Below are 57,671 nucleotides of genomic sequence, written 5' to 3'. Positions count from 1 at the left end.
AATTTATTATACTGTATAATCATACAGTATCAAGTTAATTATTAATAATTTCTTTAATTATTGATTTTAAAGAAAAAATAACAGAATCAGCTCTTACTTGCTCTCGTGAACCACTGAATATACAGTGTTTTGCCGTAGCTTGAATACCTTTTGGTGTTTTCATTGCAAAGCCGAACCAAACTAAACCAACAGGTTTTTCTTCACTCCCGCCACCAGGGCCTGCAATACCACTAACTGATACTGCAAAATCTGCATTAGCTGTTATCAGAGCCCCTTTAGCCATTTGAAGAACTACTTCTTCACTCACCGCGCCGTATTTAAGCAAAGTTTGCTCATCAACGCCTATCATTTCATGCTTTGCTTCATTGCTATATGTTACAAAGCCACGATGATAATATTCAGAACTTCCTGCAATATCCGTGATAACTTTCGCAATCCATCCGCCAGTGCAAGATTCAGCAGTTGTTATCGTACTCTTCTTTTCAATTAACACTTTACCCACCTCAATACTTAAGCGGGTCATTTCATCGTAATTTATCATTAAGGTTCATCTAACCTCTATTCTAAATCTCATTATTTAAGATTTCTTTCTGGTGCAATCCCATAACCATAAACCACCAATTGCTAAGGCAAAAATAGCACCAAAGCCAATCCCAATAGCAACGACGGATACGCCAATGCTCGTAACCAGTGAGAATAATCCAAGCATTAATAGCATTGCTGTATTTTCACCAAGATTCTGTACAGCGATGGCATTACCAGCACCCACACTGTGCTTTCCTTTGTCTTGTAATAGCGCATTCAGAGGAACGACAAAGAAACCACCAAAAATACCGATGATGATAAGGATTAGATAGGATGGAATAATTGAAGTTTGCAATGAGAAGTAAACAACACCAAGACCAATTAAAATACCAGCAGGCATGCAACGACGCACTGTTTTCAGTGTCACAAATTTAGCAGCTAATCCAGCACCGACCACAATCCCGATAGCAACCATCGCATTTAATACAGTAGGGGTCGTATTGTCAGTCATACCTAAAGCAATAGGTACCCATTGAACAAGTAAAAAGCGCAATGTAACTCCTGCGCCCCAAAACATACTAGTTCCCACTAAAGAAAAACGACTTTCTTTGTCAGCCCATAAAGTACGTGTAGCCTCAAGAAACTGAATGAACATTTTTTTAATGTTCCAACCACGGCCAATTTGAGCTGCTGATAATTTAGGTATACCAAAGTTAACAAATACAGCTAAGCCATACATTGCTGCACAAACACCTAATGCAAAAACAATACTCCAGTCTGAGAGTAAACCACCAATAACTGATCCCAGTAAAATAGCGGCAATGGTAGATGCTTCCATTAAGCCATTTGCTTTAACTAAACGCTCGCCATCTGTTAATTCACCCAAAATGCCATATTTAGCAGGAGAATAAACAGCGGCACCAATTCCAACTAAGGCATAACCAAGGAAAGGATCTGAGCCTACACAGATAAGAAATGCGCCTACGAATTTTAGAAGGTTGCCACTGAGCATAACCCTACCTTTAGGATTACGATCAGCAAACTGTCCTACAAAAGGTGCTAAGAGAATAAAAGCCAGCACAAAGACCATTTGTAAAACAGGCTGGCTCCAGTCTGGGTAAAGTGCCGATTTAAACTGAGCGAGGATCGCAAACAATAATGCATTGTCAGCAAAAGCAGAAAGAAATTGCGATACCAATACCGCTTTCATTCCCCTACTCATTAAAGGAGGCTGGCTAATATTCTCTGACATTAGTTATTTTCCTGTTCAGCAAGTTTTTTCAATGAGACAAAATCCGTTTTCCCACTTCCTAAAACAGGAATTTCTTTGATAAAACGAATATCCTTTGGTACAGCAATTTCAGCAACACCTTCCGATTTTGCCAATGTTGACAGCGTACTACGATCTAATTGCTTATCAGTTGTGAACAGTACTAATGATTCACCTCTGCGTTTATCACTTATTGTCACAACGGCGTGCTCACCTTTAGATGCTTTACGAGCAAGCTGCTCAACACCCTCAAGAGAAACCATTTCACCCGCAATTTTTGCAAAGCGTTTTACACGCCCTTTAATAGTACAAAAACCTTCACTATCAATAGAAACGATATCACCGGTGTCGTACCAACCTTCTTCGTCAATACCTTCAGCATTGGTTGCTACAGGGACTTCCAATTTTTCAGGTGATTCTACACGTAAGTATCCCATCATTACGTTAGGGCCACGTAGTTGTAGCCTACCGCCTTCAGTAATACCATTCATAGGAATTAAGCGCCCTTCCATACCGGGTAATAAACGCCCCACTGTATGAGCTTTGGCACTCATAGGTACGTTGATTGAAACAACAGGTGCGCATTCTGTTACGCCATAACCTTCTAAAATACGAATACCGAATTTCTCTTGCCATAAAACACGGGTTGATTCAGAGAGCTTTTCAGCCCCAGCAACCACATATCTGACTCTGGCAAAATCATAAGGATGAGCAAATTTTCCGTAGTTTCCTAAAAAGGTTGATGTGCCGAATAATACCGTACAGTTTTGGTCATAGACCAATTCAGGCACGACTCGATAGTGTAGCGGACTTGGATAAAGAAAAACGCGTGCACCCAAGCAAATTGGAGTCAGCAAGCAAGCAGTTAAACCAAATGCATGGAATAACGGCAATGCTGACATAAATTTGTCTTTCGGTGAAAAGTCAGCAATTGCACGAATTTGATCAACGTTAGCCAATAAACTTGAATGACTGTGAACAACACCTTTAGGTGTTCCCTCTGAGCCTGATGTAAATAAAATAACGGCAGCATCATTTGCGTCTTGCGGTAACATCGCTTTTTTAGGCGTAATGAGATGTTTAAAGATCCAGCGTTTATCTTCACTGGTAACCGTGTCTTTTAGATCCTCAAGATAAATCCAATTTGCTTCAGGGGTTTGCTCAGGAATATGTAACAAATTCCCTTTTTCTAAAAATTGGCGTGATGTAAAGATAGTTTTGATTGATGCGGCTTTCATCGCATTTTGTACACCTAAACTACCCGCCGTGTAGTTAAGCATTGCAACAACACGTTGACGCATTGTTGCACCTAATAGTGCAGCCGCTGTGACGGTTGTATTTGGAAGCAGTAAACCGATACGCTCTTTGGGCTCTGTGTAGCGCTCAATCAATCGGCTGATCCCTAGCGTTTTTTTCAATAACCCTTGATAAGAATCTTCTTTTAGGCTGATATCAGAAATTAGTGGACTAAATCGACCATATTGAGACATTGCCTGTAAAAACGCTTCATACAGCGTGATATTAGGTCGCGTTTGCATGATGGCTTCCATCATGATGTCACGCATGGCTTCACCTGCTAATCGGCGACGTTCAGAAGATTTTTCAGCTTTTGGCATCGGTAAATCAACAGCAGGGAGTACCTTGATGGTAATTCTAGGAAAGAATTGAGACTTTACTCGTAAGCTTTTACGTACTCGTGAAAAATAGCTGAATTCAGCACCTTCAATTCTGACAGGAACAACTTTAGCGCCTGATTTTGCGGCAATAAAAGCAGCACCCTCATAAATTTTCATCAAACCATTTGTTACAGTGATCCTTCCTTCAGGGAAAATCACAACAGGACGACCTTTATCCACTTCTTTAACTAACTGACGAACAGCCATTGGGTTGGCGGGATCTAAAGGTACGATATCAGCATAACGACCTAACCATCTTGTCGTTTTTGCAGAAGCAACAGAGGTATAAACAGCAAACACAGGATTAATAGGCAGGAATAAACGTAATAATATACCGTCAATAAAAGAAGTATGATTGGGTGTAATTATACATTTTTCATATTGTGAAAACTGATTAACAAGTCCTTCAATTCTTACTCTAAATAAGAATTTAAATAGTGTTTTAAAAAACGCTATCAACATCATATCCATATCTCATTTTGCTATAATTAGCCTTACTATAAATAGGATGTGATGAAAATAAAATAGATGTTCCCTGTTTTACCCTTTATATCAGACGACTTCTTAATTATTTCGTGAGTTTTGCGAGAATTACCTCAATAATCTCATTAATAGGTAATCCAGCATCGACAATAATATCAGCACATTGCAAATATAAAGGTTCACGTTTAGCCAAAACGTCATTCATTTCTGAAACTAACGTTTTACCCGTTAAACTTGGTCTTTGTGCTTCATTCGGATCTTGAGATAAACGCTCAACTAAAGTTTCAAGAGATGCCTGTAAATAAATAATAACACCTAAAGATTTCATATAAGCACGATTTTGATCTGCCAAAATCATACCGCCACCTGTTGAGATAACTTGATTAGGTTGGCTAACTTGGATGAGCGCTTCTGATTCAGTTTGTCGAAAAAACTCCCAACCTTTATCTTGAACCATAGAAGATATAGTTTGTTGATATTTTTGAGTTATCCAATCATCCGTATCAATGAATCTATAATTTAACGAGAGGGAAAGTGCTTTACCTACTGTTGTTTTTCCTGCACCTCTAGGTCCGATAAGGTAAATTGTACTATCCATAAAATGCACTATCTCCATAGTGTGTTCCCTTTTAAGGGTGTAATTAAAAATTTACATACTGTAAAGTATAAAATATCATACCTGATGTAACAAAAAAATAAAGCCACACTTTAGAAAAAGTATGGCTTATTTATTCATATTAACAATTAGCTACGAATTGTATTATCGCCGTAACCAATCCATTTGTAGGTTGTTAGGGCATCTAATCCCATCGGGCCTCTAGCATGTAATTTCTGTGTACTAACAGCAACTTCGGCACCTAAACCGAATTGCCCGCCATCAGTAAAACGCGTACTTGCATTAACATACACAGCGGCCGAATCAACTTGACGAACAAAGCGATCAGCATTAGCGATAGATTGCGTTAAAATAGCATCAGAGTGTGCAGTTCCATAACGGCGAATATGGCTAATTGCCTCAGTTAAACTACTCACCACTTCCACGTTTAAATCAAGTGATAACCATTCATCGCAATAATCCGCATCTTTCACATCAACAACAGTAGCTCCGCCTTTTTTCAGCCCTGCCAATGCTTTTTCACTTGAATGCAAAGTCACTTTTTGAGCTGCCATAGCATCACTTAACTGCGGTAAAAATAACGCTGCGATATTCTCATGTACTAAAAGCGTTTCTAAAGAGTTACACGCACTTGGACGTTGTACTTTTGCATTTACGATAACCGTTAATGCTTTTTCTAAATCTGCGCTTTCATCCACAAAAGTATGGCAAACACCGATGCCACCAGTAATAACTGGAATGGTTGATTGCTCACGGCAAAGTTTATGCAATCCTGCCCCACCTCGTGGAATAAGCATATCAATATACTCATCCATTTTTAGCATTTTAGCGACTAACTCACGATCAGGCTTATCAATTGCCTGAATAGCGCCAGCTGGAATACCACATTTTTCTAATGCTTGTTGAATTACCCCAACAACCGCTTGGTTAGTATGATGGGTTTCTTTTCCACCACGAAGAATAGCCGCGTTACCTGTTTTCAAACATAAAGAAGCGACATCAATGGTGACATTAGGGCGGGCTTCATAAATAACACCCACAACACCCAACGGTACACGGCGACGCTCTAAACGTAAACCGCTATCTAGCATACGACCATCGATAACTTGACCCACTGGATCTTCTAAGCGACACACTTGTCGTACATCATCGGCAATTGCTTTTAAACGTGCAGAATTAAGTAATAAACGATCAAGCATAGCGGTATTGATATTGGCTTCTCGAGCCGCTTGCATATCTTTTTCATTTGCTGCGAGAATTGAAGCTTCTTGTTGTTCTAATAAATCAGCCATAACTAATAATGCCTGATTTTTTTGCTCCGTTGATAGTTGAGCTAAATGCCAAGATGCCTCTCTTGCAGATTTACCCATTTGTTCTAACATCAGAAGGCTCCTTAGCTAACAATCATATCATCACGATGCACAGCAACACTGCCATACTCGTAGCCTAAAATTTGACTAATTTCTTGTGAATGGTGTCCTGCTATTAAACGCAATGCATCACTATTATAGTGTGCAACACCATGAGCGAGATCTTTACCTTGTAAACTTTGAATGCGGATAACACATCCACGAGAGAAATCGCCTTTAATTTCTTTGATACCTTTTGGTAAAAGGGAACTACCTTTTTCTTTAATTGCGTTTTCAGCCCCTTCATCAACCACTATCACACCAGCAATTGGCGCACCAAAGATCCACCGCTTACGCGCTTCTAATGGGCTTTGTAAGCCATGAAATAATGTTCCAACAGGCTCATCATTAATGACTTTGGCAATAACTTCCGGTTGTACGCCTGCGGCGATAACAACATCAATACCTGCTCGCCCTGCAACAGTTGCGGCTTGCAATTTTGTTGCCATGCCGCCCGTACCTAACCCTGATACGCTATCACCCGCCATTTGACGTAACTCATCATTGATATCAAAAACTTCAGGGATCAGTTTAGCATCTGGATTACTACGGGGATCAGCCGTGTAAAGCCCTTCAATATCCGTTAGTAATAACAGTTTATCAGCACCACCTAAAATAGCGGCTAATGCTGACAAATTATCGTTATCGCCCACTTTAATTTCCGCGGTGGCAACAGCATCATTTTCATTGATAACGGGAATAATATGGTTATCTAACAGCGCATGTAATGTATCACGCGCATTCAGGAAACGTTCTCTATCTTCAATATCGGCACGCGTTAATAGCATTTGACCAATATGAATACCATAGATAGCAAATAACTGTTTCCATACTTGAATTAAGGCACTTTGCCCCACAGCGGCAAGCAACTGTTTTGACGCAATAGTTGCGGGCAAATCAGGATAATTTAAATACTCGCGTCCTGCTGCAATTGCACCAGAAGTGACAATAATAATCCGGTGCCCTTTTTCGTGTTGTTTAGCACATTGGCGAACCAGCTCAACAATATGAGACTGATCCAGACGTCGTGAACCACCAGTAAGTACACTTGTCCCTAATTTAACAACCAGCGTTTGGCTGCTACTCATAACATTTACCATTCTTGTTGATTATTTAAAAAGATAATACACAGTTTTATCAGGAGAGAAGCGTTATGCCAACTGACATAACGCAAAATCTATGAAAAGTTGCCCTAACACAAAATTAGGGCTGAATGGGAAGAGGAAATTTGTTCATTTTTTCATCTGGGATGAGTGTCATTTCTAATTCACTCACCGCGAGTTGAAGAAATTCATGAAAACGAATAAGTGTTTCATTGATTGACTCAACAACATCATTCTTACTTATGTTCTGATGGAGCCAATCACCATTTTTATCGAATAGCCCAATTTGATAATGATAAATAAGCTGTTCATTATTACGTTCTAATTCCATCCACCAGCCCCAAAACTCTCGTTTTTCCGGCGCGACTTTTTTATTTACACACACAGCTAAACAGTCAAAAAAGAACTGGCTCTCTTGGCATTGTTGCTCTCGGATATATGGGCCGATTTGAGCAAAACGCTTTAATAACTTACCTCGGGTAGGGTTCAAAGATGAAGTCATAAATTCAGTCTCCTTAGAAACTCTACTGTTATATAATCTAATATAATTAGCAAGTTATTGTTCAAAATTAATTATATTAATTTATCATAGATCCAATCTGCGCTTTTTTGTAACGCGAGCTCTAAACCTTCATAAAGCGGTTTATCGTTAATAGCAAGAATGTCACCATCCATCGAGGAGCGTGCAATTAATTGCGAATCCTCTTTAGGGCTCATTTCATCACCTTTCCAATAAACCCCCATCATAGGAACAGGCATGCGTCGTCCAATCAAACCTTGGTTTTTCAGGGAATAACTGCTCAACGATAATCGAAGATTATTCTCGTCAATATTCCATAACCCTAAGCGGCTTGCTAATACATCAAGATACATCACAGGAATTTTTTTCTGTAATTCAGCTTGGGTAAAGAAAGTGTGGATCAACGGACCTAAAGCAACAACACCTTTAATTAATTTGGGGTAGATATAAGCTAAACGCACAGCAATATTACCGCCAAAGCGAAAGCCCATCACACCAATACGAGTATGATCAATCCAAGGTACTTCAGAAAGTTGCTTTAGAACTTCACCTTGTAAATGGCATGTATCTTCCGTTAGTTTTTGCTTTACTGAATAACCAATTGCGGGCATATCCAGTGTTAACATTGCAATACCTTTAGGGGAAAGATAATCACGGAAGAATCTAACATAATCGCTCTGTAAGCCGTCTAATCCACCGCAAAATAACACAGTAGGATAAGGGCCTCTGCAATCTTTTGGTAAATGCAGAAAACCTGTTGTCGTCCCTTTTCCTTCTAATTTAAATGTCAATTTTTTGACTTCAAAAGAAGAAAATTTCGTCGCATTCTCAAAGGCTTTCATCGACAAAATAACGGCTTGCTCCGCTAAAAAATCACCATTAATAAAGGGATATGCGGCAATACTATAAAGATGTGCGGCTTGTAACCAACAATCTGCAGCTGCATCACCGGACTCTTCACGTAATGCTTTTTGTTGCCAGATCATCGCTTGGTGCGACCACTCAAATGACCAACCACCTTTACGATACCCGACAACGGTATCAATAAATTTATCATCACTACGAGGGGCATCCTGTACCGCAATTCGGCTTAACACCTCTTCTATCTCAATAGGAGAAATTCCACGCCAGATCCAAAGTAAACGTTGAATAGTTCGATACCAATTTTGCTGGCTCGTACCATTAAGCACGGTATAAGTATTAATATTCGATTTTGGATGGGTGTACTGAATTAGCGTTGAGGTTTCAGCGTGTTTTGCTCTTGGCTTAAATAAAGTTTCAGAAAGATTCGTATTGTTTGCCATATCACTCTTCAAATCAGTGGATATCGTATAAAAGGGGCTAAAAAGTCTGGCTTTATCATAGCATGAAATCGACTGGAACAATGTGTATCACAACAAGCAACCGCACGAAGACACCATTAAGAGGAAGAGAAAAAGCTTAAAAACAAAAATCCCCGCCTAAGCGAGGATCTCAATCAAAACAGCAAAACGAATGCTATCAACTTATTTTTGATCGCAAACTGGTGGAATAAAGGCAACACCCATATCCCAAGGCTGTTCAATCCATGTATTTTGCGGAATATCAACCACAAAATCATCCACTAAAGGACGCCCTTCTGGTTTTGCAAAGATAGTGACGAAATGGGCTTTTGGATACATTTCACGAATAACTTTAGCAGTACCACCAGTATCAACTAAATCGTCAACAACGATAAAGCCTTCACCATCACCTTCTGCTTTTTTTAAGATTTTGAGGTCACGCTGATGGTCGTGGTCATAGCTAGAAATGCAGACTGTATCCACATGACGGATACCTAATTCACGAGCAAGTAATGCAGCAGGGACTAATCCCCCACGGCTGACAGCAATAATGCCTGTCCACTGTTCGACTGGTAATAAACGTTGCGCCAATTGACGGGCATGTATTTGCAACATATCCCACGTTACAACATATTTTTCGCTCATAATATTGTGATCCTAGCTACTTGAATTTCGAGAGAAGCTTTTTTGCGGAAAAAAAGGTTGCGCGAGATTATAGTGATTTGAGCGCCTAAAAACCAGAGAAAACGTGAAAACAGGTGAGATTAACCTCATTTTTTTCTGTAATGTCTTTTTGTGATTAAAAAACGAACTATATAAAAAATGAATACAAAATAGAGATCTAATTTCTTAGATAGAGATGTGAATACAATGACGCATTCATCAGAAGAAAGTGATATTCTCAACTATATTGGCGTATAACGCTCAGAATAATAAAGCTAGCCCTTAAAAGCGGTAGGCTATCAATAACACAGATGCTGTTAGAGGAGATCCATCGTGTCTGAACTATCTACTCTATCCCCACAACCACTATGGGATATTTTTGCAAAAATTTGTTCGATTCCACATCCATCACATCATGAAGAAGCCTTAGCTTCCCATATTCTTTCTTGGGCAAGTGAAAAAGGTCTTTTTGCACAGCGCGATGCAGTTGGCAATATTTTAATTCGTAAACCAGCAACTAAAGGCATGGAAGATCGTAAAGCCGTTGTTTTACAAGCACACTTAGATATGGTGCCACAAAAAAACAACGACACCGTTCACGACTTCACTAAAGATCCGATTCAACCTTATATTGACGGTGAGTGGATCAAAGCTAAAGGCACTACATTAGGTGCTGATAATGGTGTAGGCATGGCATCTGCATTAGCTGTTTTAGCTGACGATACTGTTAAACACGGCCCATTAGAAGTTCTGTTAACCATGACTGAAGAAACAGGCATGGACGGAGCATTTGGTTTACAACCAGGTTGGTTACAAGCTGATATTCTTATCAACACAGACTCTGAAGAAGAAGGTGAAATCTACATGGGTTGTGCGGGTGGTATTGATGTTAAAACCACAGTAAGCCTTTCTTACGACGCAATTCCAGCAGGCCACGTTGTTAAACAACTGGTTCTGAAAGGATTAAATGGTGGTCACTCAGGTGGTGATATCCATTTAGGTTTAGGTAACGCAAATAAATTATTAGCGCGTTTCTTAGCAGGTCATGCAGAAGAATTATCACTGAAATTAATTGATTTTCATGGTGGTACACTGCGTAATGCTATTCCTCGTGAAGCAAACATTGTTTTTGCAATTCCAGCGGATAAAGCAAGCCAACTAGACGCAGTAAAAGCGAAATTTGAAGCTCTGTTAAAAACAGAATTAGCTATTGCTGAAAAAAATCTAAAAGTTGAATTAATTGATACAACAACAGATAAAAAAGTTTTCACAGCAGATTGCCAAGAACGCTTAATTAACCTACTTAATGCTATGCCAAATGGCGTTATTCGTATGAGTGACGACGTTGAAGGTGTTGTTGAAACTTCATTAAACGTAGGTGTTGTTAGCATTGTTGACGATAAAGTAGAAATCCTATGCTTAATTCGTTCTCTGATTGATAGCGGTAAAACCTATGTTGTTAGTATGCTGACAGCATTAGCAAAACTGGCTAAAGCGGATATCGAAACCAAAGGCGGTTACCCAGGTTGGAAACCAGATGCAGACTCTCCTGTTATGCATTTAGTTCGTGACACTTACCAACAACTGTTTGATAAAGTGCCAAACATCATGGTTATCCACGCAGGTCTTGAGTGTGGTCTGTTCAAAAAACCTTACCCAGATATGGATATGGTTTCTATTGGGCCAACAATCCGTGGTGCTCACTCACCAGACGAACGTGTTCACGTTAAAAGCGTCGGTCAATACTGGCAATTATTAACTGCGATTTTAAAAGCGATCCCTGCTAAATAATTTCGCTTTAATATTAATAATGGAACCCGCTTAATTGGCGGGTTTTTTGTGCCTAAAACTATCACCAAGAAATAAATTATCCCCTCAAATTACACGCTATTTCCCTTAAAGATCATAATTTATTCCTTATATAGCCAATTACACAATCACTTATTCCATTATCGAATAAAAAATAAATCTTAATGAATTAAATATATAGAATGCTAATCATTATCATTAGTATTAATGTTTTCGGAGTGATATTTTCATGGCTTCCATATTTAAAGTTAAAAAATAAAAAACTAAAGGGTTCTATTGTGTCTAATAAAAATTACGTTGCTAGCGTCTTTCTCGCCTTACCTCTAAGTTTATTTTCTGTTCAAATTCATGCAGCCGTCAATCAAAACATACCTGAAAAGATAATTGTTACGGCATCTCCATCGCAAGATCCTCAAGCGCCTGTTTCCGGTTTTGTGGCAACAAAAACGTTATCAACAAATAAAACACCGAGTGAAATTGAAAAAACACCACAATCCATTAGTGTGATCACGCGTGATCAAATGGATGCTCAAGATGTCAGTTCAGTTTCTCAAGCATTACGTTATACGCCTGGAGTTTTCACAGAATATCGTGGAAGTTCTAATCGTAATGATGAGGTTTTTATTCGTGGATACAGTTATGCCCCCCGTTTTCTTGACGGCCTAAGTTATGGAATGGGCGCTTCATCATCAACGGGTGCAATTGATCCCTGGTTATTAGAGCGCGTTGAAGTGGTCAGAGGGCCTGCATCCGTTCTTTATGGCCAAGTCAATCCGGGTGGCCTTGTGGCAATGACAAGCAAAAGACCAACTGCATCCCCTATTCGCCATATTCAAGTACGAGCAGGCAATGATAAATTAGCAGAAACCGCTTTTGATTTTTCAGGTGCATTAAGTGATGACAATCGAGTGCTTTATCGCCTAAACGGTGTTGCAAAAACACAACACACTCAAATAAAAAACTATAAAGAAGAACGTTTTGCACTTGCTCCAGCTATTACTTTCTTACCTAATGAACAAACTCGCTTAACGCTACTAAGCTTTATTCAGCAAGAGCCTGAAGCTGGATATCGTAATTTTTTACCTGCTTATGGTACGGTTAAAAGCACTCCGGCAGGTACTATTCCCTTTGATTTTGATGTTAACAATCCCGATTACCATAAATCATGGCGTCAACAATATGGTATAGGCTATGAATTTGAACACGAATTTAGTGATTCACTAAAAATTGTACAAAATGCTCGATATAGCCATATTAATCAGAAATATAAATATCTTGTATTTGGCTCTTTAAGAAAAGATAACCCTTATGTTCTTGAACGCCGAGCACAACAAGAGCAACGTGAAACAGATACTTTAGGAATAGATACTCGTTTACAAGCCGACTTTACCACTGCAAAACTTAATCATACTGTGATTGCTGGTATTGATTATCAATGGAGCAAAGATCAAGATAATTTGCTTCGAGCAATAGGGCCAGAGTACGATCTTGACTGGCGTAATCCTAACTATCATTATCCTATCGATATGAGTTTACAAAAACCTGCGACCGATCAGCTACAAAAACGTGATCAAATTGGGTTATATCTACAAGATCAGATCCAATGGAAAAATTGGATCTTACTTGCAGGATTACGCCAAGATTGGGCTCAAGTTCGTACTCATGATTTCTTAGCGAAAAGCTATGATCAGCAAGATGATCATAAACTAACGGGTCGTGCTGGGCTTTTATATGCTTTTGATAATGGTATTTCACCATATATAAGCTATAGCACTTCGTTCGAACCTAATTTACAAACTCGCCGAGCACCAGGAAGTGCCCCTTTTGAGCCTAGCGAAGGTCGTCAATTAGAGGCCGGAATAAAATACCTCACACCAAATGAGCAAACATTGGCAACACTCTCTGTTTATCAATTACAACAACGTAATGTTACCAACTACAATGCTGAAAAAGCGTATTTTGAACCAGTGGGTGAAATTAGAAGCCGTGGTGTTGAAGCACAAATTAATAGCCAATTAACTGAAAACATTTCATTTATCAGCAGTTATTCTTATACCGATACTGAAGTAAGAAAAACCATTATTGCGGGAACACAAGGAAAAGAACTCCCTAGAGTTCCTAAACATATAGCATCACTCTGGGGTCAATATGATGAAACCTCTGGGCTATTTAATGGCGCTAAAGCGGGTGTTGGTGTCAGATATGTGGGTGTATCTCAAGGCGATACCAAAAATACAGTTAGTGTACCTGCAGTGACTCTTTACGATGCGATGATTGGTTATTCATTAGGTGAATTATCACCTTCTTTAAAAGGTGCTGAAATTCAGCTTAATATGAATAATATTGCGAATAAACATTATGTTGCATCTTGTGCTGGTGATACGGCTTGTTTTTATGGCATTGGAAGAACGATGACAGCAACAATGAATTATCGTTGGTAATGCTACATAGATTAACTACATAGATTAACTACATAGATTAACTACATAAATTAACTGTGTTAACCATAGTCTATCTATTGATTGACTATGGTTTTTTTAATTTTTATAACGCTAAAAGAAGTTGTCGCTCTATTTGTGGATCTTGCAAGGTGACATGAAATCCGATTAACCGGACGCCTCTACCATTTCGACGCTCATGCCATGCTTGATAGGCAATATTGATTAAATCGGCTTTTTCTAAAATAGGATGAGCATGCTCTTGTGTTGTTAATTGAAAATCATCAAATTTTAATTTAACGCCTTGCCTTGCTATTCTTAGATCCGGTTTAACTTTTGTTAATCGCCTTTCTAATTCGCTATACAATCCATCAAGTAATGCCAAGCAATCATCCCAAGAATTAATATCTGAGGCAAAAGTACGTTCAACTCCGACTGATTTCCTGAGTCTATCTGGATTAATTTCACGTTCATCAATACCATGACTGCGTTCCCATAAATTTTGACCAAATTTTCCAAACGCTTTTACTAAAGAAATGACATCGGTGCGACGAATATCAGCACAAGTTTCTAACCCCATTTCTTGCAAACGAGCAAATGTCACCTTCCCTACACCCGGTATTTTATTAAGTGGTAATTTTAAAATAAAATCATCGACTTGTTCTGGGGTAATAACAAATTGCCCATTTGGTTTATTCATATCAGAGGCAATTTTTGCAAGAAATTTAATCGGTGCAATACCTGCGGATGCCGTGAGATTTAACTCATCAAAAATTTGCTGGCGAATTTCTTGAGCCATCAGCGTTGCTGAGCCATGACAATGCTTACTGTCAGAAACATCAAGGTAAGCTTCATCGAGTGAAAGAGGTTCAATAAGATGAGTATAACGAGAAAAGATTTGGCGTATTTTTGCTGATGTTTCTTTATAGAGAGCCATCCTACCGGATAGCACTTTTAAGTGAGGACATAACTTCAACGCTGTTGCCGTTGACATAGCACTACGGACACCAAAACGACGGGCGGGATAATTCGCCGTGCAGATCACACCTCGACTAGAAGCATTGCCTCCAACCGCAATAGGGATCTCTTTTAGTGCTGGATTATCTCGCATTTCAATCGCAGCATAAAAACAATCCATATCAACATGAATAATTTTACGCATACAATCACCTCACTTTATATACTGTTTAAATATACAGTAAATAAATATTAACTACAATTTTTATTCGCTATCATCTCACCCTATTGAGGTGTATTTCTCATAAAAATCTGAATTAGTCTGTTTATTTATAGAATTGTCACAAAGTGATGATAGATTGTTTTTGCTCTTTGATTAATTACATTAATTTTAAATATTGTTTTGTAACCATATATAAAACAAGGAAATAATTTTTTCATGATCAAATTATTCATCGCTATTTCTCTCTTTTTTTATTCTGTAATCCTTATGGCATCTCCTAAAATTATCGCACATCGTGGTGGCACAGCTGATGCCCCTGAAAATACTGAAATTGCTATAAAAACAGCGCTTTCGAATCAAGCTGATGCAATTTGGATCACTATTCAATTATCAAAAGATAATATTCCAGTCCTTTATCGCCCTAGCGATTTAAAAAGCTTAACGAATGGACAAGGTAGTATTTCTGAATTTACTGCACAGCAGCTGAAGCAATGGGATGCTGGCTATAAATTTGGTGAAGCCCAGCAATTTCCTTATCGAAATAAAGGTGTCACTATTCCGACATTGGATGAGATCTTAACTCAATTCCCCACAACACAGTTTTATCTTGATTTAAAATCACCAGATGCTGATCCTGCAATCCAAAGTGAAGCGTTAACCACCGTACTTCGTAATCATAACGCACTGGATAGAACTCGCGTTTATTCTACAAATTCTGCATTTCTTGATGCTTTACCGACTAATGTACAACGTTTTGAAAGCCGTGATATCACTCGTGATATTCTAGCCAATATCACTATGAGCCATGTTTGCCTGTTACCTGAAAATTTAGATATTACTCGTTGGTATGGACTTGAACTGCACCGCAAAGTCGAAGTTGTTGAGAAGTACACATTAGGTGAAGCGCGTTCCGCTTCCGTTCTGAGTTGGGATAAAGACGCGATGTCTTGTTTTCGTGCTGGTGGCAATGCTCATATTGTTCTTTTTGGGGTCAACACAGAGAAAGACTATATTCAAGCCACTGAATTAGGTGCAGACGCAGTTATGGTTGACTCTCCAACTAAAATGAAAACATTCAAGAAAGAGTAAATAAATCTATTTCAGCTTTCATTTTTATATTCATTTTATTCTCTTCTACACTTAATAATGCATCTGATAGAAATAAGTAAGGAGGAATAAAGTGTTAAACAATAAAATTTCTGGTGATTGGAATTTATTCAAAGGAAAAGTAAAAGAAAAATGGGGAAAGATCACCCATGATGAACTAGATATTATCGAAGGTACGCGAGAGCAACTAATTGGTAAGCTTCAAGAACATTATGACTATTCCTACGAAGAAGCCAAAAAAGAAGTTTTAGAGTGGGAGGGACAAAACCCTTATCCATGGAAGTGAATCTTTAACACAAAGGTTCACTTTTTATTATCCTACTTTTATTCTATTAAAAAACTTTTTTAGAATATGTATATTTTAGAGTGAAATAAAAAAGAGTGATGGTCATTAAAATCCATCACTCTTTTTTTATCTAAATATATTTTTATTATTTAAAGAATTCGATTCTTTTTCAGTAACTCTTCTCGTGCAGACTCTTTTGCCATACGTTTTTTACGTGCATCACAAGGTTCGGGGCAATCACATTCCTTCTCTATCCCCATAGCACCTAAACCGCCACAGCTACCTTGAAGGCTTTTACGTTTTACTATATATCCTAACGCCATTCCAAAGAAGGCAATCAAGAATAAGATGAAGGCAAAAAGAAATATTTTTAACATAACCTTCTCTCCTTAAATTCTACTTTTTCAAGAATGGGGCGAACGCTTTACTATAACGCTCTTCAAACCCATTTTCAGTTTTCACTATCATAAAGACAGGAATATTTAGCTCATTTGCTACTGCTAACCCTTTTTCAGGCCCTAAAACATTCAATCCTGTCGAAAGACCATCAGCACTCATGCAAGTTGGCACAATCACAGTGATAGAAACGAGGTTATGTTTAATAGGATGGCCTGTGGTTGGGTCAATAGTATGAGAAAAACGGACACCATTTTCTTCAAAATAGTTACGATAATCACCAGAAGTGGCTATTGAATTATCACCGGGTTCAATAATCAACTGTACACTCTGTTTTGTGCCGTCATTTGCCGGTTTTTCAATCGCTATACGCCAAAGCTTGTCATTACCATTCACACCTTGGGTTCTTACTTCACCGCCAATATCAACCATATAGTTAGTGATATTCTGTGAAATTAAATATTCAGCCACAGCATCAACACCATAGCCTTTAGCAATTGAAGATAAATCAACATAAAGTTCAGGGATCTTCTTAATTAACGTATTACCTTCAACAGCAAGGTAATCAATACCAATCCACTGTTTGCGTTTTGCTAATTCATCTTCAGAAGGTTGATGCGTAAATCGGCCTTCTGGGCCAAATCCCCATAAATTAACTAACGGTCCCACAGTCACATCCAAAGCACCATCAGTTATTTTATTAATGCGAATAGCCTCGCTGACGACTTTAGCTGTCGCAGGTGAAACAAGAAATGGGGTATTAATTTCACGGCTTTGATTGAAACGACTGAGTTCAGAATGAGGACGATATGTTGACATTTGATCGTTAACTTCTTCAAGAATACGATCAATCTCTGTTTGTAAGACGTTTTGTGGAGGTGAATTACTATCAGGAACATATTTAATTGAGTAATAAGTTCCCATGGTTTCGCCTTCTAACACCTGCTGCTTTTCACCACATGCAGATAATAGAACTAATGCAGACAGCATCACTATCCAATTTATCATCTTTCTTTTTAACATAACTCTCTCTTCTGATCATGAGCGCCCACATAAGTGGGCGCTTGTCATTTCATTCATTTATGCTTTATCGGAAGTTAGGATCAACCTCCAAAGTCATCCAGCATAATGTTTTCATCTTCAACGCCTAAATCTTTGAGCATTTTAATAACTGCTGCATTCATCACTGGTGGTCCACACATATAGAATTCACAATCTTCTGGTGCAGGATGATTTTTGAGGTAATTCTCAAACAACACGTTGTGAATAAATCCAGTATAGCCAGTCCAATTATCTTCAGGCAATGCATCTGAAAGTGCGACATTCCATGTGAAGTTTTCGTTTTCTTTTGCAAGCATATCGAAATCTTCAGTGTAGAACATTTCTCGAACAGAACGTGCACCATACCAGAAGCTGATTTTACGTTTAGAATGTAAGCGTTTTAATTGGTCAAAGATATGTGAACGCATTGGCGCCATACCTGCACCACCACCAATAAAGATCATTTCAGCATCGGTTTCCTTAGCAAAGAATTCACCAAATGGTCCTGAAATTGTCACTTTATCGCCCGGTTTTAATGACCAAATATACGATGACATAATTCCTGGTGGCACATCAGGATTACGTGGCGGAGGTGTTGCAATACGCACGTTTAACATGATGATGCCATGCTCTTCAGGATAGTTCGCCATTGAATAAGCACGTACAGTGGTTTCTTTAACCTCAGAAACATAACGGAACAAATTAAATTTATCCCAATCTTCACGATACTCCTCAGGTACATCAAAATCTTCATAGCGTACCGTATGAGGAGGACATTCAATTTGAATAAATCCACCAGCACGGAAAGGCACAACTTCACCTTCAGGAATTTTTAACACTAATTCTTTAATGAAAGTTGCTTTGTTATCGTTTGAGATAACTTCACATTCCCACTTTTTAACACCGAAAATTTCTTCAGGTAATTCTAATTTCAGGTTATTTTTTACGTTTACCTGACAGGCTAAACGACAACCTTCTTTAGCTTCACGCTTGTTAATATGTGAAAGTTCGGTTGGTAAAATATCACCACCACCTTCAAGCACTTTAACGCGACACTGGCCACAAGAGCCACCGCCACCGCAAGCTGATGAAATAAAAATACCTTCATTTGATAATACGTTAAGTAATTTATCACCTGCTGGTGCATCAAAACTTTTTTCTGGGTCTCCATTGACCTCAACTGAAATATCCCCTGTATTGACCAGTTTTGATTTTGCGAACAAAATCAATGCTGTTAACACCAATACAATCAGGGTAAACATCACGACACCTAGAATAATTATATCCATGAGTTCTTCTCACCCTTTATAGCTGAACACCAGAGAAGGACATGAAACCTAATGCCATCAACCCTGTGGTGACAAAAGTAACGCCTAATCCTTTCATACCTGCCGGTACATCCGCGTACTTCATTTTCTCACGGATAGAAGCCAGTAACACGATGGCTAACATCCAACCAATCCCAGAGCCGAAACCATAAACAATAGATTCACTAAAGTTATAGTCACGTTGTGCCATAAATGACACACCACCGAAAATGGCGCAGTTAACGGTAATAAGTGGCAAGAAGATCCCTAGTGCGTTATACAGCGCAGGGAAATAACGGTCTAAAATCATCTCTAGGATTTGTACCAGTGCCGCGATCACACCAATGAAAGTGATAAAGTTTAAGAAACTTAAATCAACCCCTTCTATCAATGCATTATCACGCAACACATAGTTGTAAACCAAGTTATTCAAAGGTACAGAAAGACCCAGAACAACGGTAACAGCGATACCTAATCCAAAAGCTGTTTTTACATTTTTAGAAACGGCGAGGAATGTACACATCCCTAAGAAGAATGCGAGCGCCATATTCTCAATAAAAACAGCACGAACAAACAGGCTTATATAATGTTCCATGGCGATTAGTCCTCTTCAACCTGAGCAGGTTTTAATGTACGTAATCCCCAAATTAGCAAGCCAATAATAAAGAATGCGCTTGGTGCTAACAGGAATAAACCATTTGGCTGATACCAGCCACCATTTTGGATAGATTCCATGACGGTAATACCAAATAATTTACCAGATCCGAAAAGCTCACGTAAAAATCCGACAAGGATCAAGATAACGCCATACCCTAAACCATTACCAATACCATCCATAAAGCTTTCAATAGGCGGTGATTTCATCGCATACGCTTCAGCACGTCCCATTACAATACAGTTAGTAATGATAAGACCGACGAAAACAGAAAGTTGTTTAGAGATTTCATATGCATAAGCTTGCAGTATTTGGTCAACAACGATAACTAATGAAGCAATAATCGCCATTTGAACAATAATACGAACACTACTTGGTATGTAATTGCGAATGAGTGAAATAAAAAAGTTTGAGAACGCAGTAACCAGCGTTACAGCAATTGTCATCACTAATGCAGTTTCAAGTTTTGTTGTCACCGCCAATGCAGAACACACACCTAATACCTGTAAGGCAATTGGGTTGTTATCTAACAATGGTCCAAGTAAAACTCGTTTAATTTCTTTTGTATCAGCCATTGATTTCTCCTTCACGAACTTTTTTCAGGAATGGGCCGAAACCTTTTTCACCTAACCAGAAATCGAACATATGCTGGATACCATTCGAAGTCAGTGTCGCACCTGAAAGTCCATCAATACCATAAGGGCTGCCAGATGCACCACCACGTACTATTTTTATGGCTGGCACACCTTGTTCATTGATTAAGTGCTTACCTTTCCATTGTGCTTTCCATTGTGGATTATCGACTTCACCACCAAGTCCCGGCGTTTCACCATGAGAATAATAGGTAATGCCTTTTGAAGTGACTCCATCAATATCTACGGCGACAAAAGCATACATTACAGACCATAAACCAGAGCCATAAACAGGTAATACAACTTCCGTCGTTTTACCTTGTTCATCGAGTACAAAATAAACCTCTGCTGTGTTAGCACGACGGCGAATTTTAGCAATATCTTCCTCTGGGGATAAAGCGATTGACGTCTCATCACTGCGTAGCTCTGTGTTTAAATCAAAATTGCCTTTACTATCAGTCAGTTCACCTGTCTGAAAATTAACAATTTTTGCTTTAATACGCGTGTCATACACTTTCAGTACATCTGTCGCACTCATTTTAGGTACGAGTAGCCCCGCAACATCAAGAATATTACGTTGTTTATCAAGAAGTTTTTGTTCTTCTTGTTTAGACTTCAGTCCAACAGCTGCTCCTGCTACTACCACAGAACACACAAGACATAGAATAAATACAACAAGGAACGTTCTTGCGACGCTATCTTTGTTTTTCTCTTTAGCCACGAGCTTTTCTCCGCTTAATATTCGCCTGAACAACCACGTAATCGAACAGTGGTGCAAATAGGTTTGCGAATAAGATTGCCAGCATCATACCTTCTGGGTAAGCCGGATTGACGACACGAATAAGCACAGCCATTACGCCAATCAAAATACCGTAAGCCCATTTACCTTTATCAGTAAACGATGCGGATACTGGATCTGTTGCCATAAACATCATACCGAAAGCAAAACCACCTAATACTAAGTGCCAGTGCCAAGGCATTGAGAAGAGAGGATTGGTATCTGAGCCGATGAAATTAAACAGGTATGACATTGCAATCATGCCTACCATTACCCCAGCAACAATACGCCATGAAGCAATACGAGCAAAAAGAATGACTGCACCACCGATTAAAATCATCAGTGTTGATACTTCACCGATCGACCCTGGAATATATCCAAGGAAAGCATCCATCCAAGAGATAGGCTGTTGAGTAACTGTATTTACTAATGCACTTTCACCCGATACAGACCATTGTGATAATGGTGTCGCACCAGAGAAGCCGTCAGCTGCAGTCCAAACCAAATCACCTGAAATTTGAGCAGGATAAGCAAAGAACAGAAATGCACGACCAGCTAATGCTGGGTTTAAGAAGTTACGCCCTGTCCCACCAAAGATTTCTTTCGCGATAACAACACCAAACGTAATACCTAATGCAGCCTGCCAAAGTGGTAATGTAGGCGGTACTATTAAGGCAAATAAGATTGATGTAACAAAGAAGCCTTCGTTAATTTCATGGCCACGAATAAAGGCAAAAAGAACTTCCCAAAATCCGCCAACCGCAAAAACAACTAGATAAATAGGTAGGAAGTAAGTTGCACCAAGTAGCATCTTACTTGCCCAACCCGCATCTGTTGTTAATGATGCGCCGAGGTATTCAGCAAGGCGATAGTGCCAATCTGAAGCAATGATTTGCTGTAATTCAGCACCACTATATAACTGATTAAGTGCAGGGATCGCTTGATGACCAACGTTATACATTCCCCAAAACATTGCTGGGAAAACGGATAACCAAACTAAAATCATCATGCGTTTTAGGTCAATGGTGTCACGAACATGACCACCATTACGTGTAACAGTACCTGGCGTATAAAATACCGTGGTCACTGCCTCATAAAGTACGTACCATTTTGCTAATTTGCCACCGGGCTCAAAATGGTGCTCTACTTTTTCAAATAAATTTTTCAAACCCATGAGTTACCCTTCCTGCTCAATTTTGGTCAATACTTGGCGCAGTGCTGGGCCATACTCATATTTGCTTGGGCAAACATAAGTACATAATCCCAAATCTTCTTCATCCAATTCCAAACAACCTAACGCTTGAGAACTGTCAGTATCACCTACAACTAAATCACGTAATAAATGCGTTGCCATAATGTCTAAAGGCATCACACGCTCATAGTTACCAATTGGTACCATTGAACGTTCGCCACCATTCATTGTGGTTGTAAATGCAAAGCGTTTATTTTTTAAGAAGTGACCGATGGTTGTACGAGTGATAGAAAATTTATCGCTACCCGGCATACCCCAACCAAATAACTCTTTATCACGGCCTTCGCGTAATACAGAAACTTGGTTATGGAAACGACCTAAATAGTGATGAGCCTCATCAGATTTCCATCCCCATAATACAGAGCCAGAAATAATGCGGTTTTCACCATCAACTAATTGATCTTTAGTCAACTCATAGAGATCAGCCCCTAAACGAGTACGCACTAAACGAGGTGCTTTTACTTGGGGGCCTGCTAATGCAACAACACGCTCTGTATATAAAGAACCTGTTGTAAACAAATAACCAATAGCAATGACATCTTGATAATTTAAATGCCAAACCATTTTCTTAGCACTAACAGGTTCTAAGAAATGGATATGCGTACCCACTAATCCTGCTGGATGTGGACCTGCAAATTGGTTATAGCTAATCTGTCCGTCATTTAATTTTGTCGGTGATTTTTCACCATGACAAACATAGACTTTGCCTTCGGTTAAACGAGTTAAAATAACAAGACCATCATTAAATGCCTTCTCATTTTGCTCAATAATAACCATAGGATCTGCTGCAAGTGGATTTGTATCCATTGCAGAGACAAAAATGGCAACAGGTGTTGTGCCTAAATGTGGAGTACGGCTATAAGGACGAGTCCTTAGCGCAGTCCACATTCCCGAATTAACAAGGTTAGTTTCAACTTGTTCGCGGGTCAGGTCTGAGAGCGTTGAGCTATCATAACGGTTAAAGGTAATTTCTTCGTCACCATCAATTTCGATAACGATAGATTGGAACACACGACGTTCGCCGCGGTTAATTGCAACGACTTTACCACAAGCTGGGCTGGTGAAAACAACACCGGCATTCTTTTTATCTTCAAAAAGAATTTGCCCTTTCTTTACATGCTCACCTTCCGAAACCATCATAGAAGGACGCATACCGACATATTCTTCACCTAGCAAAGCTATGCGTCGAATAGCGGGTCCGTCTTCTATCACTTGGGCAGGCGCTCCTGCAATTGGGAGGTCGAGTCCTTTTTTAATTTTAATCATAAGATTTGCACAAGTTTATCAGTTAAACCCTAAGCTACAAATTCACCCCGAAAATGTAGCGACTCTGTAATAAAAACATCTTAAGGTGTTTTTGAACCCTAAGTTATTTATCTCCGATAATTGTTACTATTTTCTCTTATTCTGCCGAACTGAATTTTATCATCTCAGCCTAAACCTGTCTGACTATTCGAGTGATTTAGCTCAAGCAAATGGGAATATTATTTTGACTGAAACGTTAACAACTCGTATAAACCGAATTAAAATATCATTTTTTTCGACGGGCGATTAAATTTCATACAGAATATTTTGTAAAAGAAAAGAAACTATATCAGATTTTAATTTACAAATTTATTGCTTCATAGCAATCTACGATCTACTTTATCAACAAATTTTAAGCTAATTTCCTGATAAAACCATGACCAGTCACGCAAAACAACTAATCAGTTTTTTAACATTAATGTTAATTTCTTTATTAGTTAACTCCGAGAATAGTTCAAATTTTCTAATGAAACCTGTTAAAAAAAGTACAGGGCAACCTATCTATATTCAAATTTTCAAAGAAGAAAGCTTACTTGAACTTTATACGGAAAAATTAGATGGGCAATTAGAAAAAGTACGTACTTACCCTATTTGTAGCTATTCTGGAGGTCTTGGACCTAAAAAATTTCAAGGTGATTTAAAAAGCCCTGAAGGTTTTTATCAGGTCAATTTCTCGCAATTAAATCCGAACAGTCGATTTTACCGAGCTATTAACCTAGGATTTCCTAATCAATATGATAAATCAAAAGGATACACAGGTGACTTTTTAATGATCCACGGGGCATGTAAATCAGTTGGTTGTTATGCAATGACAGATTCCGTCATGGATGAAATTTATCAGTATGCTGAATTAGCACTAAAAGGAGGTCAATCTACGATTAATATTCATATTTTTCCATTTAAGATGACCGCTGAAAATATGAAAAAACACCAGTATTCAAAAGATATAGATTTCTGGCAACAGCTTATGCCTGCCTACCAATATGTTGAAGAACGCAAAAAAATCCCATCTGTTACTGTTCAGGATGGACGTTATTACGTTAATAGCACTTTAACTTCATCTAATAGTGTAAATTCTGTCCTTAACTTATCGCAAAATAGTGAAAGCAAATGGTTACAGAATACGCACACCACGATCAAATAAGACAAACTCGCCAGCAGGAATACGCTGCCAAGATTCATTTCCTGTCAATGGTAATGTTGAAATAACAGAAACCACATCATCTGATTGGGTATGTTGCTGAAAATCAATTTCTACATCTTGATCAAGCAATTTTGCTTTGCCGAAAGGCGCCTTACGCGTGATCCAGTGTAAGTTAGTTGAACAATATGCCATGACAAATCGACCATCTGACAACAGCATATTAAAGACCCCTTTTTGCTTTAATTGAGAGGCTAAAATAGCGATAAAACGAAATACAGCAGGCCAATTCACTGGGGTTCGTTTATAACGGTTTTCAAGTTGATTTAAGATCCAGCAAAACGCTTTCTCACTATCCGTCTGCCCTATCGCCCGAAAACGTCCTGTTTCAAGAGATTGATAGCCTTTTAGTTGACCATTATGCGCATAAGTCCAGTTTTTTCCCCATAACTCACGGGTAAAAGGATGGGTGTTTTCTAAAGAGACATTACCTCGATTCGCTTGACGAATATGAGCAATTACAGCCTCTGATTTAATTGGGTACTCTTGAACAAAGCGAGCGACTGGCGATATTGCGCTGGCTTGAGGATCTTTAAATGTACGACATCCCAATCCTTCGTAGAAAGTAATTCCCCAACCATCTTTATGAGGCCCTGTCTTACCACCTCTTGGAATTAGTCCACTTAGACTGAAATTAATATCTGTCGGTACATTTGCACTCATGCCTAACAACTCACACATCGCTCACTCCTTCTTGCCGATGTTTATTGCTAACTTATAGCAATATCAACAAATTATTTTTCCATTTCTTTTTCAATTAATTGGATCAGAATATGGATAACTTTGATATGAATTTCTTGAATACGATCAGCGTAACCGAAATGAGGTACACGAATTTCAATATCTGCTGTACCATCCATTTTTCCGCCATCTTTGCCCGTTAATGTAATGACTTTCATGCCTTTCTCACGCGCAGCACTAATTGCTTTGATGATATTGCCTGAATTGCCTGAGGTTGAAATACCCAGCAGAACGTCACCTTCTTTACCCACAGCTTCTACATAACGAGAGAAGATATATTCATAGCCAAAATCATTACTCACACATGAGATATGGCTTACATCTGAAATAGCAATGGCAGGATAACCAGGGCGATTCTCACGATAGCGCCCAGTGAGTTCTTCTGCAAAATGCATTGCATCACAATGAGAGCCACCATTACCGCAAGATAATACTTTACCGCCTGCTTTAAAAGAATCTGCTAATAACACAGCAGCTTTTTGGATAGCTTCAATATTTACATCATCTTGAAGAAAGCGAGAGAGTGTATCTGCCGCTTCTGTTAATTCACCACGGATAAGATCTTGGTACATAGGATTTTTACTCCAGAAAGGGTAATCGAAATTTTCTGTTTCTCAGTGTAACGGATTAAATGTCATGAAAGAAGATACCTATTATCGACAAATGCTAACTTCTCTCATTTACGAATAATTTGTGAGCTATATTGTAATTAGAATGTAAATATATTGATAAAAGTTAGTGACTGGATTAGATCTAAATAACAAACAACAGGTCTGACCTCTGATCTCTTGCTAAATACAGGAGTTTATTATGACACTACTCAGTATCGTGCTTTTTATTATTCTTATTGGCGTGCTTAGCTATCGCAAATTCGGTATTGCGGTAAGTAGCCTCGCACTTATTGCTTATACATTAGTAATGGGTATCGCCAATATTTGGAGTTACTGGTTACTTCTCCCCGTTGCGTTGGTTTTATTACCCGTTACTATTCCTTCTATTCGTAGAGCCTATATCTCAGTACCTGCACTTAAAGCATTTCAAAAAGTCATGCCCTCTATGTCTAAAACAGAACAAGAAGCCATTGATGCAGGTACAACATGGTGGGAAGGCGAGCTTTTCCGTGGTGCTCCTGATTGGAAACAACTTCATAATTACCCTAAACCACAGTTAACAGCTGAGGAGCAAGCTTTCCTTGATGGGCCTGTCGAAGAAGTTTGCCGTATGACAAATGACTTTGAGGTCACTCATGAATTAGCTGATCTACCTCCTGAAATCTGGCAATACCTTAAAGATAATCGCTTCTTTGCGATGATCATTAAAAAAGAGTACGGCGGGTTAGAGTTTTCAGCCTACGCTCAATCACGCGTATTGCAAAAACTGTCGGGAGTGTCTGGTATTTTAGCCATCACCGTGGGTGTACCTAACTCTTTAGGCCCCGGCGAACTACTGCAACACTATGGTACTGATGAACAGAAAAAGCGCTATTTACCCGGTTTAGCCAAAGGAGATGAAATTCCTTGTTTCGCATTAACAAGCCCAGAAGCGGGCTCCGATGCAGGTGCTATTCCTGACAGTGGCGTAGTCTGTATGGGTGAATGGCAAGGCGAGCAAGTACTTGGTCTTCGTTTAACATGGAATAAACGCTATATCACTCTTGCCCCTATCGCAACCGTATTAGGATTAGCATTTAAATTACGCGATCCTGACCATCTATTAAGTGATGACGAAAATCCGGGTATTACCTGTGCGTTAATTCCAACTGATGTCAAAGGTGTTGAAATCGGTCATCGTCATTTCCCACTGAACGTGCCATTTATGAATGGACCGACTCGTGGTAAAGATGTTTTTGTTCCTATCGATTACATCATTGGCGGACCAAAAATGGCAGGTCAGGGTTGGAGAATGCTGGTGGAATGTCTCTCAGTTGGTCGAGGGATCACTCTACCTTCAAACTCTACCGGCGGTTTAAAAAGTGTGGCTATGGCAACAGGCGCTTATTCTCGTGTCCGTCGTCAGTTCAAAATTCCAATTGGTAAAATGGAAGGTATTGAAGAGCCATTAGCTCGTCTGGCTGGTAACGCCTATCTTTTAGATTCTGCGGCAACCTTAATTACTACGGGTATTATGCTAGGTGAAAAACCTGCCGTATTATCCGCTATCGTAAAATACCATTGTACTCACCGAGCACAGCGTGGCGTTATTGATGCAATGGATATCGTTGGTGGTAAAGGGATCAGCCTTGGGCCATCGAACTTTGTCGCACGTTCTTATCAAGGCTCTCCAATTGCCATCACGGTTGAAGGTGCCAATATTTTAACTCGTAGCATGATCATTTATGGTCAGGGTGCTATCCGCTGCCATCCTTATGTATTAGATGAAATTGCAGCCGCTCGAGATAACAACCTACATGATTTTGACCGTGCTTTATTTGGTCATATTGGTCACGTAGCGAGTAATACCTTACGCAGTCTGTGGTTAGGTATCACAAATGGCCGATTAAGTAATTCGCCAACTAATGATGAAACACGTCGTTATTATCAACAAATTAACCGTTTGAGTGCCAATATGGCGCTGTTGTCTGATGTTTCAATGGGAGTTTTAGGCGGAAGCTTAAAACGTCGTGAGCGTATTTCAGCACGTTTAGGTGATATATTAAGTCATATCTTCCTAGCTTCTGCTGCACTTAAGCGTTATGAAGATGAAGGTCGTCATACTGCAGATTTACCTCTCGTACATTGGAGCGTAAAAGAGTGTTTATACCAAGCAGAAAATGCAATTGATGAACTGCTACGCAATTTCCCAAGCCGTGTTGTTGCAGGCACTATGCGAGCAATTATTTTCCCACTGGGTAAAGCTCAAAAATTACCATCAGATAAATTAGATAGCAAAGTGGCGCAACTTATCCAACAACCTTCTGAAACCCGTGATCGCATTGGTAGAGGTCAATACTTAACACCGAGCGAGCATAATCCACATGGTTTAATGGAAGAAGCGTTGCTTGATATTTTGGCTGCAGAACCTATTTTCGACCGTATTTGTCGCCTCTATGAGAAGAAATTTAACTTTACACAATTAGATAAATTAGCGGACAAAGCACTGGCTGATAAACGAGTAACTCAAGAAGAAGCCGATATCTTACGTAAAGCAGAACAGAGTCGCTTACGGAGTATCAATGTTGATGAGTTTGACTTTGATGCATTGGCGGTGCCTGCAAAAAAGCCGAAAGCTGACAAAGTCAAAACAGACAAAGCAGCCTAACAATCGAGATAAAGGGAAATATTTCCCTTGATAAAACACAAACACCTCATCACTTTTAGTGATGAGGTGTTTTTTTATTAAGAGCCAATTATTAGGCTCCCAAAAATTAATTAGAGAGCTAACTCCAATGCCAATAACTCTTCTATTGTTTGGCGACGACGAATTAATTGAGGAACACCCTCTGTTATCAACACTTCAGGAATAAGTGGTCGGCTATTATAATTTGATGACATTGACGCACCATATGCCCCTGTATCATGGATCACTAAATAATCGCCTACCTGTGCTTGAGGCAATAAACGAGGAACAACTGTGCCTCCCTCTTGCTGAGTAAAAACATCACCCGATTCACACAGCGGGCCTGCCACGATCGTCTCTTGTAATTCTGTCATTGGTTTTATTTGACCATCACTATCTAAAACTGAAATATGATGATAACTGCCATACATTGCAGGACGCATTAAATCACTAAATCCAGCATCCACCAGCACATAGTGACGACTTCCCATTGATTTAACGGCTCTCACTTGTGAAATCAATACACCGGATTCAGCCACTAAAAAGCGTCCCGGTTCAATCTCTAACTCAACAGAATGCCCTAAGTGTTGTGCAATACGCTGACGTGCTTTATCCCATAAAGAAAAATAGTGATCCAAATCGACGGTTGCATCCCCTTCTTGATAAGGCGTTGATAATCCGCCTCCTGCCGAAATAGCTTGAATATCAACTTGAGAGGTAAGCACTTGCTCTACCATTGCATCGCAGACACAAGCAAGATGTTGATAGTCAACACCTGAGCCAATATGCATATGAAAACCAACTAGAGTTAGATTGTATTGCTGGATCACGGCTAACGCTTCTGGCACATCTTCGTACCAAATACCATGCTTACTGTTTTCACCACCTGTATTGGTTTTTTGGCTATGTCCATGACCAAATCCGGGGTTAACTCTTATCCAAACAGCATGACCTTGATTGCGCTCACCCAATTGACGAAGCATATCAATAGAGCCTGCATTAACAGGTATATCTAATTCAACAACACGTTCAATAGTTCTTTCATCAAGTAAATCAGCCGTAAAGACAATCTCACTTTTTTCTCTACCACCTTGATAACCAGCAACTAAAGCGCGCTCAATTTCCCCCAACGAAACAGAGTCAACTTTAACACCCTGTGCTTTCATTAAACGTAAAATATGAATATTGGAGCACGCTTTTTGAGCAAATCGAACGACATCAAAAGATTTAAGCTGGGCAATACGCTGAGAAATAGTATCGCCTTGATAAATCCATAATGGCGTTCCATAGGTTTGTGCTAATTGGTATTGAGCCATAGTTATTGATGTTGTCATGTTATCTACTCATAAAAATCACAGGTGAATAGAATCATTATTTATGAACTTAAAAGGGAATAAAAATATCAAATAAGCTACACTCTATTCATCTGTGATATAGGAATATAAGATGAAAGCTCCTTTTAATTGGCGACATATTGAAATTTTTCATGCGGTGATGACGACACAAAATCTTACTGAAGCCGCAGAGCTACTGAAAACGTCACAACCCACAGTCAGTAGAGAATTATCTCGTCTTGAGCATCTATTAGCATTTAAATTATTTGATAGAATAAAAGGCCGTTTACAGCCCACAACCGAAGGGTTGCGCTTTTTTGAGGAAGTACAACGTTCTTATTATGGTTTAGATAGAATAATTAACGCTGCTGAAAATATTCGCCATTTTAACCAAGCAGAATTGAATATCACCTGCTTGCCCGCATTTGCTCAGTCATTATTACCTTCAATTTGCCGACAATTTCTAGATAAATATCCTGATGTCAATTTAACCATTGTTCCTCAAGAATCCCCTTTATTAGAAGAGTGGTTATCCGCGCAACATTACGATTTAGGATTGGTAGAACACACACAAACACCAGCAGGAACTCAACAAGAAACCGTGCTTACACTCAATGAAGTCGCAGTTTTACCCAAGTCACATCCATTGTGTAAAAAAACATTATTACATCCTATGGATTTTCAAAATGAACGTTTTATTAGCCTGTCAGCCAATGATAGCTACCGGCAATTAATTGATACTGTATTTATTAAAAATGGAACTGCACGACAATTAGTGATGGAAACGCAAAGTGCCGCCTCTATTTGTGCAATGGTGAGTGAGAATATCGGCATTTCAATTGTTAACCCGATTACCGCACTTGATTACTTAGATAAGTCTATTTGCCTTCGTCCTTTAAGCTTTACTATCCCTTTTACTATCAGCTTAATTACTCCATCACATCGCCCTTCATCACAACTTGTTGCCTATTTTATTGGTGTGATGAAAGAGACATTATCAGATTACCCTAAACGGCTAACCCAAGCTTTTACCCGATAAAGCAAGCCAATAAGGTGATGATGAAAACCACTCCACTAAGAAATCCAGCAATACTCTAACGGCAGCAGGCATATTTTGTCGGCTCGCTAGAACCGCATAAATTCCCATCGGCTGAGCTTGATAGTCAGACAAAATTTGTTCTAACTCACCACTTTCGATATAAGGTTTGGCTGAATAATAAGGTTGTAGCGATATACCAGCTCCTTTTAACGTAGCTTGTAATAAAACAACCGATTCATTTGCGCTTAAATTCCCCCCAACAGGTACTGAATAACGTTCATCACCTAAATTAAACTCCCACAAACTACGACCAAAAAACCGGTAAGTTAAACATTGATGCTGAGTAAGTTCATCTGGGTTTTGAGGTATACCTTTTTTTGCTAAGTAATCTTTATGGGCACACACCACAGAAAGACATGTCGCAAGCGAGCGTGCGATTAAGTTAGGCTCGAGGTGATTCGTAATACGCAATGCAATATCAATACGTTCTTCCACCAAATTCACGGTTTGATTAGTGATTTGTAAATCAACCGCAATTAAAGGATAACGCAGCATAAACTCACATATTGCCACTGACAAAATACTATTTGCTAATGATTGTGAACTGGTAATACGAACAAGCCCACTGATTTGATGACGTTCTTTCGGAACATTAGCTGGTATACGTTCAGCCATTTCTAATAACTGTAAACTCTGTTCGTATACCATTTCACCTACTGATGTTAGGCTTTGTTTGCGTGTCGTTCTATGCAATAAACGCACTCCTGCCCACTCTTCCATCTCATTTAAATAGCGCGTCACCATGGCTCTAGACATACCTAGATAATCAGCAGCTTTTATCATACTTCCCTGCTTCACAATGGTTATAAACACTTCTGATGCTTTTATTTTATCCATTTTATTTACTCGATTTACGCAACAATTAATTGCCTAAAATAGGGTTTTTCTCTTGTTTTATGCAACATATTATAGTCAGCAACAACATTATGGAGAAAACAAAAGATGAAAAAATTACTTCCTTTAACACTTGCAACTACCGCATTCTTTGCAACATCAGCGTTAGCAACTGATTTAACATTAGATATTTATAACCCAGGAGAGGCGAGTGTTTTCCCTGTTTCTTCCGAAATTATTTATGGCGATAAAGATGCCGTTTTAATTGATGCACAATTTCAAAAAAATGATGCACAAGCGCTAGTTGATAAAATAAAAGCCTCTGGAAAAAACCTGACTTATATCTATATCAGCCATTCTGATCCTGACTTTTATTTTGGGTTAGATGTCATTACTGATGCATTTCCAAATGCTAAAGTGATTGCAACCGCACCCACAATTAAAGCCATTAATGAAACTCAAGCAGGAAAGCTTGCCTACTGGGGGCCTGTACTTAAAGAGAATGCCCCTCAGAAAATCATCATTCCTGAAGTACTAAAAGGTGATAGCTTTTCTCTAGAAGGTGAAACCATTTCAGTCAAAGGCTTAGATGGGCAATCTCCAGAGAGAACATATCTTTATGTTCCAAAACTTAATGCAGTAATGGGTGGTGTTTTGGTCTCTGAAAATATTCATGTTTGGTTGGCCGACACTCAAACCGTAGAAGAGCGCCAACATTGGGTTAGTGCATTACAGCAAATAAAATCACTATCCCCAAAAACCGTTATTCCTGGTCACTATTTACCAAAAGCAACGTACGATCTACAAGCCGTTGACTTCACAATGAATTACCTAATTGAAGCTGAGAAAAATCTTGAAAAAACGAAAAATTCAGATGAATTTATTGCAGCAATGGAAAAAAATCATCAGAATTTAGCAGATAAATCAAGCCTAGAACTTAGTGCAAAAGTACTAAAAGGAGAGATGCAGTGGCCTCAGTAGTAAGCAATACAGGTAATACCCAAAGTACTAAAATATTGCACTATGTTTATGATCCTCTTTGTGGTTGGTGCTACGGCATTGCTCCCTTGATTGAAGAAGTAAGCAATACGTTTCCAAATTCCATTAAGTTACATGGTGGTGGATTGTTTACACCAGCAAGAGCCGTCACAGGTGGTCAATCATGGAAAGAGCATGTTACACCCATTGATGAACGTATTAGTCAATTATCGGGCCAAGTTTTTAGTCATGCATATCATGATGCTCTTGGTAACACTGAAATGGTATTAAACTCATTGCTACCTATTTCAGCCGTTCTTGTTGCTGAAGTAATGGGAAAGCGAGATGCTTATTTACTAAAAGCATTACAAGAGGCCTATTACCTTGATGGCTTAAATATCAGTGATAAAGACACTCTGCTATTTATTGTGAAAAAACTTGGTTTTGATGTTGAGCAGTTTGCATCTTTACTGGCTGAAATTAACGAAACACAAATTCAGCAACATTTAAGCCAGACGCAACAATTAATGTCTCAAATTAATGGTCGCGGTTTTCCTACTTTATTTATTGAAGATAACCAAGGTTACCACCTGATACCAGTTGAAAAATATTTAGGTGATACAAAACGTTGGCAGCAATTTATAAAAGAAAATCTATAATCTTCTTTTCAGTGTGCTGATTAATTTCCGCACACTGCCTTCTTTATTTCGATTCTTATTATTTTCTTTTTATACATATCTAAAAAATGATTTAGTTTCTTTAAAATCAATTAATTGAAATAATTGTAAGATGAAAAATTGAAACCTAATACCATTAATGTTGAAAATGAAAGGCAAGAGCCAAATGCTACTTTTTTGATATGATCTTTTGTTGTGATTAATACTGCACAATACACACTTAATCCTAGAAAAGAACCAAGCAAAAGAATATACGGCAATTTCTCAAACCCACACCATGCCCCAATAGCACCAAATAATTTTACATCACCAAAACCTAAAACACATTTTTTACAGATAAAATATCCCCATAAATAGATGCCATAAAAAAGCCCAACACCACCTAAAAAGCCATAAAAAGCATGATTGAAAGGTACTAATCCATATACTGAGTAATTACATAATAACCCTAAAAATATTAGCCAATAAGTCAACGTATTAGGCAGAAGAAAATAATCAGCATCAAAGAAAGAGAGCATCAACAAATAAAAACTTAATACCGAAAGTATTATCAATAAAGAAAATGAATTAATTGAAAAAAGCCAATATAAACAAACGATAATGTAACTCAGTGTAAGTTGTTTACATCGAGTTTTAGATAACAAAAATAATAATGAAAAAGGCAGACAAAACTTAATAAAAACAAGAAAATCATTCAAAAAAGAAAACAAAGGTGTTTTTATAAAACAACAACGGCTTAATGGCATAAATATCTACTCCCTAGATACATCGTTATCCTTACTAAACGACTGTATAAGAGGATCCATTTGATACCGAGAAGTTTCTTTATAATGACAATGAAAACATGAAATTTTGCGACAAAACACGCAATAAGATCCACGCTATAATAGCGACAAAAGTAAAGTGATAACTTGCATGCCATAATGTCATGCGTATGATGCATATCACATATTTTATTTATCACAGTTAACTATCTTTTACGTAAGGGTTTCACGTTATGCGTATTCCTCGCATTTATCATTCAGAACCACTATCAGCAGGCACAAAAACTGCTTTAGATGAAGAAGCATCTAATCATGTTGGACGTGTATTAAGAATGTCTACTGGGCAAAAATTGGCACTGTTTGATGGTTCAAATCAGGTATTTGATGCTGAAATCATAGAAAGCACAAAAAAGTCAGTCACTGTGCAAATAAATGAAGGCATTGTTGATGATAAAGAATCCCCTCTCGATCTCCATTTAGGGCAAGTCCTTTCAAGAGGAGAAAAAATGGAGTTTACTATTCAAAAATCAGTTGAGTTAGGGGTTAATACGATCACTCCACTGATCTCAGAACGCTGTGGTGTTAAACTTGACCCTAGCCGTTTAGAGAAAAAACATCAGCAATGGCAAAAAATTATTATCTCGGCATGTGAGCAATGTGGCAGAAATAGCATTCCACAATTAATGCCAGTAATGTCATTAAAAGAATGGTGTGCTCAAGATGATGGTAGTTTAAAACTCAATTTACATCCTAGGGCTAACCAAAGTATTAATACCTTACCCTTACCTGTTAAAAAAGTGCGCTTATTGATTGGCCCTGAAGGTGGACTTTCTCCTGAAGAAATCGCCATGACAGCAGAGCACCATTTTACTGATATTTTATTAGGTCCTCGTGTATTAAGAACTGAAACAACAGCGCTCACCGCAATCACCGCTTTGCAGGTTCGGTTCGGCGATCTGGGATAAAGGAGAAGTAATGATTAAATTAGGTATTGTGATGGACCCTATTTCATCCATCAAAATCAAAAAAGACACCAGCTTTGCCATGTTATTAGAAGCACAACGTCGTGGCTGGGAAATTCATTATATGGAGATGAACGACCTTTACCTACATCAAGGTGAAGCACGCGCTCACACTCGTTTACTCAGCGTAGAAGAAAACCCAGAAAAATGGTTTGAGTTTGGCAAAGAGCAGGATATTGCTTTAGGTGAACTCGATACCATCTTAATGCGTAAAGATCCGCCTTTTGATACCGAATTTATCTACGCAACCTATATTTTAGAACGCGCTGAAGATATGGGAACACTGATAGTTAATAAGCCACAAAGTTTACGTGACTGTAATGAAAAACTCTTTACTGCCTGGTTTCCAACATTAACACCAGACACCTTAGTGACTCGTGAAGCTAAACATTTACGAGCTTTTCATGAAAAACACGGTGATGTCATTTTCAAGCCACTAGATGGTATGGGTGGCGCATCAATCTTCCGCTTGAAAAAAGACGATCCAAACGTAGGTGTTATTATTGAAACATTGACAGAACATGGTCATCGTTTCTGTATGGCACAAAACTTCCTACCAGAAATTGTTGATGGTGATAAGCGTATTCTGGTTGTCGATGGCGAACCGGTGCCTTATTGCTTAGCGCGTATTCCAGCAAAAGGTGAAACACGAGGCAACTTAGCTGCTGGTGGCCGTGGCGAAGCTCGTCCATTAACAGAAAGTGATTGGGTTATTGCGCGTCAAGTTGCACCTATCCTTAAACAAAAAGGCCTTATTTTTGTTGGATTAGATGTTATTGGCGATCGCTTGACTGAAATTAATGTCACAAGTCCAACATGTGCGCGTGAAATAGAAGCAGCTTATCCTGATGTTTCTATTACAGGTATGTTAATGGATGCAATTGAAGTACGCTTAAACAAGAAAAACTAACTTTTAGACACTGAGATTAACGGGTTTAAAAGTATGAACCTAGCCCCCACATATTAATCAATAAGCGGTATACATTAAGAAATACAATGTATAAAAGGGCTAGGTTTTTTAATAAAAATGATCAGGGAACAGTACGACTATTATGAATTTACTTAACCATTTTCTTATTGCTATGCCTTCATTAAGCGATCCGTTATTTGAACGCTCGGTCGTCTATGTTTGCGAACATAATGAAAACGGTGCGATGGGTTTAATTATTAATAAACCTATCGAAGATATCTCTGTGGAAGGTGTATTAGATCAACTGGAAATTTTTTCGACTGATAGAGATGAAGCGATTAGCTTACAAAAACCCGTGATGTCAGGAGGCCCTGTTGCAGAAGAGCATGGTTTTATCTTGCACACTCCGGTTTCAGGTTTTAGTTCTAGTATCAAAATTAGTGATAGCACGATGATCACAACTTCCAAAGATGTGTTAGAAACCTTAGGTACAGCAAGACAACCAGAAAAAACATTAGTCTCTTTAGGTTATTCTAGTTGGGAACAAGGCCAATTAGAGAAAGAAATTTTAGAAAATAGCTGGCTAACAGTTGAAGCTTCACCTCAAATTATTTTTGATACCCCTATTGCTGAACGTTGGCATAAAGCCGCTGAATTAATTGGGATTAATATCCACACCATTTCACCGATAGCGGGTCACGCATAATGTCAAACAGAACGGTAATGGGTTTTGATTTCGGCACAAAAAGCATTGGTGCAGCTATCGGTCAAGAAGTTACAGGAACAGCAAGACCTTTAGCTTCATTTAAAGCAAAAGATGGTATTCCTGATTGGACTCAAATCGAAAAAATCATAAAAGAGTGGCAGCCTGATCTCGTGGTTGTCGGTTTACCTCTTAATATGGATGGCACCGAACAGTTAGTCACAACTCAAGCTAAAAAATTTGCTAATCGCCTTCATGGTCGATTTGGTGTACAAATTGCGTTGCATGATGAACGCCTTAGCACCGTAGAAGCTCGCGCTCATCTTTTTGAACGTGGTGGTTATCGTTCCTTAGATAAAGGCAGTGTAGATGCAGCGTCTGCCGTTATTATTCTTGAAAGCTGGTTTGAACAACAATTCTAAAAAATAGGTTCCAACTAGTAATAATTACCTATTCTTACTTATAGGTTATCACTCAGCTTGAATTAAACCTTCATGTTGGCGTTGTTGCCGACTTAACATGAAGGTTTGCATACCGTATTCACTACCTGTTTGCATTAATGTTGTCACTTGGTGGTATTTTCCTTCTCGAATAAGATGTGAAATACCCTGTGTGACCTGCATTATTTCAAATAACGCCACTCGTCCACCTTCAGTTGAAGAGACTAACTCTTGTGAAATTATCGCCCTTAAACTGCACGCTAGCTGTGATGAAATCCATTGTCGCTCATTGCCTGTAAATACATTAGTCACGCGCTCAAGCGTTTGTACCGCCCCTTGAGTATGCAATGTTGCCAGCACCAAATGTCCCGTTTCTGCTGCAGTTAATGCCAACTGAATACTTTGTGCATCTCTTAATTCACCTAACATAATGACATCTGGATCTTGGCGTAGAGCACTCTTTATCGCATTTGCAGTATGCTGAACATCTCGCCCTATTTCCCTTTGCTGCACAATACTTTGCTTATTGCTATGTATAAACTCAATGGGATCTTCTAATGTCAAAATATGCTGACGTTGATATTGGTTTAAATGATTGATCATTGCCGCTAATGTCGATGATTTCCCACTACCTGTTGCTCCCGTCACTAAAATAAGCCCATGAGAATAGTTGTCTAAAAGTGTTGAAACCGACTTAGGTACTCGAAGTTTATCTAAAGAAGGAATTTGTGTTTCAATTATTCTTAATACAGCTGAAACCCCCTTTTGTTGGCGAAATAAATTGACACGAAGTCGTTGCCCACATGATAGCGTGAGTGCTGTATCAACCTGCCCCTCATTCTCAAAAGTTTGCTTTTGGGTGTTGCTCAAAAAAGGCAAAAACCACGCTAATAGACTATCAGAAGTGATAGGTTTACATTGATTTTGTTGATAAAGTATTCCATTGATCCGCAATCGTGGTACATCACCACAACAAAGGTGCAGATCCGAGGCGTTATGCTTTACACTATATGCAATTAAATTTTCCATTTTCATCTTATTATCTCCTGAGTTGCCATGAATACTATTAAACAGAATCTCGTCAATGTCAGGTCTCACATTGACACAGCAGCGCAGAAATGCGGCCGTTCTTCAGAAGAAATAACATTACTTGCAGTAAGTAAAACAAAACCTGCGAGTGATATCGAAAAAGCAATAGCGTGTGGACAAACTGAGTTTGGTGAAAACTATGTCCAAGAAGGCGTTGATAAAATCCATTATTTTGCTGATAACCACACCCTAGTTTGGCACTTTATCGGTCCTTTACAGTCAAATAAAACACGCCTTGTTGCTGAGAATTTCGATTGGTGCCATACCATTGATAGATTGAAAATCGCTCAAAGATTAAGTGACCAACGTCCTGACTCATTGCCACCATTAAATGTCCTTATTCAAATCAATATTAGCGATGAAAACAGTAAATCAGGTATTAATCTGACTGAACTTGATGGACTAGCGGCACAAATTTCTATTCTTTCAGGCATTAAATTACGCGGATTAATGGCAATCCCTGCACCTGAAAGCAATTATGACAAACAAGTTGAAGTGTTAGAAAAAATGCATCTCGCATTTAAACAATTACAATCTCAATATCCCCATATAGATACGTTATCTATGGGAATGACGAGTGATATGGAAGCTGCTATTGCTTGTGGTTCAACACTCGTTCGTATTGGAACGGCAATTTTTGGCGCAAGAGATTACGCGACTAAATAAAAATAGAGGTTTATATGGAACATCGTAACATCGCATTTATTGGCGCTGGAAATATGGCTCAAGCCATTATTGCAGGATTGGTTCAAGGTGGATATCCAGCAAATAAAATTACCGTCAGCTCACCTTCTGCCATTCGCCGTGAACCATTAGAAAAAGAGTTCGGTATTCATAGTACTAATGACAATATTGATGCGGTTGAGAAAGCGGATGTTATTGTGCTGGCAGTAAAGCCACAAATGATGGAAGAAGTTTGTAAGCCCTTACAAAATATCGATATGAGTAAAAAGTTAGTCCTCACTATCGCTGCTGGTATTCCTGCTACACGTTATAACGACTATTTTGCGACTCAATTACAGCTCGTACGCATTATGCCAAATACCCCAGCCCTTGTAGGTAAAGGTTTAAGTGGTATGTTCGCGCACAATTCACTTTCATCTCAAGATAAACAGTTTGCCGATGAATTAATGAAAAGTGTTGGAACAACCGTTTGGGTAGAGCAAGAATCTGCCATCAATGATATTATCGCCGTTGCTGGTAGTGCACCCGCTTATTTCTTCTTGTTTATGGAATCAATGCAACAAGAAGCAGAACGTTTAGGTTTTTCACCTGAAGTAGCAAGAGCTATTGTGCAACAAGCAGCAAGTGGTTCTACCGCTTTAGCAGAGAAACAACACATGTTGCCTTTCTCAACTTTACGTGAACAAGTAACATCAAAAGGTGGAACGACTGCAGCTGCACTTATGCAGTTTTATGAAGGTAAATTACCTGAAAACGTCTCTTCTGCCATGCAAGCTGCGATTAAACGTGCGCAAGAAATGGAAAAACAATTTTAATTTCATCAGGGCCAACTAATGAATTTTTTAAATTTCGTCATTCTGACTCTTCTTCAACTCTACACATCCGTACTGTTATTACGTGTTTGGATGCAATGTGTCAGAGCTGATTTTTATAATCCTTTTTCACAATTTATCGTCAAGATCACACAGCCAATTGTTCGCCCATTAAGAAGTATTATTCCTTCTATTGGCCCTATTGATACAGCCTCCGTATTACTAGCATATGTATTAATCCTACTAGGTATTATTATTCCATCTTACTTATCAGGAACATCAATTCCTTTCTCTTTGATGTTCCCATTTGCTTTTATTGAACTGCTTACAGCAGCAGGTAAGATGATTTTCTGGTTAATCATTATTCGTGCAATTCTTAGCTGGGTAAGCCAAGGTCGTAATCCAATTGATCATCTTTTATTTCAATTAACAGAACCTTTAATGGCACCAATTCGTCGTGTCATTCCTGCGATGGGTGGCTTAGATTTCTCAGCAATGATTGTTATTCTTGTGCTTTACGCCCTGAATTATCTGCGTGTAGACGTTTTACAATGGCTACTTAGTGTAACGCTTTACTAAGGATAACACTCATGCAAAAAGTAGTCCTTGCAACAGGAAATCCGGGAAAAGTCAAAGAGCTAGCCTCTTTGCTTTCTGATTTCGGTTTAGATATTGTTGCTCAAACAGAGCTTAGTGTTGATTCTGTTGAAGAAACGGGCCTAACCTTTGTTGAAAATGCGCTGATTAAAGCGCGTCATGCAGCAAAAGTAACTGGCCTACCCGCAATTGCCGATGACTCAGGTATTTCGGTTGATGCTTTAGGTGGTGCTCCAGGAATTTACTCAGCACGCTATGCGGGTGTTGATGCGAGTGATCAGCAAAATCTGGATAAATTGCTTGATGCAATGAAAGATGTGCCTGCTGAAAAACGCCAAGCACAATTTAACTGTGTATTAGTTTATATGCGCCATGAGAACGATCCAACTCCATTAATTTTCCACGGTATTTGGCACGGTGTATTGAGCACAGAAATGCATGGTGAAGGTGGATTTGGCTACGATCCTATTTTCTTTGTTCCTGAATTAAATTGTACTGCGGCACAATTAACTAAAGAGCAAAAAAATCAGCATTCGCATCGTGGTACAGCACTTAAATTAATGTTGGATACTCTTAAGAATGCTTAAGTTGCCTCCATTAAGTTTGTATATTCATATTCCTTGGTGTGTACAAAAATGTCCTTATTGTGATTTCAATTCACACACACTAAAAGGCGAAGTCCCACATCAGGAATATGTGCAACATTTACTCAATGACTTAGATGCCGATCTTATTCACGTGGGTTCCCGTGAAATCCAAACCATATTTATTGGTGGCGGTACTCCTAGCTTATTAAGCGCTGAGTCAATGGCTGATTTACTCTATGGCGTTAAAGAGCGCATTGCTGTTAGCCCTAATGCAGAAATTACTATGGAAGCTAACCCGGGAACCGTAGAAGCTGAACGCTTTGCTGGATTCCAACGTGCGGGTGTAAATCGTATTTCTATTGGTGTGCAAAGTTTTGGCAACGATAAACTTATTCGCTTAGGGCGCATACATGACGCTGATGAAGCTAAAAATGCCGCTCGTTTAGCCAAAGAATTAGGCCTACGTAGCTTTAATTTAGATTTAATGCATGGATTACCAGACCAATCATTATCTCAAGCACTTTCTGATTTACAGCAAGCAATAGAGTTATCGCCACCACATTTGTCTTGGTATCAATTAACCATTGAACCTAATACACAATTTGGCTCTCGTCCACCGAAATTGCCTGATGACGATATGCTGTGGGATATTTTCTCAGAAGGTGACAAATTACTGACAGCAGCAGGTTATCAACAATATGAAACATCAGCATATTGTAAGCCGGGCTTTCAATGTGAGCATAACTTAAATTATTGGCGTTTCGGGGATTATTTAGGTATCGGTTGTGGTGCTCATGGAAAAATAAGCTTTGAAGATGGTCGCATAATGCGAACAGTAAAAACCAAGCATCCTAAAGGTTTTATGGAAGGTCGTTATCTCCACCAGCAAAATTTTGTTGATAATGATGACCGTCCATTTGAATTTTTTATGAACCGTTTTCGTCTATTAGAAGCATTCCCAAGACAAGATTTCAGTGATTACACAGGGCTTTCTGAAGAAGTTATTCGCCATCAAATAGATGAAGCTTTGTCTTTAGGTTATATCAGTGAATCAGACACTCACTGGCAAATTACACCTCATGGCAAGCTGTTCCTCAATTCATTGCTTGAGTTATTTCTTTAATATTACTGATTTCAAATAGCTAACTTAAAAATGCCCATACTGAATATTCACAGTTGGGCATTTTTCTTTAATAACAAACCTTAAAGATTAATCAATTAAAGCGCACTCTCTACCGCTTCAATTTGTTTAGTTAAACTATCTAAGCCACCGCCAGAAAGATACCAAAGATCAGCTTGTAGATAAACAATACCGCCATTTTTATAGGCTGAAGTTGTTTTTATTATCTCATTCTCAAATGTTGCTTTGTCTAATTTATCAGCACCAATAGCTTCGCTACGATCCACAATTAAAATAACATCAGGGTTGGCTTTTGCGATCATTTCAGGCGTTACAACACGACGCTTGCCTTTCTCTTCTTCAGCAACAGGCGGTAATTCAGCTCTTTTTGCTTTAACAACATCATAAACAACACTTTGATTGTTAGGCATTAAATTGCCAGCGTTATGTAATAATACTAAAACTTTTTTATCCGACTCTGCTGCTTTTTTCTGGGCTTGCTCAATAACAGTATTTAATTTGGCAATTTGCTCTTGAGTCGCTTGCTGTTTATCAAATAATTCACCTAATAATTTGATATTTGACTCAACTGAATTGAGATAATTTGCACTGTTAGTGCCTAAATTAACGGTTGGTGCAATTTTCGCTAAAGCCTCATATGAGTCACCTTGGCGACCCGTAATAATAATTAAATCAGGTTTAATTTCGGCTAATTTTTCTAAGTCAGGCGCTTTCATGCCACCAACATTAGCAACGTTACTTGCAATACTTCCTTTAATATAGGCAGGTGCATTACCTAACGGTAACCCAACCACTTTATCGGCTAAACCTAACTCAACTAAAGAATCATAGAGACCAAAATCAAATAGAACCACTTTTGAAGGGTTCTTAGTAACCGATGTTTCACCCAACTGGTGTTTTATCACCATCTTGTCATTATTTTGGCTAATAACTTGGTTAGGTTGGTATTCGATTGGCGTTTTACTTAACGCAGAGAAACTGGTTACAGAAAGGATAGATGCGATAACTAAAGGAAGGATCTTCTTCATTAATTTTGCCCTGTTTAAGTGGAATACTCAAACAGGGCATTCTAAACAGCTCCCCTCACAAGTCAATTGAATAAGAATGATTTTCATTGTTATTTTCAATTATTGTGAGCCAACTATTTATATATTAGATGTAATGTAGGGAGAGGCTAATGCGACTCCTTTAAAGAATTGACAAGCTCAACTCGTTGACTCTCCATCTGGGTTATTTTGCTGCAAGCTTGCTGACCAAATTGAGTAAATGCAGCTTCTTGCTGTTTCCACTCCTGATCTATAATTTTTTGAAAACCATCTAAGTTTCCTAACAATCCACCTAAGGCTTTTTTACTATCCCCCCCCGCGGCGGCTAATAACTGTTTTTTCCCCAACTCATTAATGCTGTCTTGCAACATACCACCAAGGCTACTTTCTACGATTTCCCTGCCTTTGGCTTCAACGTCTTTAATGGCTTGAGAATGGAATGTAATGTTATTCGGTTCTATACTGACCACTCTATCCATTTGCTGATTAAGATCTTTCTCTAATCGACTTAATCTATTGAGGATATTGCTATCTTTACCAAAAGCTTCAATCACCACTTTATCAAGCACTTTGCGCGAATCTTGCAGTTTTACCCCAGTTTCCGTTCTTAACCAAGGTACATCTCGTCTTACAGTGGCTTGATATTTTTTTGCCAGTTCTTGTTGTTGTGGTGTCAATGTGGCACTTTTTTCGTTTTGAATTAATGTACCGTCAGGATAAATCACCATTAGACCATGTGAACCCGCAACTTCAACAAATTCAGAGGTGATGCGTAAATCATCTTTTGGCATTACAGCGCAATCAAAACTTGGTGATGCATTTGCTGTACCAGCAACAAAAAACAGGGTGACAGCAATATTTTTTAAACTCATAACAACCTCCTGAAAACACACCTAAAAAATGGAACGCCCTACTTTGTTTGCTAATAATTCAAGTGCTGCACAACCTGCTAATGAGTTACCTGATTTATCCAACTCGGGTGACCAAACTGCAACCGTAAAAGCATCGGGAACAACGGCAATAATGCCACCACCGACGCCTGATTTTCCGGGAATACCGATACGAAATGCAAATTCACCGGCACCATCATACATGCCACAAGTTAACATTAACGCATTTATTTGGCGGGTTTGTCTTGGCGTAATAATCTGATTTTTATTACCCACACATGTACCTTGATTAGCCAAATAGCTAAAACATCGCACTAACTCGGTGCAACTCATCTCTATTGAACAGTAGTGAAAATAGGTTTCCAGTACCGTAATAACATCGTTCTCAAAATTACCGAAAGATTTCATTAGATAAGCGATAGAGGCATTTCGACTAAGATGCTCCATCTCTGATTTTGCAACCACTGAGTTATAACAAATATCAGAAGTATCAGTGAGAAAACGGATCACTTCTAACATTCTTTGCTTAGGCGCACTTAAGCGAGACTGCAACATATCAGTGATAACAATGGCACCCGCATTAATAAAAGGATTACGTGGTATTCCTTTTTCCATTTCTAGCTGTATCAAGGAATTAAAAGGTAGCCCTGATGGCTCTTTTCCTACACGTTGCCAAATTTCATTTTCTTCATAACGAGTTAAAGCAAGCGTTAAGCTGAGTACTTTAGAAATAGATTGGATTGAAAAACGCTTATCTGCCATGCCTGATTGATAGAGTTCTCCATCAACCGTATAAACAGCCATAGCAAGCTGTTCTGGAGGTACTTGAGCCAATGCGGGAATATAATCCGCGACTTTTCCTTGCCCGATTAATGGGCGAATTTGTTGCAAAATATCTGACAGTAATGCGTTAGATAACGTTGTAGTCACAGTCCCTTCCCCAGACAGACAAGGGCATCCTTTTGGATGCCCTTGTTATTATTTGCTAAATGTATAACTTTCTATCAATCCCACCAAACATCAAATAGTTCAGAGGTTTGTACATCTTGCATTTTGCTTTCTTTTAGGAAGTTTTCGACTAATTGGCGATGTTCTTCTGTACATTTACCAATTTGTTGTAAGCAGATTAAGCCTTCCCAACTCAGGTAACCACTTGCATCAAATGCCAGCCCGTTTGGCTCAATAACTTTGAGGATCAGTTCATCAACAAAGCGATCTACTTCCTCAATTGGGGTATTTTCTGGGAAAGTCCATTTAACTGAGAAACCTAATTCCTGAAATTCATCGATACGCATTTTTTTGCGTAAGCGGCGACTACGTTGTTTAGCCATTATTTTACCCTCTTAAACATAAGATCCCAGACACCATGCCCTAAACGATGACCACGTTTTTCAAACTTAGTCACAGGTCGTGTTTCTGGTCGTGGTACATAATCCTGAGTTTCTGACAAATTTTGATAACCTTCAACACTTGTCATTACTTCAAGCATATGTTCTGCATATGGCTCCCAATCTGTCGCCATATGAAAAACACCATCTAACGTTAATTTATTTAAAATTAATTCTGCAAAAGGCACTTGAACAATTCGGCGTTTATTATGACGCGCTTTGTGCCATGGATCAGGAAAGAATAGCTGAACCATTTTTAAGCTATTATCTGGGATCATATGATTGAGCACTTCAATCGCATCGTGACACATGACTCTCAGATTGCTTAATTGTTCTTCTTCAGCACTTGCAAGACAAGCACCAACACCCGGCGCATGTACTTCAATACCGAAATAATTATTTTCTGGTGTATTTTTTGCCATAGTCACGAGCGATGCACCCATGCCGAAGCCAATTTCTAAAATTACAGGCGCTTCGCGTCCAAAAACCTGACTGAAGTCGATGGGTTCCGGTTGATATTCAATGCCAAAGGCGGGCCACTGTGTTTCTAATGCTTGCTCTTGACGAGGCGTTAAACGGCCTTGTCTACGAACAAAACTACGAACGCGTCGTAACGCACGCCCCTCTTCATTGAATTCCGGAGAAATTACATTCTTGATCATGTCTAATACTGTCAGTCGTTAGGCCAATTATTTACTTAAAATCGTTATAATGTCGCAAGAGTGCAACTTAACCGACATTATCCAAAGATCACTAAGTTTAGCAAGAGTCACACATAGAAGCATCACTCTATAAGATAAATATTAAGAGTGTTTACAGTTTATTCTCTCTGTGGTGCAATCTTACCTTAATCAGAACATGAGTTAATAAAATAAAACATGATGGAAGCTCTGCAATTTTCGCAAGTCGTACTCAATTGGTATCACAAATATGGGCGTAAAACGCTCCCTTGGCAGCAAGAAAAAACGCCTTATCACGTATGGTTATCAGAGGTAATGCTGCAACAAACTCAAGTTGCAACGGTTATTCCTTATTTTGAGCGTTTTATTGCACGTTTTCCTGATGTCAACGCATTAGCTAAAGCCCCTCTAGATGAAGTACTTCATCTCTGGACTGGCCTTGGTTATTACGCAAGAGCAAGAAACTTGCATAAAGCAGCACAACACATTGTAGATAAACATCAAGGGCAATTTCCTGATACCTTTGAGGACGTTTGTGCCTTACCCGGTGTTGGACGTTCAACCGCTGGTGCTATTTTATCGTTATCACTGAAAAAACCTTATCCAATTCTTGATGGTAATGTGAAACGTGTTTTAGCACGTTGTTATGCAGTTGAAGGATGGCCGGGTAAAAAAGAAGTTGAAAATAAATTGTGGGAGATCAGCGAAAACGTCACCCCAACCGAAGGTATAGAGTATTTTAATCAGGCAATGATGGATTTAGGTGCCATGGTTTGCACAAGAAGTAAGCCTAAATGTGAATTATGCCCATTAAATACTGGCTGTATCGCTTATGCTCAAAATAATTGGGCGGATTATCCTGGGAAAAAACCGAAAAAAGTCATCCCAGAAAAAACAACTTATTTTCTTATTTTACAATATGATAATCTTGTTTGGTTGGATAAAAGACCACCAGCAGGAATATGGGGTGGGTTATTTGCCTTTCCTCAATTTGAAACAAAAGCACTTTTAGAACAGTGGTTAACTAAGCATGGACTTGATAATAATGAATCAGAGCAACTGATTTCATTTAGACATACTTTTAGCCACTTTCATTTAGATATTGTGCCAATTTGCGTAAAACTCTCAGCGTTTACCTCTATGATGGAGGAGCAAAAAGGACTTTGGTATAACTTACAGACACCTGCAACCGTAGGGCTAGCAGCACCTGTAGAGAATTTACTTAGACAATTAGCCTAAGCTAATACCTGCGATATTGAGGATTTATTATGAGCAGAACTATTTTTTGTACTTTCCTTAACAAAGAAGCTGATGGACTTGATTTTCAGTTGTACCCAGGAGAAATTGGAAAGCGCATTTTCAATGAAATCTCAAAAGAAGCATGGGCTCAATGGATGGCAAAACAAACCATGCTTATCAATGAGAAAAAACTTAACACCATGAATCCTGACGATCGCAAACTATTAGAACAAGAAATGGTGAGATTTTTATTTGAAGGCCATGATGTTCATATTGACGGCTATACACCACCTGAAAAATAATATTCACTTTTCCAGAGCCTTTAAGGCTCTGGTATTTTATTCACCATAGCGATGCAATTGACCATGAAAAAAATCCTTCTCTTGCTGATTATCGCCCCTCTACTCATTTCATGTAGTAGTCAACCACCAAAAACATTTGAACCCGATTATGCAAAGGATACCAATGCGTTCGATATTCTTATGGGGCAATTCGCCAATAATATCGAAATGATTTGGGGTATGAAGGAAGTATTAATCGCAGGCCCTAAAGACTACGTAAAATACACTGACGCTTATAAAACCCGTAGCCATATTAACTTTGAAGCAGGTACGATCACGATCGAAACATTAGGTAATGATGCACCTCAATTCCAATTACATAAAGCGATTGTCACTACATTATTAATGGGTGAAGATCCGGGCTCTATCGACCTTTATTCTGATATCAATAATATCCCTCACAGTACAGAACCCTTTTTATTAGGACAAGTACTCGATAACACAGGACAACCTATACGTTGGGAATGGCGCGCCAATAAATTTGCAGATTATCTGATTGCCAATAAATTACAAAAACGTCAATCCGGTATGAACACAATTTGGTATGTCACTCTTAATCTTGTTCCTAATCACCTTGATCAACGTGCTCATAAATATTTACCACTAGTACAACAAGCAGCAGCTAAATATGGTGTTGAGCCATCATTGATCTTGGCAATTATGCAGATTGAATCCAGTTTCAATCCATATGCGGTGAGCAGTTCTGATGCACTCGGCTTAATGCAGATTATGCCAGCAACCGCAGGTCGAGATGTATTCCGGATGCAAGGAAAATCAGGACAACCAAGTCGTAGTTACTTATTTGATCCTGCTAATAATATCGATGCAGGTGCGGCTTATATTTCGATATTGCAAAATAGTTACCTTGGAGATATCAAAGATCCTGTTTCACGTCGCTACGCCGTTATACAGGCTTACAACGGTGGTGCAGGTAGCGTGTTGCGGATATTCCATAACGATAAGAAACAAGCGGCGGCTATGATTAACAACTTAGCGCCAACACAGGTGTATACCACATTACGTAATAAACACCCTGCCGATCAATCTCGTCGTTATCTTGAGAAGGTCAGTACGGCTCAACGTAACTATCGTTAGTTGATAATTAGTCTAAAAATAAAGCTTCCTCAATAAGTTTGGGGAAGCTTTTTTGTTACTGAGGCTCAATAAATGGCTTATCGTCATGTGTTTTTTAAGTATCACAAAACACTTTCAGCTTTATTTTTATTCATTTCCCACGTCAAATAGCGTTTTATTAATCAATAAGTTTAAAAAAACAGCAATCAAACGGTTTTGTGATAAATAACGTTGACGAGCAAGGCGATATCGGGTTTAATACGCCCCGTTGCCCGAATAGCTCAGTCGGTAGAGCAGGGGATTGAAAATCCCCGTGTCCTTGGTTCGATTCCGAGTTCGGGCACCATCTTTAGAAAAACCAGCCTTTGGGCTGGTTTTTTGCTTTCTGCGTTCATAATGTTTTCAATATTAAAATTAATACCTACTTATTTAAACGTGAAAATTCCCTTTGTTGTCTTGTTACGCTTTTTTTATTTTCTTAAAAAATAATTTCTAATACAGCCTCATTATATTAATAAGGCTGTATCATATAAATATAACGTTATCTTTCCTGCATAGCCTGCTTCATTCTTGTGATTGGCTTAATCAAATATTGAAATACGGTTTTCTCTCCTGTCTTAATATCTACACCAGCAATCATCCCTGGAATAACAGGTAATTCCTTTCCATTTTTATCAGTAAGATGACTGCTCTGTGTTGTGACTAATACGCGATAAAAAGCTTCATCCTGATTGAGTTTTAAATCACTGGGTCTCTTTTGATCATGTAATGTATCTGGGCTGACTAAAGTCACAATACCTTCCAATCCACCATAAATAGCATAATCATAAGCGGTCAGTTTTACTAATGCTGGCATTCCTGTACGGACATAGGCAACATCTCTTGGGCTGATATAAGCCTCAACTAATAGTTGATCCTCCAATGGAACAATTTCCATAATATCTTGACCAGCTGAAATCACTCCACCAACAGTATTAATTCGTATATTTTTAACAATCCCTCTTAATGGAGCCCGTATTAATGCCCGTTCAACGGGATCAGCTCGCCCGGCCATATTTTCTCTTGCCTGAGCTAATTCGGCTTCTGTTTTCACTAATTCAGCACTGGCTTCCGTTAAATATTTATTTCTCTTTTCATTTATCTGTGACTGAATATCGGCTGACTGACGCTCCATTCGCAATAACTCCACAGCAGACATAGCGCCTTGTGCAACAATAGGCTTTGTTATTGCAATTTCTCTGTCTAATAATGCTTTGCTTTTTTGTAAATTGTTTACCCCTGATTCGAGCGCCTCTTTACGTATATTGTATACTGTTGTTTCTCGTGCCACTAAATCAGTAGATAATCCCTCTGGAAATTTAAGTTTAGTAGAATAGGCCTCCGCTTTCAGTCTTGCTCGAATCGCTTCAAGATTATCAACTTTTGCTTCACTTTCCCTCAAAATGGCTGATGAGCGAGTATCATCCAGCGTTAACAAAACTTGCCCTTTTTCAACAATATCCCCTTCCTTGACTTCCATGCTTTTTAATATACCAGCATCCAGTGTCTGGATTATCTGTTCACGGCTACTCGGAATAATACTACCCTGCCCTCGAGTCACTTCTTCAAGACTACTATTCCATGCCCAAATAACAAAAATAACTAAAAACATCAGTAACATTGTGATCATCATAAAACTTTTATGATGTTTTTCATTCTGAAGAGCTGCATGTAAGTCATTTAAAAGTGCTAAATCCTTATTAGAAAAAGCCTCTTTAGAATGAACTGAATGCGTCACCTGTTTTTTATTTAATTCATTCATTTCAACGTTCTCAATCTTACTTATCTATTTTGGCTTTTGAGCGAACCGTTATGTTTTTCTTTTTCATTTTTAGCTAACTGCTGTAAAACGGCATCTCTAGGCCCATCCATCACAACTTTACCGTTATCTACAACAATTATTCGGTTAACGATACTAAGTACCTGAGGGCGATGCGTAACGACTAATAATGTTCTTGTGCGACACCATGCTGAAATAGCATTTAACGCTTGGATTTCTGAATATTGGTCAAGTCCCGTTGTTGGTTCATCCAGTAAGACAACTTTAGGATTTCTCATCGTCATTCTAGCCAAGGCGACAATTTGTTTTTGCCCGCCAGAAAGACCTAACCCATTCTCTCCCAAGGACATATCTAATCCTCTCGGATGTTTTCTAATAACTTTATCTAAACCAAATCGCTTTAAAGCCATTATTAAGTCTTGATCACTAGAAAAACCATCCATACGGGCTAAATCAAGATTCTCTCTTAAGCTACCTAAAAACAGCCTTGGCTCCTGCTCTAATAATAAAACCTGATTACGCAAATAATGAGGGTCTATTTGGCGAATATCGACATCATCCAGAGTGATACTTCCTTGTTCCGCCGAATATAACCCAGTAGCTAATTTTAAGGTCGTTGATTTACCACTACCAATACGTCCAAGTATGCCAACTTTTTCACCTGGTTTTATTTCAAATGATAAATTTTTGACCACACTGCTATTATCTTGATTATAAGCAAATGAAACATTATGGAATTTTATATTTCCATTAATTTGTTTCAGTGTGATATATTTCCTATCCGATTCACGCTCTGAAGGTCGTTCAACAATGTCATTTACGCCTTTTAAGGCGACCCAAGCCTGTTGAAAGCGCACTGCTAAGCCTGCAATTTGCCCTAATGGTGATAAGGCTCTGCCTGATAAAATAACCGTTGCGATTAATGCTCCCATCGTAATTTTATTTGTAGGATCATCACTATGAATTAAATAAGTACCAATAATTACTAAAAATATCGTATTTAATTGTTGCATCATAACCGCAAAGTAAATGACAAAATTGCTGATATTTTTAACTTTCATTGATGACGATGCGGTTTTTGCCGTGTAATAGTCCCAACGCTTTTGTGCCCAATTCATAGCATTATTCGTTTTTAATGTTTCTATACCTTCAATAGCTTCTACTGCTAATCCTTGCCTTTGAGATGATTCCTTCATCGATTCATTAATATATTTTGATAAAGGAAGCTGAGCTAAAAGTCCAACAATAATAACCAGTGGAATTATAGTCAGTGGTACAAAAGCTAAACTCCCCCCCACAAGTGCAATTACAGATACAAATAAAATTAAAAAAGGCATATCAACTAAAGTTAATAAACTCGCACTCGTCATAAAATCGCGTACAGACTCAAAATCCCGTAAATTATTAACATAGGATCCGGATGATACAGGTCTTTCCTGTAACTTAAGATTGGTAACCTTTCTGAACAAAGCAGAACTGATAATTAAATCTGCCTTTTTACCCGCAATATCAGTTAACCGGCTCCGTATCATTTTTGCTGTAAACTCAAATAATATCGCGATAATTACCCCGATACTTAAAACCCAGAGTGTTTGATAAGATTTATTCGGTATTACTCTGTCATAAACATTCATGACATATAATGAACTGACAAGTGCCAGAAAATTAATAATAAAAGTAGCAACGATAATTTGATAATAATATTTCTTAAAGCGCCATATCACTTTTAAAAACCATGCTTTAGGCATTGTATACTCAGGCAGTTCCGAGCGTACATCAGCTGCAATACGGGGCTTGATAAACCAGCAATAACCTAAATACTTTTCACTTAATTCAGTCTGGGTCAACCATAAAGATAAACCATCCACCTGCTGAATTTTATATTTACGTAGCCCAGCCTCATCAAATGAAATCTCAGTTAAAACAGCACTTTCTTCATTTTTTAATAACAATAATACCGGCATTGCCAGAGACGGAATATCATCCAGAACACGTTGTGATAATGTATTTTCAAAGCCTTCACTTTTCAGATACTCTATCAGTGATGAAAAATCAATCCCCATCTTTGTGGTACGGATTGTATGCGCAGTCAGTGTAGCCACAGATAAATGTGTACCTAATAACTGAGTTGTAAGAGAAAGACCTTCTATGATCAATTTCATAACTACAATATTTACCTTAGTTTATTAGTGTATGAGTGAGTTAAGTGCCCAGTGAGAAAGCGTTCCTTGTGCATACAAATAATCAAGCATCCCTTGTCTGAGATCACTCAATGTCGTGGCATAAGATAATTCAACATCTGATAATTCTTTTTCTGCATTTAAAACATCTAACAAAGAACGGCGTGCAACATTAAATTGCAGTTGATAAAAATCAACGACTTTTGTCGATGATAAAATTTGTGCATCTAATATCTTCAATTTTTGAGTACTTTTTTGGATATTAATAACCGATAATCGCCTTGCTTCCTCAATATCTCTGATGACGCGATCCATTCTCTGCTGAGCTGCATTTAACTGACTGACTTTTTCATCAACAGAATAGAGTGATGAGAAATTAATAATATCCCATGTCACATCAATGCCTATCTGACGATCATCTTTAGTTATATTTCCGGTCAGGTTTATTCTCGGAAGCTGTTTCTTATTTTCAACTTCCACACCCATTTTTTTAGCCTCTATATCCGCCTGACTAACAAGATAGGCCGGATTTTGATTATTATTTTCTACAGTATATTCCCGGTACATATCACTGACCGTCATGCCATCAAAAGGATTAACAAGATCACTTTCGCCAACTGGAAATCCTGTATATTTTGATAATGTATTTAACGTTGTCATTAATACTTTTTCATAATGATTAATATCTTGCTCTACTAATATTTTTCTTGCTTCTGCCTGAACATATTCAGAAATGCGCCCCTCATCATTACGGGCGATCACCTTTAATTCAGCTATAATTTTATTATGTCTGTCTAAACTTCTTTTCTTTACCAAAATAGATTCTTTGGCCAGCAATGCCTTTAAATAGAGATCTGATATGGTGTAAGCAATATTCTCTTTAGTTTCACTGTATTTAAATTGATAATAGAGTTGTTCTTTTTCGTTGCGCTCAACATCACTTTCTATTCCACCAAAAGAATAGAGATTTAATTCACCTCTAAGTCCTGGAACAAAATTATTATCATCATAATCTCTGCTATCACGATGATATTGTCCTAATAATTTATTTCCTGTCACGCTTAATATAGGGAAGTGTTGAGCTCTAGCCTGATTAACTCGAGCTGTCGCTATATCTATATCAGCTTTAGCTTCTAATAACTCTGGTGCGTTATTTAATGAATTATTTAATATATATTTCAAAGAATTTGCATGTGAATTAAAAAATACGCCTCCTAAAATAATAATCATTATTATTTTAAATTTATTTATAGAAAACACAGATATTACCTCTAATAAGCAAATGCAATCCAAATATAAAAATTTAGCATTGGATAATAAGGCTACTCGAATGAGTAGCCTTAGATTTAATTACAACTGATAATTAAAAAACGCCTCCGTTATCGATAATATTATTATCGATATAGACATTTGCTCCACTTACACTGCTGTAAAGTGTATAAGTATGCTCAGTTCCATCTAATGCAGTTGCTTTAACAGTTGTAGCAGTTGCAGTGAATGTTCCTAAACTTCCTGCACCATCAGCACCCAAATCAACCTTGTCATTGGCATCACCGGAAATATAAATTGTTGAATTTGCATTCATACCTAATACATCCGATGCTGTTAACTTGACTAATTGAGATGCATTGTTAGCCTTCAGATCAGTGTCAACAGTCATATCCACTTTTTCGAAGCCAGCAATACCTTCATTTTTACCAGACGCCAGATTAACAGAGATTGTTCCCGTCAAAACTAAGGTATCACTGCCTTCTCCGCCGTTAATATAACCTTGATTACCAGAGGATGTAGAATCATAGTCTTTTGTTAGAACAACAATGTCATCTCCAGCACCAGCATCAATAGTCAGATTTTTAGCGATTGTGCCTAATTTAAAGGTGTCATTTCCGTCTTCGCCATTAACGACCGTGGCATAAACGGAATCACCCATTACGCCAGAAGTGGCATCAAATACATCATCTCCCGCCCCCAGTGAAATAGTCGTGTTATATGCACCATCAGTGACGGTAACAGTATCATTGCCGTCCCCCATAGAGACAGTATTGCCACCATAAATCCATCCGGCCGTTAAGATATCTGCATTGTCACCGACAGAAATATTACCGGTCAGATTTTTAGTTACCGTAATATTATCACTGCCGTATCCACCTAAAATTTCACCGGATACAGAGCCATAGATAGTGACGGTATTAACATCTGTGGCTGTGTCAATATTGTTGTCATTACCCAGGCTTAAATTACTGCCGTCCTGATAAACAGAAAGATACTCTTTCGGCAGATTTGATTTGTCTTTGGTACCGCTACCCAAGTCTAATAAACAAGACAATTCGGTATTATTTTCAGTCGTCGCATCTCCCTGAATATAGGTGTCACTGCCTGATCCCAGATAGATCTGACCAGCATTAGCCAGATTTCCTGTTTGTTTAATGGTAACAGTGTCATCTCCGGATTCCATAAAGAGATAACTGCCTGAATACATAACACGCATTGCTGTATTCATGCCGTCCATGGTAAAGGTATCGTTACCTTCACCGGCATAGATCCGAGTATTGGTTAACATATTACCGCGGACAACCATCAGGTCATCACCAGCCCCTAAATCAACCGTGGTGAGACTTGCACTACCGTCTGTTTTATCTCCGTATCTCCGTCATAACCGTTATCCAGAGAACTGGCCACGTTGCTGTATGATGATGTTTCCTGACCATCCTGATAATAACCAACATAAACAGTATCGTTATAGTTGGTGGTTACCATTGGGTCTTGCTTGCCACTGTTAACACCGATGGTATAACCGAAATCACCACCTACAGCTTCTGATGAGGATAATGAATATTTCAGTGTCAAATCACCGTCCAGATTACGCAATGAAATCGGGTTGCCATCATAAATAATACCGGTTGCTGAAGCGCCCGCATTATTTACAGTATCCGTTACTGCCGTTGCGTTATCGGATGTTCCCGTAATGGTTGCAACCACTTTCTCCATACCTTCTGCATTAAATGCATTCTGGTTAGCTTCCATTGTTGGATCAACCATAAATGACACACTCTTCGAGCCTGCAGGAATAACAACCGTTACTGTTGATGCCCCGTCATATGTCACTTTACCGGTGTCACCATGTAAGGTTATTTTTCCGTCGTGCTGAGAGCCAGCGAGTGTTGAATAGTCCGGAGCACTCGCATAACCTGCACCATTTGTTAAGGTGATTGTCACGGTCACATCCTGTGATGCAACGTAATCCAGCGCTACGGTATACACTAATCCGGTCGTATCATCATTGTCCTCAATGGTTGCCGGAACTTCCATTATCTCGCCGGAAACAGAAGCATCCGCACTAATTTTATCGCCTTTATCATCCGTTGACGTTGTCTCAACACTGATGCTCACTGTCGGTAACACATCTGTTTTTGACGTTGCTGTTGCCGGATCACTTTCATTACCGCTCGGATCTTTGGCAACGGCGATGACTTCACTATTGTCTTTCACATTGTCAGACGGAATTGTGGTGCTGTTGCCATTAGTGTCAGGGAGCAGATTAGGATCACTGGATGTCCAGCCGTTATCCCCTTTCTCCATGGTTACCGTCTGTTTGTCACCGTTTTCATCTTCGAAGGTGATTTCAACCATATCCCCTTTATTAGCATCACCCGGCAGTTCAACAGAAACAGAACCGTTATCTTCTGCATTCAATACCGGAGCAGAAGGTGCAACAGTATCTACCGTAAAGTCGGTTGGTTTACCCTCACCGCTGGTGTTACCCGCAGGATCAGTAATTTCTGCTTTAACAGAATAATTACCATCCGGTGTTGCTTTATCAGCCGGAATAGTCACATCCGCTTTGCCCGCAACCACTTCATCTGCGGTTAAGGTATGTTCTACGGTTTCAGTTGAACCATCAGGCTTGGTAACAGTCAGCGTTAATTTATCACCGGCTGCACTGCCGCCCGGTACAGTGACTTCCGTCTGCACACCGTCTTCCAGTTCTTTCGCATTCACACCATTCGCCGCTTCCGGAATAGTGACCACCGGTGTTGTATCTACCACTCCGTCACCGTCAGTGTCCCCCGGAATTTGGGTATCGACCGTAAAGTCAGTTGGCTGACCTTTTCCGCTGGTGTTACCCGCAGGATCTGTGATTTCGGCTGTAACAGAGTATTTACCGTCAGCTGTCACTTTATCAGCCGGAATAGTCACATCCGCTTTGCCCGCAGCCACTTCATCTGCGGTTAAGGTATGTTCCACGGTTTCAGTTGAACCATCAGGCTTGGTAACAGTCAGCGTTAATTTATCTCCGGCTGCACTGCCGCCCGGTACGGTAACTTCAGTCTGTACGCCGTCTTCCAGTTCCT

Annotated in this window: 53 protein-coding genes, 1 tRNA gene and 1 pseudogene; 22 read left to right on the top strand and 33 right to left on the bottom strand. The window is 38.8% G+C overall.

The features are described from left to right. Positions 1–34 precede the first annotated feature (34 nt). The 9 genes from pncC to gpt all read right to left on the bottom strand — a co-directional run bounded on the left by pncC (position 35) and on the right by gpt (position 9,569). Complete coding sequence (pncC, locus tag NBG71_RS12745) at positions 35–541, bottom strand: nicotinamide-nucleotide amidase (RefSeq protein ID WP_075672407.1); 507 nt, start codon at positions 539–541, stop codon at positions 35–37. Between the two features lie 36 nt (positions 542–577). Next, the gene (gene lplT, locus NBG71_RS12740; protein WP_099659854.1) at positions 578–1,777 is read right to left on the bottom strand and encodes a lysophospholipid transporter LplT; all 1,200 of its coding nucleotides are present in this window, start codon (positions 1,775–1,777) and stop codon (positions 578–580) included. Further along, positions 1,777–3,936 (bottom strand): bifunctional acyl-ACP--phospholipid O-acyltransferase/long-chain-fatty-acid--ACP ligase, encoded by a 2,160-nt coding sequence (gene aas / locus NBG71_RS12735; protein WP_083629080.1) that lies wholly within the window; start codon positions 3,934–3,936, stop codon positions 1,777–1,779. Before aas ends, lplT begins: the two co-directional genes overlap by 1 nt. 103 nt (positions 3,937–4,039) lie before the next feature. After that, complete coding sequence (gene aroL, locus NBG71_RS12730; RefSeq protein ID WP_075672403.1) at positions 4,040–4,552, bottom strand: shikimate kinase AroL; 513 nt, start codon at positions 4,550–4,552, stop codon at positions 4,040–4,042. A gap of 146 nt (positions 4,553–4,698) precedes the next feature. Next, on the bottom strand, positions 4,699–5,952 hold the full coding sequence (locus NBG71_RS12725) for a glutamate-5-semialdehyde dehydrogenase (RefSeq protein ID WP_075672401.1): 1,254 nt from the start codon (positions 5,950–5,952) through the stop codon (positions 4,699–4,701). A gap of 11 nt (positions 5,953–5,963) precedes the next feature. Continuing rightward, a complete protein-coding gene (gene proB / locus NBG71_RS12720) occupies positions 5,964–7,067 on the bottom strand; it encodes a glutamate 5-kinase (RefSeq protein WP_036911879.1) in 1,104 nt (367 codons plus the stop codon). 115 nt (positions 7,068–7,182) lie between these two features. Beyond that, a complete protein-coding gene (crl, locus tag NBG71_RS12715; RefSeq protein WP_075672399.1) occupies positions 7,183–7,584 on the bottom strand; it encodes a sigma factor-binding protein Crl in 402 nt (133 codons plus the stop codon). 71 nt (positions 7,585–7,655) lie between these two features. After that, a complete protein-coding gene (gene frsA / locus NBG71_RS12710) occupies positions 7,656–8,906 on the bottom strand; it encodes an esterase FrsA (protein ID WP_156733086.1) in 1,251 nt (416 codons plus the stop codon). Positions 8,907–9,107: 201 nt separating this feature from the next. After that, positions 9,108–9,569: a xanthine phosphoribosyltransferase gene (gene gpt, locus NBG71_RS12705; protein WP_006534780.1), complete on the bottom strand. Its 462-nt coding sequence runs from the start codon at positions 9,567–9,569 to the stop codon at positions 9,108–9,110. A 351-nt stretch (positions 9,570–9,920) separates the two neighbouring features. Here gpt and pepD point away from each other — a divergent pair, with 351 nt between their 5' ends. Further along, on the top strand, positions 9,921–11,378 hold the full coding sequence (gene pepD / locus NBG71_RS12700) for a beta-Ala-His dipeptidase (RefSeq protein WP_075672395.1): 1,458 nt from the start codon (positions 9,921–9,923) through the stop codon (positions 11,376–11,378). A 296-nt stretch (positions 11,379–11,674) separates the two neighbouring features. Beyond that, the gene (locus tag NBG71_RS12695; RefSeq protein ID WP_250916902.1) at positions 11,675–13,837 is read left to right on the top strand and encodes a TonB-dependent siderophore receptor; all 2,163 of its coding nucleotides are present in this window, start codon (positions 11,675–11,677) and stop codon (positions 13,835–13,837) included. A 103-nt stretch (positions 13,838–13,940) separates the two neighbouring features. Here NBG71_RS12695 and dinB read toward each other — a convergent pair whose 3' ends face one another. Then, entirely contained in the window at positions 13,941–14,996 is a 1,056-nt protein-coding gene (dinB, locus tag NBG71_RS12690) for a DNA polymerase IV (RefSeq protein ID WP_098943944.1), read from the bottom strand. A gap of 234 nt (positions 14,997–15,230) precedes the next feature. Here dinB and NBG71_RS12685 point away from each other — a divergent pair, with 234 nt between their 5' ends. After that, the gene (locus NBG71_RS12685; RefSeq protein WP_075672389.1) at positions 15,231–16,103 is read left to right on the top strand and encodes a glycerophosphodiester phosphodiesterase family protein; all 873 of its coding nucleotides are present in this window, start codon (positions 15,231–15,233) and stop codon (positions 16,101–16,103) included. A gap of 91 nt (positions 16,104–16,194) precedes the next feature. Beyond that, on the top strand, positions 16,195–16,407 hold the full coding sequence (locus NBG71_RS12680; protein ID WP_072070896.1) for a CsbD family protein: 213 nt from the start codon (positions 16,195–16,197) through the stop codon (positions 16,405–16,407). Between the two features lie 149 nt (positions 16,408–16,556). Here NBG71_RS12680 and nqrM read toward each other — a convergent pair whose 3' ends face one another. The 8 genes from nqrM to NBG71_RS12640 form a co-directional block, all read right to left on the bottom strand. Continuing rightward, complete coding sequence (nqrM, locus tag NBG71_RS12675; protein WP_036932601.1) at positions 16,557–16,784, bottom strand: (Na+)-NQR maturation NqrM; 228 nt, start codon at positions 16,782–16,784, stop codon at positions 16,557–16,559. A gap of 19 nt (positions 16,785–16,803) precedes the next feature. After that, entirely contained in the window at positions 16,804–17,826 is a 1,023-nt protein-coding gene (locus NBG71_RS12670) for an FAD:protein FMN transferase (RefSeq protein ID WP_075672387.1), read from the bottom strand. 80 nt (positions 17,827–17,906) lie between these two features. Continuing rightward, entirely contained in the window at positions 17,907–19,133 is a 1,227-nt protein-coding gene (nqrF, locus tag NBG71_RS12665; protein ID WP_075672385.1) for an NADH:ubiquinone reductase (Na(+)-transporting) subunit F, read from the bottom strand. Between the two features lie 16 nt (positions 19,134–19,149). Further along, on the bottom strand, positions 19,150–19,746 hold the full coding sequence (gene nqrE / locus NBG71_RS12660) for an NADH:ubiquinone reductase (Na(+)-transporting) subunit E (protein ID WP_075672383.1): 597 nt from the start codon (positions 19,744–19,746) through the stop codon (positions 19,150–19,152). 5 nt (positions 19,747–19,751) lie between these two features. Continuing rightward, positions 19,752–20,381, bottom strand: coding sequence for an NADH:ubiquinone reductase (Na(+)-transporting) subunit D (locus tag NBG71_RS12655; RefSeq protein ID WP_036932605.1), 630 nt, complete (start codon positions 20,379–20,381; stop codon positions 19,752–19,754). After that, positions 20,374–21,159, bottom strand: a complete 786-nt coding sequence (locus NBG71_RS12650) for a Na(+)-translocating NADH-quinone reductase subunit C (protein WP_075672381.1) — start codon at positions 21,157–21,159, stop codon at positions 20,374–20,376. Before NBG71_RS12650 ends, NBG71_RS12655 begins: the two co-directional genes overlap by 8 nt. Then, on the bottom strand, positions 21,152–22,390 hold the full coding sequence (locus NBG71_RS12645; protein ID WP_075672379.1) for an NADH:ubiquinone reductase (Na(+)-transporting) subunit B: 1,239 nt from the start codon (positions 22,388–22,390) through the stop codon (positions 21,152–21,154). The genes NBG71_RS12650 and NBG71_RS12645 overlap by 8 nt, the downstream gene beginning before the upstream one ends. Before the next feature lie 3 nt (positions 22,391–22,393). After that, complete coding sequence (locus NBG71_RS12640; RefSeq protein ID WP_075672377.1) at positions 22,394–23,734, bottom strand: Na(+)-translocating NADH-quinone reductase subunit A; 1,341 nt, start codon at positions 23,732–23,734, stop codon at positions 22,394–22,396. Between the two features lie 415 nt (positions 23,735–24,149). On the opposite strand from NBG71_RS12640, the gene NBG71_RS12635 reads away from it, so the two are divergent. Then, positions 24,150–24,917, top strand: coding sequence for a L,D-transpeptidase family protein (locus tag NBG71_RS12635; protein ID WP_164530350.1), 768 nt, complete (start codon positions 24,150–24,152; stop codon positions 24,915–24,917). On the opposite strand, the gene NBG71_RS12630 is transcribed toward NBG71_RS12635, so the two are convergent. Both NBG71_RS12630 and lpcA read right to left on the bottom strand, forming a co-directional pair. Next, the gene (locus NBG71_RS12630; RefSeq protein ID WP_075672373.1) at positions 24,888–25,655 is read right to left on the bottom strand and encodes a class II glutamine amidotransferase; all 768 of its coding nucleotides are present in this window, start codon (positions 25,653–25,655) and stop codon (positions 24,888–24,890) included. The two genes, NBG71_RS12635 and NBG71_RS12630, sit on opposite strands and share 30 nt — an antisense overlap. Positions 25,656–25,708: 53 nt before the next feature. Next, positions 25,709–26,287, bottom strand: a complete 579-nt coding sequence (gene lpcA / locus NBG71_RS12625) for a D-sedoheptulose 7-phosphate isomerase (RefSeq protein ID WP_075672371.1) — start codon at positions 26,285–26,287, stop codon at positions 25,709–25,711. Positions 26,288–26,525: 238 nt separating this feature from the next. Here lpcA and fadE point away from each other — a divergent pair, with 238 nt between their 5' ends. After that, positions 26,526–28,973, top strand: a complete 2,448-nt coding sequence (gene fadE / locus NBG71_RS12620; RefSeq protein WP_075672369.1) for an acyl-CoA dehydrogenase FadE — start codon at positions 26,526–26,528, stop codon at positions 28,971–28,973. 110 nt (positions 28,974–29,083) lie between these two features. On the opposite strand, the gene lysA is transcribed toward fadE, so the two are convergent. Further along, positions 29,084–30,325 carry a diaminopimelate decarboxylase gene (gene lysA / locus NBG71_RS12615; RefSeq protein WP_075672367.1) on the bottom strand — a complete coding sequence of 414 codons (1,242 nt, stop codon included), beginning with the start codon at positions 30,323–30,325 and terminating at the stop codon, positions 29,084–29,086. Between the two features lie 112 nt (positions 30,326–30,437). Here lysA and NBG71_RS12610 point away from each other — a divergent pair, with 112 nt between their 5' ends. Then, entirely contained in the window at positions 30,438–31,364 is a 927-nt protein-coding gene (locus NBG71_RS12610) for a LysR family transcriptional regulator (protein ID WP_075672365.1), read from the top strand. On the opposite strand, the gene NBG71_RS12605 is transcribed toward NBG71_RS12610, so the two are convergent. Beyond that, a complete protein-coding gene (locus tag NBG71_RS12605) occupies positions 31,341–32,261 on the bottom strand; it encodes a LysR family transcriptional regulator (protein WP_075672363.1) in 921 nt (306 codons plus the stop codon). The two genes, NBG71_RS12610 and NBG71_RS12605, sit on opposite strands and share 24 nt — an antisense overlap. Positions 32,262–32,366: 105 nt before the next feature. Between NBG71_RS12605 and NBG71_RS12600 the strand changes: the two genes are divergently transcribed. Both NBG71_RS12600 and NBG71_RS12595 read left to right on the top strand, forming a co-directional pair. After that, positions 32,367–33,239 carry an MBL fold metallo-hydrolase gene (locus tag NBG71_RS12600; protein WP_099659861.1) on the top strand — a complete coding sequence of 291 codons (873 nt, stop codon included), beginning with the start codon at positions 32,367–32,369 and terminating at the stop codon, positions 33,237–33,239. After that, positions 33,227–33,895: a DsbA family protein gene (locus tag NBG71_RS12595; protein WP_075672359.1), complete on the top strand. Its 669-nt coding sequence runs from the start codon at positions 33,227–33,229 to the stop codon at positions 33,893–33,895. The genes NBG71_RS12600 and NBG71_RS12595 overlap by 13 nt, the downstream gene beginning before the upstream one ends. A 110-nt stretch (positions 33,896–34,005) precedes the next feature. On the opposite strand, the gene NBG71_RS12590 is transcribed toward NBG71_RS12595, so the two are convergent. Then, on the bottom strand, positions 34,006–34,659 hold the full coding sequence (locus NBG71_RS12590) for a prepilin peptidase (RefSeq protein WP_075672357.1): 654 nt from the start codon (positions 34,657–34,659) through the stop codon (positions 34,006–34,008). 251 nt (positions 34,660–34,910) lie between these two features. Here NBG71_RS12590 and rsmE point away from each other — a divergent pair, with 251 nt between their 5' ends. The 4 genes from rsmE to ruvX all read left to right on the top strand — a co-directional run bounded on the left by rsmE (position 34,911) and on the right by ruvX (position 37,734). Beyond that, positions 34,911–35,642, top strand: coding sequence for a 16S rRNA (uracil(1498)-N(3))-methyltransferase (rsmE, locus tag NBG71_RS12585; RefSeq protein WP_250916901.1), 732 nt, complete (start codon positions 34,911–34,913; stop codon positions 35,640–35,642). 10 nt (positions 35,643–35,652) lie between these two features. Continuing rightward, entirely contained in the window at positions 35,653–36,609 is a 957-nt protein-coding gene (gshB, locus tag NBG71_RS12580; RefSeq protein WP_250916900.1) for a glutathione synthase, read from the top strand. A 142-nt stretch (positions 36,610–36,751) separates the two neighbouring features. Continuing rightward, positions 36,752–37,315, top strand: a complete 564-nt coding sequence (locus NBG71_RS12575; RefSeq protein WP_023581015.1) for a YqgE/AlgH family protein — start codon at positions 36,752–36,754, stop codon at positions 37,313–37,315. Then, positions 37,315–37,734: a Holliday junction resolvase RuvX gene (gene ruvX / locus NBG71_RS12570; RefSeq protein WP_075672351.1), complete on the top strand. Its 420-nt coding sequence runs from the start codon at positions 37,315–37,317 to the stop codon at positions 37,732–37,734. The genes NBG71_RS12575 and ruvX overlap by 1 nt, the downstream gene beginning before the upstream one ends. Positions 37,735–37,782: 48 nt before the next feature. Here ruvX and NBG71_RS12565 read toward each other — a convergent pair whose 3' ends face one another. Beyond that, entirely contained in the window at positions 37,783–38,787 is a 1,005-nt protein-coding gene (locus NBG71_RS12565; protein WP_075672349.1) for a type IV pilus twitching motility protein PilT, read from the bottom strand. 21 nt (positions 38,788–38,808) lie between these two features. On the opposite strand from NBG71_RS12565, the gene NBG71_RS12560 reads away from it, so the two are divergent. From NBG71_RS12560 to hemW, 5 genes are read left to right on the top strand one after another with little or no spacing between them, the layout of a single operon-like run. Further along, complete coding sequence (locus tag NBG71_RS12560) at positions 38,809–39,507, top strand: YggS family pyridoxal phosphate-dependent enzyme (RefSeq protein WP_075672347.1); 699 nt, start codon at positions 38,809–38,811, stop codon at positions 39,505–39,507. Positions 39,508–39,521: 14 nt separating this feature from the next. Beyond that, positions 39,522–40,340, top strand: a complete 819-nt coding sequence (proC, locus tag NBG71_RS12555) for a pyrroline-5-carboxylate reductase (RefSeq protein WP_075672345.1) — start codon at positions 39,522–39,524, stop codon at positions 40,338–40,340. 18 nt (positions 40,341–40,358) lie between these two features. Further along, positions 40,359–40,916 carry a YggT family protein gene (locus NBG71_RS12550; RefSeq protein WP_075672343.1) on the top strand — a complete coding sequence of 186 codons (558 nt, stop codon included), beginning with the start codon at positions 40,359–40,361 and terminating at the stop codon, positions 40,914–40,916. Positions 40,917–40,927: 11 nt separating this feature from the next. Next, entirely contained in the window at positions 40,928–41,521 is a 594-nt protein-coding gene (locus NBG71_RS12545) for an XTP/dITP diphosphatase (RefSeq protein WP_250916899.1), read from the top strand. Then, positions 41,514–42,644 carry a radical SAM family heme chaperone HemW gene (hemW, locus tag NBG71_RS12540; RefSeq protein ID WP_075672339.1) on the top strand — a complete coding sequence of 377 codons (1,131 nt, stop codon included), beginning with the start codon at positions 41,514–41,516 and terminating at the stop codon, positions 42,642–42,644. The genes NBG71_RS12545 and hemW overlap by 8 nt, the downstream gene beginning before the upstream one ends. A gap of 95 nt (positions 42,645–42,739) precedes the next feature. On the opposite strand, the gene NBG71_RS12535 is transcribed toward hemW, so the two are convergent. The 5 genes from NBG71_RS12535 to trmB form a co-directional block, all read right to left on the bottom strand. Continuing rightward, positions 42,740–43,690, bottom strand: coding sequence for a siderophore ABC transporter substrate-binding protein (locus NBG71_RS12535; protein WP_156733078.1), 951 nt, complete (start codon positions 43,688–43,690; stop codon positions 42,740–42,742). A gap of 146 nt (positions 43,691–43,836) precedes the next feature. Further along, positions 43,837–44,580, bottom strand: a complete 744-nt coding sequence (locus NBG71_RS12530) for a DUF2884 family protein (protein ID WP_075672335.1) — start codon at positions 44,578–44,580, stop codon at positions 43,837–43,839. Between the two features lie 21 nt (positions 44,581–44,601). After that, positions 44,602–45,528, bottom strand: coding sequence for a glutaminase B (gene glsB, locus NBG71_RS12525; protein ID WP_250916898.1), 927 nt, complete (start codon positions 45,526–45,528; stop codon positions 44,602–44,604). A 74-nt stretch (positions 45,529–45,602) separates the two neighbouring features. Next, on the bottom strand, positions 45,603–45,929 hold the full coding sequence (locus tag NBG71_RS12520; protein WP_023581025.1) for a YggL family protein: 327 nt from the start codon (positions 45,927–45,929) through the stop codon (positions 45,603–45,605). Continuing rightward, positions 45,929–46,648 carry a tRNA (guanosine(46)-N7)-methyltransferase TrmB gene (gene trmB, locus NBG71_RS12515; RefSeq protein WP_075672331.1) on the bottom strand — a complete coding sequence of 240 codons (720 nt, stop codon included), beginning with the start codon at positions 46,646–46,648 and terminating at the stop codon, positions 45,929–45,931. The genes NBG71_RS12520 and trmB overlap by 1 nt, the downstream gene beginning before the upstream one ends. A 216-nt stretch (positions 46,649–46,864) precedes the next feature. On the opposite strand from trmB, the gene mutY reads away from it, so the two are divergent. From mutY to NBG71_RS12495, 4 genes are all read left to right on the top strand, one after another. Continuing rightward, complete coding sequence (gene mutY / locus NBG71_RS12510) at positions 46,865–47,905, top strand: A/G-specific adenine glycosylase (protein WP_219410078.1); 1,041 nt, start codon at positions 46,865–46,867, stop codon at positions 47,903–47,905. Between the two features lie 29 nt (positions 47,906–47,934). Beyond that, positions 47,935–48,207, top strand: coding sequence for an oxidative damage protection protein (locus NBG71_RS12505; RefSeq protein ID WP_006534840.1), 273 nt, complete (start codon positions 47,935–47,937; stop codon positions 48,205–48,207). A gap of 63 nt (positions 48,208–48,270) precedes the next feature. Continuing rightward, entirely contained in the window at positions 48,271–49,341 is a 1,071-nt protein-coding gene (gene mltC, locus NBG71_RS12500) for a membrane-bound lytic murein transglycosylase MltC (protein ID WP_075672445.1), read from the top strand. A 249-nt stretch (positions 49,342–49,590) separates the two neighbouring features. Continuing rightward, positions 49,591–49,666, top strand: a tRNA-Phe gene (locus NBG71_RS12495). Positions 49,667–49,861: 195 nt separating this feature from the next. On the opposite strand, the gene NBG71_RS12490 is transcribed toward NBG71_RS12495, so the two are convergent. The 4 genes and pseudogenes from NBG71_RS12490 to NBG71_RS12475 all read right to left on the bottom strand — a co-directional run. After that, positions 49,862–51,121 carry an HlyD family type I secretion periplasmic adaptor subunit gene (locus tag NBG71_RS12490; RefSeq protein ID WP_250916897.1) on the bottom strand — a complete coding sequence of 420 codons (1,260 nt, stop codon included), beginning with the start codon at positions 51,119–51,121 and terminating at the stop codon, positions 49,862–49,864. A 20-nt stretch (positions 51,122–51,141) separates the two neighbouring features. Further along, entirely contained in the window at positions 51,142–53,301 is a 2,160-nt protein-coding gene (locus NBG71_RS12485) for a type I secretion system permease/ATPase (protein WP_250916896.1), read from the bottom strand. A 24-nt stretch (positions 53,302–53,325) separates the two neighbouring features. Next, complete coding sequence (locus NBG71_RS12480; RefSeq protein WP_250916895.1) at positions 53,326–54,579, bottom strand: TolC family protein; 1,254 nt, start codon at positions 54,577–54,579, stop codon at positions 53,326–53,328. Positions 54,580–54,682: 103 nt separating this feature from the next. Next, positions 54,683–57,671 (bottom strand): annotated as a pseudogene (locus tag NBG71_RS12475) (beta strand repeat-containing protein); the annotation flags it as partial.

Source organism: Proteus sp. FZP2095 (genome assembly GCF_023701425.1).
GTDB classification, from domain to species: domain Bacteria; phylum Pseudomonadota; class Gammaproteobacteria; order Enterobacterales; family Enterobacteriaceae; genus Proteus; species Proteus cibarius.
The sequence above is the reverse complement of the archived record's forward strand: the minus strand, read 5'-3'. Positions and strand labels throughout refer to the sequence as shown.

What these genes read in the sequence shown, in the direction of transcription:
- pncC (WP_075672407.1), bottom strand. Translation starts at nt 541, where the DNA reads ATGATAAATTACGATGAAATGACCCGCTTAAGTATTGAGGTGGGTAAA.
- lplT (WP_099659854.1), bottom strand. Translation starts at nt 1,777, where the DNA reads ATGTCAGAGAATATTAGCCAGCCTCCTTTAATGAGTAGGGGAATGAAA.
- aas (WP_083629080.1), bottom strand. Translation starts at nt 3,936, where the DNA reads ATGATGTTGATAGCGTTTTTTAAAACACTATTTAAATTCTTATTTAGA.
- aroL (WP_075672403.1), bottom strand. Translation starts at nt 4,552, where the DNA reads ATGGATAGTACAATTTACCTTATCGGACCTAGAGGTGCAGGAAAAACA.
- NBG71_RS12725 (WP_075672401.1), bottom strand. Translation starts at nt 5,952, where the DNA reads ATGTTAGAACAAATGGGTAAATCTGCAAGAGAGGCATCTTGGCATTTA.
- proB (WP_036911879.1), bottom strand. Translation starts at nt 7,067, where the DNA reads ATGAGTAGCAGCCAAACGCTGGTTGTTAAATTAGGGACAAGTGTACTT.
- crl (WP_075672399.1), bottom strand. Translation starts at nt 7,584, where the DNA reads ATGACTTCATCTTTGAACCCTACCCGAGGTAAGTTATTAAAGCGTTTT.
- frsA (WP_156733086.1), bottom strand. Translation starts at nt 8,906, where the DNA reads ATGGCAAACAATACGAATCTTTCTGAAACTTTATTTAAGCCAAGAGCA.
- gpt (WP_006534780.1), bottom strand. Translation starts at nt 9,569, where the DNA reads ATGAGCGAAAAATATGTTGTAACGTGGGATATGTTGCAAATACATGCC.
- dinB (WP_098943944.1), bottom strand. Translation starts at nt 14,996, where the DNA reads ATGCGTAAAATTATTCATGTTGATATGGATTGTTTTTATGCTGCGATT.
- NBG71_RS12685 (WP_075672389.1), top strand. Translation starts at nt 15,231, where the DNA reads ATGATCAAATTATTCATCGCTATTTCTCTCTTTTTTTATTCTGTAATC.
- nqrM (WP_036932601.1), bottom strand. Translation starts at nt 16,784, where the DNA reads ATGTTAAAAATATTTCTTTTTGCCTTCATCTTATTCTTGATTGCCTTC.
- NBG71_RS12670 (WP_075672387.1), bottom strand. Translation starts at nt 17,826, where the DNA reads ATGTTAAAAAGAAAGATGATAAATTGGATAGTGATGCTGTCTGCATTA.
- nqrF (WP_075672385.1), bottom strand. Translation starts at nt 19,133, where the DNA reads ATGGATATAATTATTCTAGGTGTCGTGATGTTTACCCTGATTGTATTG.
- nqrE (WP_075672383.1), bottom strand. Translation starts at nt 19,746, where the DNA reads ATGGAACATTATATAAGCCTGTTTGTTCGTGCTGTTTTTATTGAGAAT.
- NBG71_RS12655 (WP_036932605.1), bottom strand. Translation starts at nt 20,381, where the DNA reads ATGGCTGATACAAAAGAAATTAAACGAGTTTTACTTGGACCATTGTTA.
- NBG71_RS12645 (WP_075672379.1), bottom strand. Translation starts at nt 22,390, where the DNA reads ATGGGTTTGAAAAATTTATTTGAAAAAGTAGAGCACCATTTTGAGCCC.
- NBG71_RS12640 (WP_075672377.1), bottom strand. Translation starts at nt 23,734, where the DNA reads ATGATTAAAATTAAAAAAGGACTCGACCTCCCAATTGCAGGAGCGCCT.
- NBG71_RS12635 (WP_164530350.1), top strand. Translation starts at nt 24,150, where the DNA reads ATGACCAGTCACGCAAAACAACTAATCAGTTTTTTAACATTAATGTTA.
- NBG71_RS12630 (WP_075672373.1), bottom strand. Translation starts at nt 25,655, where the DNA reads ATGTGTGAGTTGTTAGGCATGAGTGCAAATGTACCGACAGATATTAAT.
- lpcA (WP_075672371.1), bottom strand. Translation starts at nt 26,287, where the DNA reads ATGTACCAAGATCTTATCCGTGGTGAATTAACAGAAGCGGCAGATACA.
- fadE (WP_075672369.1), top strand. Translation starts at nt 26,526, where the DNA reads ATGACACTACTCAGTATCGTGCTTTTTATTATTCTTATTGGCGTGCTT.
- lysA (WP_075672367.1), bottom strand. Translation starts at nt 30,325, where the DNA reads ATGACAACATCAATAACTATGGCTCAATACCAATTAGCACAAACCTAT.
- NBG71_RS12610 (WP_075672365.1), top strand. Translation starts at nt 30,438, where the DNA reads ATGAAAGCTCCTTTTAATTGGCGACATATTGAAATTTTTCATGCGGTG.
- NBG71_RS12605 (WP_075672363.1), bottom strand. Translation starts at nt 32,261, where the DNA reads ATGGATAAAATAAAAGCATCAGAAGTGTTTATAACCATTGTGAAGCAG.
- NBG71_RS12600 (WP_099659861.1), top strand. Translation starts at nt 32,367, where the DNA reads ATGAAAAAATTACTTCCTTTAACACTTGCAACTACCGCATTCTTTGCA.
- NBG71_RS12590 (WP_075672357.1), bottom strand. Translation starts at nt 34,659, where the DNA reads ATGCCATTAAGCCGTTGTTGTTTTATAAAAACACCTTTGTTTTCTTTT.
- rsmE (WP_250916901.1), top strand. Translation starts at nt 34,911, where the DNA reads ATGCGTATTCCTCGCATTTATCATTCAGAACCACTATCAGCAGGCACA.
- gshB (WP_250916900.1), top strand. Translation starts at nt 35,653, where the DNA reads ATGATTAAATTAGGTATTGTGATGGACCCTATTTCATCCATCAAAATC.
- NBG71_RS12575 (WP_023581015.1), top strand. Translation starts at nt 36,752, where the DNA reads ATGAATTTACTTAACCATTTTCTTATTGCTATGCCTTCATTAAGCGAT.
- ruvX (WP_075672351.1), top strand. Translation starts at nt 37,315, where the DNA reads ATGTCAAACAGAACGGTAATGGGTTTTGATTTCGGCACAAAAAGCATT.
- NBG71_RS12565 (WP_075672349.1), bottom strand. Translation starts at nt 38,787, where the DNA reads ATGAAAATGGAAAATTTAATTGCATATAGTGTAAAGCATAACGCCTCG.
- NBG71_RS12560 (WP_075672347.1), top strand. Translation starts at nt 38,809, where the DNA reads ATGAATACTATTAAACAGAATCTCGTCAATGTCAGGTCTCACATTGAC.
- proC (WP_075672345.1), top strand. Translation starts at nt 39,522, where the DNA reads ATGGAACATCGTAACATCGCATTTATTGGCGCTGGAAATATGGCTCAA.
- NBG71_RS12550 (WP_075672343.1), top strand. Translation starts at nt 40,359, where the DNA reads ATGAATTTTTTAAATTTCGTCATTCTGACTCTTCTTCAACTCTACACA.
- NBG71_RS12545 (WP_250916899.1), top strand. Translation starts at nt 40,928, where the DNA reads ATGCAAAAAGTAGTCCTTGCAACAGGAAATCCGGGAAAAGTCAAAGAG.
- hemW (WP_075672339.1), top strand. Translation starts at nt 41,514, where the DNA reads ATGCTTAAGTTGCCTCCATTAAGTTTGTATATTCATATTCCTTGGTGT.
- NBG71_RS12535 (WP_156733078.1), bottom strand. Translation starts at nt 43,690, where the DNA reads ATGAAGAAGATCCTTCCTTTAGTTATCGCATCTATCCTTTCTGTAACC.
- NBG71_RS12530 (WP_075672335.1), bottom strand. Translation starts at nt 44,580, where the DNA reads ATGAGTTTAAAAAATATTGCTGTCACCCTGTTTTTTGTTGCTGGTACA.
- NBG71_RS12520 (WP_023581025.1), bottom strand. Translation starts at nt 45,929, where the DNA reads ATGGCTAAACAACGTAGTCGCCGCTTACGCAAAAAAATGCGTATCGAT.
- trmB (WP_075672331.1), bottom strand. Translation starts at nt 46,648, where the DNA reads ATGATCAAGAATGTAATTTCTCCGGAATTCAATGAAGAGGGGCGTGCG.
- mutY (WP_219410078.1), top strand. Translation starts at nt 46,865, where the DNA reads ATGATGGAAGCTCTGCAATTTTCGCAAGTCGTACTCAATTGGTATCAC.
- NBG71_RS12505 (WP_006534840.1), top strand. Translation starts at nt 47,935, where the DNA reads ATGAGCAGAACTATTTTTTGTACTTTCCTTAACAAAGAAGCTGATGGA.
- mltC (WP_075672445.1), top strand. Translation starts at nt 48,271, where the DNA reads ATGAAAAAAATCCTTCTCTTGCTGATTATCGCCCCTCTACTCATTTCA.
- NBG71_RS12490 (WP_250916897.1), bottom strand. Translation starts at nt 51,121, where the DNA reads ATGAATGAATTAAATAAAAAACAGGTGACGCATTCAGTTCATTCTAAA.
- NBG71_RS12485 (WP_250916896.1), bottom strand. Translation starts at nt 53,301, where the DNA reads ATGAAATTGATCATAGAAGGTCTTTCTCTTACAACTCAGTTATTAGGT.